At 59.4% G+C, this 57,671-nt stretch carries 41 protein-coding genes and 2 pseudogenes (2 of these 43 only partly in view); 27 read left to right on the forward strand and 16 right to left on the reverse strand.

All coding sequences use genetic code 11. The features are described from left to right. Positions 1 to 509 carry the 3' portion of a DUF1616 domain-containing protein gene (locus DV733_RS10920; RefSeq protein ID WP_049994663.1) on the forward strand. 487 nt of this gene lie to the left of the window's left edge, so only the last 509 of its 996 coding nucleotides appear in the window; its start codon lies beyond the left edge, outside the window; it ends in the stop codon at positions 507 to 509. Here the strand turns inward: DV733_RS10920 and DV733_RS10925 are convergent. Next, positions 506 to 3,466 (reverse strand): LamG-like jellyroll fold domain-containing protein, encoded by a 2,961-nt coding sequence (locus DV733_RS10925; RefSeq protein ID WP_049994662.1) that lies wholly within the window; start codon positions 3,464 to 3,466, stop codon positions 506 to 508. The genes DV733_RS10920 and DV733_RS10925 overlap by 4 nt on opposite strands. A gap of 189 nt (positions 3,467 to 3,655) precedes the next feature. Here DV733_RS10925 and DV733_RS10930 point away from each other — a divergent pair, with 189 nt between their 5' ends. Further along, a complete protein-coding gene (locus DV733_RS10930) occupies positions 3,656 to 4,678 on the forward strand; it encodes a glycosyltransferase family 2 protein (RefSeq protein WP_049994661.1) in 1,023 nt (340 codons plus the stop codon). Between the two features lie 107 nt (positions 4,679 to 4,785). Beyond that, entirely contained in the window at positions 4,786 to 5,625 is an 840-nt protein-coding gene (locus tag DV733_RS10935) for a glycosyltransferase family 2 protein (protein WP_237560514.1), read from the forward strand. Here DV733_RS10935 and DV733_RS10940 read toward each other — a convergent pair. From DV733_RS10940 to DV733_RS10965, 6 genes are all read right to left on the reverse strand, one after another. Then, positions 5,616 to 6,680, reverse strand: coding sequence for a glycosyltransferase family 4 protein (locus tag DV733_RS10940; RefSeq protein ID WP_161569351.1), 1,065 nt, complete (start codon positions 6,678 to 6,680; stop codon positions 5,616 to 5,618). The genes DV733_RS10935 and DV733_RS10940 overlap by 10 nt on opposite strands. A gap of 62 nt (positions 6,681 to 6,742) precedes the next feature. Continuing rightward, entirely contained in the window at positions 6,743 to 7,690 is a 948-nt protein-coding gene (locus DV733_RS10945; RefSeq protein WP_049994658.1) for a glycosyltransferase family 2 protein, read from the reverse strand. Between the two features lie 65 nt (positions 7,691 to 7,755). Beyond that, positions 7,756 to 9,507 (reverse strand): hypothetical protein, encoded by a 1,752-nt coding sequence (locus DV733_RS10950; RefSeq protein WP_161569352.1) that lies wholly within the window; start codon positions 9,505 to 9,507, stop codon positions 7,756 to 7,758. An 87-nt stretch (positions 9,508 to 9,594) separates the two neighbouring features. Further along, the gene (locus DV733_RS10955; RefSeq protein ID WP_136342334.1) at positions 9,595 to 10,479 is read right to left on the reverse strand and encodes an alkaline phosphatase family protein; all 885 of its coding nucleotides are present in this window, start codon (positions 10,477 to 10,479) and stop codon (positions 9,595 to 9,597) included. Between the two features lie 165 nt (positions 10,480 to 10,644). After that, complete coding sequence (locus tag DV733_RS10960; RefSeq protein ID WP_049994656.1) at positions 10,645 to 11,427, reverse strand: glycosyltransferase family 2 protein; 783 nt, start codon at positions 11,425 to 11,427, stop codon at positions 10,645 to 10,647. A 76-nt stretch (positions 11,428 to 11,503) separates the two neighbouring features. Further along, positions 11,504 to 12,883, reverse strand: coding sequence for a sulfatase-like hydrolase/transferase (locus tag DV733_RS10965; protein ID WP_049994655.1), 1,380 nt, complete (start codon positions 12,881 to 12,883; stop codon positions 11,504 to 11,506). Between the two features lie 284 nt (positions 12,884 to 13,167). Here DV733_RS10965 and DV733_RS10970 point away from each other — a divergent pair, with 284 nt between their 5' ends. Continuing rightward, positions 13,168 to 14,925: a metallophosphoesterase family protein gene (locus DV733_RS10970; protein ID WP_136342335.1), complete on the forward strand. Its 1,758-nt coding sequence runs from the start codon at positions 13,168 to 13,170 to the stop codon at positions 14,923 to 14,925. Between the two features lie 322 nt (positions 14,926 to 15,247). Here DV733_RS10970 and DV733_RS10975 read toward each other — a convergent pair whose 3' ends face one another. Both DV733_RS10975 and DV733_RS10980 read right to left on the reverse strand, forming a co-directional pair. Continuing rightward, complete coding sequence (locus tag DV733_RS10975; protein WP_049994654.1) at positions 15,248 to 16,681, reverse strand: flippase; 1,434 nt, start codon at positions 16,679 to 16,681, stop codon at positions 15,248 to 15,250. Positions 16,682 to 16,685: 4 nt separating this feature from the next. Continuing rightward, a complete protein-coding gene (locus tag DV733_RS10980; RefSeq protein ID WP_079979507.1) occupies positions 16,686 to 17,480 on the reverse strand; it encodes an FkbM family methyltransferase in 795 nt (264 codons plus the stop codon). Positions 17,481 to 17,689: 209 nt separating this feature from the next. On the opposite strand from DV733_RS10980, the gene DV733_RS10985 reads away from it, so the two are divergent. The 5 genes from DV733_RS10985 to DV733_RS11005 all read left to right on the forward strand — a co-directional run bounded on the left by DV733_RS10985 (position 17,690) and on the right by DV733_RS11005 (position 22,056). After that, complete coding sequence (locus DV733_RS10985; protein WP_079979506.1) at positions 17,690 to 19,069, forward strand: sulfatase; 1,380 nt, start codon at positions 17,690 to 17,692, stop codon at positions 19,067 to 19,069. Between the two features lie 781 nt (positions 19,070 to 19,850). Then, entirely contained in the window at positions 19,851 to 20,252 is a 402-nt protein-coding gene (locus tag DV733_RS10990; protein WP_049994651.1) for a hypothetical protein, read from the forward strand. A 78-nt stretch (positions 20,253 to 20,330) separates the two neighbouring features. Continuing rightward, positions 20,331 to 20,798: a dTDP-4-dehydrorhamnose 3,5-epimerase family protein gene (locus DV733_RS10995; protein ID WP_049994650.1), complete on the forward strand. Its 468-nt coding sequence runs from the start codon at positions 20,331 to 20,333 to the stop codon at positions 20,796 to 20,798. 2 nt (positions 20,799 to 20,800) lie between these two features. Further along, complete coding sequence (locus tag DV733_RS11000) at positions 20,801 to 21,874, forward strand: glucose-1-phosphate thymidylyltransferase (RefSeq protein ID WP_049994649.1); 1,074 nt, start codon at positions 20,801 to 20,803, stop codon at positions 21,872 to 21,874. Between the two features lie 2 nt (positions 21,875 to 21,876). After that, positions 21,877 to 22,056 carry a hypothetical protein gene (locus DV733_RS11005; RefSeq protein ID WP_049994648.1) on the forward strand — a complete coding sequence of 60 codons (180 nt, stop codon included), beginning with the start codon at positions 21,877 to 21,879 and terminating at the stop codon, positions 22,054 to 22,056. Here DV733_RS11005 and rfbD read toward each other — a convergent pair. Then, positions 22,053 to 22,949 carry a dTDP-4-dehydrorhamnose reductase gene (gene rfbD / locus DV733_RS11010; protein ID WP_049994647.1) on the reverse strand — a complete coding sequence of 299 codons (897 nt, stop codon included), beginning with the start codon at positions 22,947 to 22,949 and terminating at the stop codon, positions 22,053 to 22,055. The two genes, DV733_RS11005 and rfbD, sit on opposite strands and share 4 nt — an antisense overlap. Before the next feature lie 55 nt (positions 22,950 to 23,004). On the opposite strand from rfbD, the gene rfbB reads away from it, so the two are divergent. Further along, entirely contained in the window at positions 23,005 to 23,928 is a 924-nt protein-coding gene (gene rfbB / locus DV733_RS11015; RefSeq protein WP_049994646.1) for a dTDP-glucose 4,6-dehydratase, read from the forward strand. A 46-nt stretch (positions 23,929 to 23,974) separates the two neighbouring features. Here the strand turns inward: rfbB and DV733_RS11020 are convergent, their stop codons facing one another. Then, positions 23,975 to 24,991, reverse strand: a complete 1,017-nt coding sequence (locus DV733_RS11020; protein WP_049994645.1) for an outer membrane protein assembly factor BamB family protein — start codon at positions 24,989 to 24,991, stop codon at positions 23,975 to 23,977. A 253-nt stretch (positions 24,992 to 25,244) separates the two neighbouring features. On the opposite strand from DV733_RS11020, the gene DV733_RS11025 reads away from it, so the two are divergent. The 4 genes and pseudogenes from DV733_RS11025 (at position 25,245) to DV733_RS11040 (ending at position 31,644) form a co-directional block, all read left to right on the forward strand. After that, entirely contained in the window at positions 25,245 to 27,683 is a 2,439-nt protein-coding gene (locus DV733_RS11025; RefSeq protein ID WP_049994644.1) for a hypothetical protein, read from the forward strand. A 127-nt stretch (positions 27,684 to 27,810) separates the two neighbouring features. After that, on the forward strand, positions 27,811 to 29,685 hold the full coding sequence (locus tag DV733_RS11030; RefSeq protein ID WP_049994643.1) for a tail fiber domain-containing protein: 1,875 nt from the start codon (positions 27,811 to 27,813) through the stop codon (positions 29,683 to 29,685). A gap of 197 nt (positions 29,686 to 29,882) precedes the next feature. Further along, positions 29,883 to 30,251, forward strand: a complete 369-nt coding sequence (locus DV733_RS11035) for a hypothetical protein (RefSeq protein ID WP_049994642.1) — start codon at positions 29,883 to 29,885, stop codon at positions 30,249 to 30,251. Positions 30,252 to 30,374: 123 nt separating this feature from the next. After that, positions 30,375 to 31,644, forward strand: a pseudogene (locus DV733_RS11040) (RNA-guided endonuclease InsQ/TnpB family protein). Positions 31,645 to 31,730: 86 nt separating this feature from the next. On the opposite strand, the gene DV733_RS11045 reads toward DV733_RS11040, so the two are convergent. Further along, positions 31,731 to 34,382, reverse strand: a complete 2,652-nt coding sequence (locus tag DV733_RS11045; protein ID WP_049994641.1) for an outer membrane protein assembly factor BamB family protein — start codon at positions 34,380 to 34,382, stop codon at positions 31,731 to 31,733. A gap of 208 nt (positions 34,383 to 34,590) precedes the next feature. Next, positions 34,591 to 35,046, reverse strand: coding sequence for a hypothetical protein (locus tag DV733_RS11050; RefSeq protein ID WP_049994640.1), 456 nt, complete (start codon positions 35,044 to 35,046; stop codon positions 34,591 to 34,593). Between the two features lie 191 nt (positions 35,047 to 35,237). Between DV733_RS11050 and DV733_RS11055 the strand changes: the two genes are divergently transcribed. After that, positions 35,238 to 36,188, forward strand: a complete 951-nt coding sequence (locus DV733_RS11055) for a lactonase family protein (RefSeq protein WP_049994639.1) — start codon at positions 35,238 to 35,240, stop codon at positions 36,186 to 36,188. 336 nt (positions 36,189 to 36,524) lie between these two features. After that, positions 36,525 to 38,405 carry a hypothetical protein gene (locus tag DV733_RS11060; RefSeq protein ID WP_049994638.1) on the forward strand — a complete coding sequence of 627 codons (1,881 nt, stop codon included), beginning with the start codon at positions 36,525 to 36,527 and terminating at the stop codon, positions 38,403 to 38,405. Positions 38,406 to 38,598: 193 nt separating this feature from the next. On the opposite strand, the gene DV733_RS11065 is transcribed toward DV733_RS11060, so the two are convergent. Continuing rightward, positions 38,599 to 39,666 (reverse strand): glycosyltransferase, encoded by a 1,068-nt coding sequence (locus tag DV733_RS11065; protein ID WP_049994637.1) that lies wholly within the window; start codon positions 39,664 to 39,666, stop codon positions 38,599 to 38,601. Beyond that, a complete protein-coding gene (locus DV733_RS11070; protein WP_049994636.1) occupies positions 39,656 to 40,342 on the reverse strand; it encodes a glycosyltransferase family protein in 687 nt (228 codons plus the stop codon). The genes DV733_RS11065 and DV733_RS11070 overlap by 11 nt, the downstream gene beginning before the upstream one ends. 502 nt (positions 40,343 to 40,844) lie before the next feature. Here DV733_RS11070 and DV733_RS11075 point away from each other — a divergent pair. The 10 genes and pseudogenes from DV733_RS11075 (at position 40,845) to DV733_RS11120 (ending at position 54,251) form a co-directional block, all read left to right on the forward strand. Then, a complete protein-coding gene (locus DV733_RS11075; RefSeq protein WP_079979504.1) occupies positions 40,845 to 42,557 on the forward strand; it encodes an alpha-amylase domain-containing protein in 1,713 nt (570 codons plus the stop codon). 124 nt (positions 42,558 to 42,681) lie between these two features. Further along, positions 42,682 to 43,362, forward strand: a complete 681-nt coding sequence (locus DV733_RS11080; protein ID WP_049994635.1) for a nucleotidyltransferase domain-containing protein — start codon at positions 42,682 to 42,684, stop codon at positions 43,360 to 43,362. Between the two features lie 2 nt (positions 43,363 to 43,364). After that, the gene (locus DV733_RS17710; protein ID WP_049994634.1) at positions 43,365 to 43,859 is read left to right on the forward strand and encodes a hypothetical protein; all 495 of its coding nucleotides are present in this window, start codon (positions 43,365 to 43,367) and stop codon (positions 43,857 to 43,859) included. 381 nt (positions 43,860 to 44,240) lie between these two features. After that, positions 44,241 to 48,998, forward strand: coding sequence for a glucodextranase DOMON-like domain-containing protein (locus tag DV733_RS11090; protein ID WP_049994633.1), 4,758 nt, complete (start codon positions 44,241 to 44,243; stop codon positions 48,996 to 48,998). After that, positions 48,998 to 50,659, forward strand: coding sequence for an outer membrane protein assembly factor BamB family protein (locus DV733_RS11095; protein WP_049994632.1), 1,662 nt, complete (start codon positions 48,998 to 49,000; stop codon positions 50,657 to 50,659). Before DV733_RS11090 ends, DV733_RS11095 begins: the two co-directional genes overlap by 1 nt. A gap of 155 nt (positions 50,660 to 50,814) precedes the next feature. Then, positions 50,815 to 51,226 (forward strand): annotated as a pseudogene (locus DV733_RS17875) (toxin-antitoxin system TumE family protein). Then, entirely contained in the window at positions 51,219 to 51,620 is a 402-nt protein-coding gene (locus DV733_RS11105; RefSeq protein ID WP_049994631.1) for an HVO_A0114 family putative DNA-binding protein, read from the forward strand. The pseudogene DV733_RS17875 and the gene DV733_RS11105 overlap by 8 nt, the downstream one beginning before the upstream one ends. A gap of 73 nt (positions 51,621 to 51,693) precedes the next feature. After that, complete coding sequence (locus tag DV733_RS11110; RefSeq protein ID WP_049994630.1) at positions 51,694 to 52,620, forward strand: ArsR family transcriptional regulator; 927 nt, start codon at positions 51,694 to 51,696, stop codon at positions 52,618 to 52,620. Then, on the forward strand, positions 52,617 to 53,432 hold the full coding sequence (locus tag DV733_RS11115; protein ID WP_049994629.1) for a DUF6036 family nucleotidyltransferase: 816 nt from the start codon (positions 52,617 to 52,619) through the stop codon (positions 53,430 to 53,432). The genes DV733_RS11110 and DV733_RS11115 overlap by 4 nt, the downstream gene beginning before the upstream one ends. Before the next feature lie 9 nt (positions 53,433 to 53,441). Continuing rightward, complete coding sequence (locus DV733_RS11120) at positions 53,442 to 54,251, forward strand: SWIM zinc finger family protein (RefSeq protein ID WP_049994628.1); 810 nt, start codon at positions 53,442 to 53,444, stop codon at positions 54,249 to 54,251. A 120-nt stretch (positions 54,252 to 54,371) separates the two neighbouring features. On the opposite strand, the gene DV733_RS11125 is transcribed toward DV733_RS11120, so the two are convergent. Continuing rightward, entirely contained in the window at positions 54,372 to 56,891 is a 2,520-nt protein-coding gene (locus DV733_RS11125; RefSeq protein ID WP_049994627.1) for an AAA family ATPase, read from the reverse strand. A 256-nt stretch (positions 56,892 to 57,147) separates the two neighbouring features. Between DV733_RS11125 and DV733_RS17550 the strand changes: the two genes are divergently transcribed. Next, a protein-coding gene (locus tag DV733_RS17550) for an eCIS core domain-containing protein (RefSeq protein WP_237560510.1) crosses the window boundary here: on the forward strand, positions 57,148 to 57,671 show its 5' end (the start). 670 nt of this gene lie beyond the right edge of the window; only the first 524 of its 1,194 coding nucleotides appear in the window; its start codon is at positions 57,148 to 57,150; the stop codon falls past the right edge of the window.

The raw sequence follows: 57,671 nt of genomic DNA on the forward strand, positions 1-57,671 counted from the left end.
TCGAGCCCGATTCGAGCAAAGACGCCGCGTTGAACGTCCTGCTCGTCCTGAGCATTCTGCTGGCCGTCACCACTGTCGGCTACGCGCTGTTCGTCCCCAAAGAGGGCGAGGCGTTCACTGAACTGTATCTGCTCTCGGAGACCGACGACGGCGAGTTGGTCGCCGACGACTACCCGACGAACTTCACGGTTGGTGAGCCCCAGCCATTGGTCGTCGGGGTCGGCAATCACGAACATCGGTCGATGGACTACACCGTCATCGTCGAACTACAACGTGTGGAAATCGTCGACAACGAGACGCAGGTGCTCGAATCTCGGGAACTCGACCGCGCGCAGGCCAGCGTGGACGATGGCGAGACCTGGCAAGAGCCCGTCGAGGTGACGCCGACGATGTCAGGCGAGCGGCTGCGATTGGCGTTCTTGTTGTACGAGTCGCCGCCTCCTGGCGATCCGGCTTTCGAGACGGCGTATCGGAGGGCGCACCTGTGGGTCAACGTGACTGGCCGCTAGCTTCTCTCTTCGGTCGAGTTCGTACGTGATGCGAGACTCTGGACAGCGTCAGTCCCGAGCGCTCGATCGTAGATCCGGAACTCGTCGATAGTCCCGTCGAAGATGTGCAGTGGATTCGGGCCACTACCGACGCGCAGACGGCCGTTCCAGGACGGGGAGCCTTGCTGGACGGTGCCGTTTGCAACCTGCGTGCCGTTCACGTACAGCGTGTACTCGCGGCCGTCGTAGGTTGCGGCGACGTGGTGCCATCGGTCGACTGTGACGTCTCCACCGATTGCCGCCGGTGTGTCAGCCCACGGTATCTTGAGTGAGACTCGGCCGTTCTGTTCTAAGACGATGAATAACCCTTCGCCGCTTCGGACGATGTTTCGATAATCGTTTTCCTCGGTCGTATTGAGCGCGGTCGGTTTGATCCACGTACTGATAGTGAATTCCTCTGGAGCCCGTACGTCGGCCTGTAGGCGACTCCGTTCGGCCCTGTCGAATTCGATCGCGCTGCCTTGTATGCCCTCGTCTGTCACCGTCAGATTCGAGCCCTCGCCCTGGATCCCGCCGACGCGATCGTGGATGACTCTGCCGTCGGTCGCGTCGAACGGCCAGTGCAGGAGACCGTCTCTGTCGTGATGGAGCGCTCGAGCGCCGGATCGGACGTTCGAGTCGGAGACGGAGACCTCCAGATCGTCGACGGCGTACTCCCCGGCGTACGGCACCGTCACGGCGTAGAGTCCGTAGGGATTCGTCGAGACCTGCTGGCGGTAGGTGTAGGTCTGTCCCGAGACGCTGACGCTCGTCTCTGCTGTGACTGTCTCGGCTGTCTCTTCGACGCCGACGATCGTCGATCCGTCCACCAGTTCGAAGACACGGTGTGGGCCGTTCTCTGTGGTGTGGACGAGTCGGTAGTGCTGGAAGCCGGAGAGGGTCGACTCGTCGGTGGCCATGAGACGCCGCTCCATCGTGGCCCCATCTGTCCCGTTTCGTGCGCCCGTGAACACGACGAAGCCGTGCTGATTCTGCAAGCGTTCGTACCACTCCTCGGCGTCAGTCGAACCGAGGAATGGCACGTAGTTGCGCTGTTCGAATCCGTAGTTGAGCGACTCCCCGCTGACGAAGTAGTTGTAGATGCGGGTGTCACTCCACTCCGCGAAGACGCCGTTTTCGGGATACGCCATTCCGTTGGCTTCGCTATACTCGTCGATCCACTGGGCAGTCTCGTAGGTGCTGTCCTCGACGGCCAACTGGCCCTGTTTGATCGGCGTCTGGACCATTCCCAGGCCAGCGACGAGGAGAAACAGCAACACGAGCGAGACGAGCTGACGGCCGTCCGGGCGCTCGAACCAGTCTATTGCGTGGTCACTATCGAAGACGTCGACGGGGCGAGCGAGGTCGACCCAGTTTGCGGCCCGGACGAGACCCCAGCCGGCGAAGACGGCCGTGAACAGCGAGAGCGGCCCCGCAAACCGGATCTTGACGATCGCCCACCCGAGGAAGTAGATCGCGTAGACGGTCGGGATCGCCCACAGCGCGTCTCGATGTTTGGCTACCCGCCATGCCCCCATCGCGACGAACGGGAGCGCGAGGAACAGCATGAACCCGAACAACAGTATCGGGAGGACGAAGATACCACCCTCTGTGCTGAACAGTCCTCCGGATTCGGCGATCTGGCGCGACTCGAACAGGCCGAAGGCGCGATCGATCGCCGGGTCCAGGACCGGCGTGGCCAGGACTGCCACGAGAACGGCGACGGTCGAGGAGACAATCCCTCCTACCAGTGTCGTTCTGGGTGAAATCGAGAGGACCCGGCCGGCTTCGAGGAACGCGACGACGGCCACGGCGAAGGCGAAGACGACGAGCGGGATCGCTGCACGGAAGAGTGGGAACCAATCGAGACCTGCGTGGATTCCCAATACGAGCAGTGCTGCCGCCCCGAGACTCCCGAGGTACGGCGCCGTCTCTCTCAGTGGCGAGCGGTCGTCGTACAGTGCGAGCGCCCCCCGGACGGCGACGAACAGGCCGAACGGCAAGAGGACGATCGCGGACCCGACCCAGCTCAACGTCTGGGCTGTCAGCAACACCGTGAGAGCGACGGCGACTGCCCAGCACCGTCTCGATCCGAGCGATAGTGTCACGCTCTCGGCCGTCTCGTACTCTTTCTCCCACCAGATGACGACCAGTACCGTCAGTGCGAGCCAGATGTAGTCGAACGCGTGGTGATCGCCGAATCCGAGCGCCGTCCGGTAGGCGTGAACCGGCGTCACGGCGAGCAACAGCGTACTCGCCACGGCGACCCGGACGTCGTCGGTCAGCTTCTGTGCGATGGCGTAGACTGCTGCGGCGGTGATCAGCGCGGCCACCACCGGATACCAGGCCAGCGTCAGCCGTGCCGCGTCGGGCGTCCCGCCCAGCAACTCCGAGAGCCACCAGGTGGTGACGAGCATCAGCGTGTCTCCCCGCATCCTGATTCCTTCCGGGATCGAACTGAGTGCGCCCACGTCGAAGGCTGGGTATCCCTGTAGTTGCTCGACCCAGAACAGTCGCTTGTACGGGTCGTTGCCCATGAGCGTGATCGTCTCGCGGTACACCACGTCGTAGACGAACGCGACGCGGACGAGCGCGACGAACGCGAGTACCCCACCCAGTAGGAGCGCTGTCTGGCGCGAGATCGGTATCTCAACGTTCTCTAACAGTGAGGTCCGTTGTGCGGACGAATCCCCCGAGTCGCCCTCGGTTTCGTGTCCGAGCGCCGCTCGGACCGCTTCGCGGTCGGCGAGTCGATATCCGTCGTCTTGCTCGACCGCGATTCCGCGGGAGACCAGCTCGCCAAAGGTTCCCGAATCGAGCGGGATGTCGTCGAACTCCCACGGGCCATCGGCGTCGATCGCCAGTATCTCTTCGAGGTCGTCCGCCAGGCCGGGGGTGTCGTCTAGCAACGACTCGACGTCTTCGCGGCCCGTGTCCATGTGAGGGCCCAGTAGTCCTGATTTAATTAACCTGCCTCTTGGTGGTCGAACTCGTCACCTCGCGGCTGGTGTGCGGTCGATACGTCATCATCGACCGTCTAGTGTTGTGGAAACCAAAGGTATTATCTTCTAATCAAACCCAGATACGGATAGATTGAAACGTACCGGTTCGTACGGAGGCCCCCTCACATGATAAGTGCTGTCGACGCCCTCTTCCTCGGCTCTGCCCTCGTGGTGCTCGGCTGGGGACTCGAACGCTATCGACGACGGTTCATCAAGACCGATCTGCTGATCTCGCTGGTCATCGCCGGCGGGCTCGCCGCGTTCGTCACGGTCCCGAACCTGTTCTACTTCGCCGGAGATATTCTGAACATCGAACAGCGGTTCGTCGTCGCGTCGCTGATCGGGAATCTCGTGCTGGTGACGCTGCTCTTGTATTTCATCGGCTACGTTCGCTCGCTCAAGAGTGACGTGACCGAGCTGAACCGCTCGCTATCTGTCGATCAGGGACCGAGGGCCGACGGCGGAGCCGAGGAGATCTTCGTCGTCATCCCGGCGTACAACGAGGGCAAGACGATCAAGTCGGTGATCGAATCGCTTCCCGAAACGGTGTGTGGCTACGAGATCCACCCGCTCGTGGTCTCGGACGGCTCGGCCGACGACACGGCCGATCAGGCGCGGTACAACGGCGCGACGGTCGTCGAACACCACGTCAATCAGGGCCAGGGCGGCGCGCTCAAGACCGGCTTCGAGATCGCGCTGGACAACGACGCCGCGATCGTCGTGACCATGGACGCCGACGGCCAGCACCCCGCCGACGAACTTCATCGACTGGTCAGCCCGATCGTCGAGGACGAAGCCGACTACGTGATGGGCTCGCGCTATCTCGGCGTCGACCGCTCGGGTAACGGCACCGTCCGCGAGACTGGGATCCAGTTCTTCACGCGGATGATCAACCTCCTGACGAAGTCCGAGATCACTGACTGCACGAACGGTTATCGGGCCATCCGCGGTTCCCGACTTGAAGAACTGACGCTGACCGAGGAACGATTCAGCGCCCCCGAGTTGATTATCGAAGCCCGCAAGAACGGCCTCCGGATCAGGGAGATCCCCGTCACGATCGAGGAACGCGACGGCGGCGAGACCAAGAAGCCGCAGCTCGGATACGCGCTGGGTTTGTCGCGGACGATCTTCGCGACGTGGATTCGGTGAGAAAATCTGAAACCTTGTGCTGAAGTCTGGATCACGATCGGTACAGACAGATTTGAATATCGGCCTGCCCTCGACACGCATATCCCATGAATTCGCCGACGTTTTCGGTGATCTTTCTCACCTGGAATCCCGGTGAGAAGATTCTCCATTCTATCGAATCCGTTCGATCGCAGTCCTACGATGATCTGGAAATCGTCGTCGTCGACAACGACAGCACAGATGGCACACCTGACCGTCTCCGATCTGAATTCCCAGATGAAGATCGGCTTCGTATCTTCGAGAACGAGACCAACCTTGGGTTCGCGAACGGGATCGAAGTTGGAATGAGAGAGAGTGACGGAGAGTATCTCTGCTGTTACAACCACGACACGACGTTTGCGGAGGGGTATTTCGAAACGGTAGCCGACTACGTGTCTGAAGACGCTGTCTGGACGACAGCGCGTGAGAATCACCGCGTGTCGAAATCGACGAAATGTGCTCGGCTCAACTCACCGTATGGATTTTCGGTGCCGTACGACGTCGACTCCCTGTCAGGAGTTGCGAAGGTAAACTACGTTCCTGGCGACGGTGTGATCATCCCGAGAACAATATACGAGAAGACGCTGAATGGGATCGTCTTCGAGGAGAAATTCGCCCCTCGGTGTGAGGATGTCAACTTGGCCCTTCGATTGCAGGACGCTGGCGTCGATATCTATGCAATACTCGATACGTATTCGATCCACCCGGACAAGGCTGACTTCTATGCGCCGAATATCGAGAACTTCCTGACGCTCCTCGGCACGACACGTGCGAGAGTCCGGACGTTCAGAGCAAACGGGCGTCCCGGCCGTGCAATCTTGGCAGCCTTCAGCCTACTCACCAATCCAGTACTCGTCTATCTACGGCCCGTACCGCGGTCAACGGCCGCGTTCCGTAATCGAGCCGAACTCGTGTCACGTCACGACTGAGCAACGTCCTCTAGGATCTCCTGATACTGGTCGATCGTTCTGTCCCAGCGGAATCGCTCAGCGCGCTCTTTGCCCTCTCTGACCCTGGTGGCGCGAAGTTCAGGATCGTCGAGTAGTGTCGTGATTCCGTTGGCGATATCCGACGGCGAGTCTGGGTCGACGTATTCGGCAGCCTCTCCCAGAACCTCCGGGAGTGCAGCGCGATTGGATGCGACGACAGGTGTCTCGCAGGCCATCGCTTCGAGCGGGGGCAGTCCGAACCCCTCATAATACGAGGGGAAGACGAACGTCTCGGCGTTTTCGTAGATGTACTTCAGCTCACGCTGGTCCACGTAGCCGACGGTGACGATATCCGGGTCGTTCTGGATACTCTCCCAGTCGATGCCTGTGCCCTGATACGTCGACCGTGGCCCGGGGCCGACGAGGAGGAGTTTATGCGGAATCTTGTCCTTCCGCTTCAGTGTCCTGAACGCCTCGATGACACCGTCGATGTTCTTGCGCTTGTGTGTCCCACCGACATACAGCAGATATTCGTCTGGAACTGCTGTCTGCTTGCTGCCCTCTGGGTCGAAGAAGATGTCGTCGATCGCGTTGTGGACCACGCGTATTTTCGTTCCGTCGACACCGATCTTGTCCATCAGCTCCTGCTTAGTAAACTCCGAAACGGTGACCACGGATTCGGCAGTCTTGAGCGACAGCGGAACGCGCAGACGCTGCAAGGCAGTGTAGTACCACGGCGCGTGACCGAGGTAGTTCAGAATATCGTGGACACAGATCACTCTGGGTGTGCCAGGGAGTACGATCGGGTTGTTCGCGTTCGGACAGAACAAGACGTCAATATCGGTGCGAGCGGCCGACACTGGTAGGACAGACTGCTCCCAGAGAAGCCCGAACAGCTGCGATTCCGATAGAAACCCTGTCGATCGGAGGGTTACGTTCTGATACTTCTCCGCTATCTTTCGGTGGCCGAAGAGCGTGACGTCGCCGTATCTCTGGGAGAGGCGTGTGGTAATCTCGTGGGCCACCTGAATCGCGCCGCCTGGCTCGTCGTGCATCAGTGTTCTCGCGTTGATGCCAACCCGGAGGTCTGATTGCGTATCCGTCATTTTGAGCAGTCCTATGGATATCTACCTTGACCGCTTTGCCCACGGAGGCCGTCGTATGCTCCCAAACTAAGGGCCTTGAGTGAGGCCCAGCGGCGCGTAATCACATAGTATGCGAATTTGACCCAGACCCACCACGCGTAGATCAGATATGCCGGAAGGCCGTAGGTCGACCCCCGTCGGACGAGCAGTAGACGATTTCGCACCGTGTAGTACTCTGCGAGGGGGGATTGGTCGCCGCCTGAACTTCCCGAAACGCGGTGATAGACCTCTGATTCGGTATCTGTGGCGATTCGATAGCCGTGATTTCGCATCTTCGTGGCGAATTCGATGTCCTCGTAGTACATAAAATAGTCCTCGGGAAGGAGTCCAATCTCGTCGAAAACCTCTGCGCGGATAACAGCGAAGCACAACGGGACGTAATCGTTCGGCAATAAGCCATCCTCAGCAAACGGACTCGTGTCCCCGATCTCCGGGTCGAAGCGAAGATTCGGAAGCGAATGGTGTGACTGCATGTGGCTGGCGTTTCCACTTCGCTCGTCGACGTATCCTTGCTCGAACCAGACTGTTTCTGTGTCTGGCCACTCCATCACCGTCGGCGTCAGCATCCCGATCTCTTCGGAGCGCTCCATGACGCCGGCCAACCGGGAGAATAGTTCTCGGTTTTCGACGACGATATCGTTGTTCGTGATCACGACGTAGTCCGCACCGCGATCGAGCGCTCGTTCGATCCCGATGTTCATTCCAGCTCCGAATCCGAGGTTTGTCTCGTTCAGGATGGTCGTGACCTCTGGGAACGACTCAGCGAGTCGTTCACCGGATCCGTCTGTCGATCCGTTGTCCACCAAGATGAGATCAAGGTTGTCGTAGGATACGTCGAGGAGCGAGTCGAGACAGTTCGCTGTGTCGTCGTAGGAGTTCCAGTTGAGAACGACACAGGCGACGCGGGGAGTTGAATCCATACTGCTCTCGTATCAGTGCCAAGGGGCGTGGTGTATCAAAGTCCTCCGAAGTACAACAGCTACTCTCATTCTGAAGGCGGCGTGTCTGTATAGATGGTCGCCTTCCCATTCGAGTAGATCATCGAATTCTTGGATTGGACTGTCTCGAATGTCGCTGTGGGGACGATCGCATAATTTCCGACCGACCGGTGTGCACCGAAAAACAGCCGATCGTTGTAGTCGAGTAACATCAGGACTCCCCCGTTCGGGACGGTTCCATTCAATACTGCAGAGGGTGGATTCGACGCCTGTCTCCCGGTTGTGGCAATCAATATGTGTTCGGTGTTTTCGTCGCCAGCGATCGGTGTCTCTTCGGACGTGTACTGGCCGATAAACTCCCCTCCTGCGTAGTACTGCGCGGGAAAGCGTTGATCCGTCTCAGCTTGTGTATATCGAGGCTCTACGTCGCTCACCACGTAGGGTGGAATCAACAATAGGCCGACCACTACAGTTCCCAGAACGAAAACCCGGGTTAGTGTCAGTCGATGTTCGTTGACTCTGTCGAATGCCAGATAGACGCCTATTGGAGATATCCACGCACCCACGAGTACAAAGAACGTGGTAATTCTCGCAATATCACCGATACCAGTAACCCACGACAGGACAGCGAGGATCCCAGTGGTGACTCCGAAGACTGTTACGACGTTCACCCATCCCCCAAGATCCCTGCCCCGGAACCACCAGTATGCGGATGCCACCACACACCCAATACCGATGAGTAACTGATAGAGCCAGTATCCGAAAAATGACTGGAAGCGCATGAACGGCCCTCGTTCTGCGACTGGAAGACCGACCTGTTCAGTCGTTCCCGACCCGAGGATGAAAGACAGGATCGTTCCGAGTTTCTCTCCAGAGAATCCGACACTGGCGATCAACACTGTGAAATTGATGCCGCCTGTCGTCACCACGTACTGCCAGATGAGGAAAAACACCAGAATAAACAGATAGAGGGCCGCCATCTGGGTTAGTACTGGTTTTGGAGGCGTTACCAACGAACTCGGATCCAGTGTCCGTTCACTGAAGACGTATAGAAGGACGACTGCAAAGAAAATCCCTAGCATCACCGAAGTCAAGTGGTGGGAAACGACGGTCGATCCGGCACCAAATAGTGCAATCACACCCCACCGATTCGACGGTGAGTGATACCACCGGTACAATACGAAGACCGTGAGCGCGAAGAGTGCGACAGCGATACTCTGTCGCGAGAAGCCGGTCTTTGCTCTGTAGAGCGGAATCCAGAGGACGACGGGAATCATCATGATGCCGACCGGCGGGAGGCGACGCCGAACCTGCTGGGATTCCCTGAAATGCCTCGCAGTGACGAGTACGAAGAGGAGAGCGACACTGACGTACCAGAGAGGGAGAAGCCATGATACAAGGATCTGGGGTTGAGAAGTTGGTAATATCTCAAGCTCGGTTATCGCATTCACGATTAAAGTGTGGATGTGTAGTAGCGGGGTTTCAGGGAATCCTCGTATGATTGCTGAAGAGGGGAGAGGCCACCCCTGTGTGGCTATCTCCGTGGCGACGCGTCCGCCAACGTGTGACCCTCTAATGTACAATGCTCCAGCCTGTGGGCCTGCATAGAGGAATATTAGTGCAAGTCCTGCTGTTCCGATCGGGAGTAGACGCCCAGTGAAAACAGTGATTGCGATCAGGGCTAATAGACTCGGAATCGACAAATACGGGGCCTGCAACCTGAGGCCCAAGACAGCACCTGCTAACAGGCAAGCAACAAGACTCACTCCCAGCTTCTCTTTCTTTTTCATCTTGCTCAACGATGATCCTGAATTCCCATTCTCAGATTGTACAACGGATTACGGGCAGAACCTGAAAGAAGAGAACAATGAGGGGCCATCTTTGATTTACACATCCATGTAGCCTAGTTTCCGTAACCGTTCTTCTACAGCACCTTCATCCATTTGATGTCTATCATTTTCCGGTGGTTCAGCCCTAATCTCTCTTCGAGTATTATCGTCGTGGATCAGTAGAGGGACCTCGGTTAGCTCTTTTACGTATAGTTGGGAATAGTGGCCGTAATCTTTGATTGGTATCGGCCGTAGTCTATCACCGAGGAGTTCCCCGTGATCGGCTGTGACGATCGTCTTCCCATCGAGTATAGATAATAACTCTCTGACGTGGCTCAAGACTCGGTCGATGTTTTCTCTATATGCCTGGTGAAGAACATCGTCAGAGATGTCGTTTGATCGGAAGTCAGTCAGTATCCTGTGTTGCTCGTCGTAACCTGGAAAGTGCCGATCAGCAGTAGGGCCAACGTATGGAGTGTGTGGTGGTAGCAGGTGGACGATAAATCGTTTGTGGGGGTAGTCTGGAACGATTTCTCGAACTCGGTTGACTAGTGGCCCCGACGATTCATGGTTCTCGTCGAAGAACGCATAGAAGTCGAGATCAAGTTCTTGTCTAAGCTTTTGATACCAGGCGTTCCCGGTCACGCATACACTATCGTTCAATGATCGGTCAGCAAAGTTCGCTCGCAAAAACTCCGTCGTCGTGCTTGCACACGATGTTCGCGAACTAGTCTCGCCAGGTAGTTCAGTTTCTGCCTCCACGAAGAAGTCGTATCGACACGCGTCCAGAATGACGAGGTTGTCCCAGTCGAGATCAAACACTGGAGTACCGCTGTCGTTGAATCGGTTGTTGTTAAGTCTGTAGTACTGTCGGTTCAGCTCTCTCGGTACTAAGTGTGGTTCTGAAAGAGATCTGCGTAGATGGGAGAGGAGGTTAGGCATTATATTCGCGTCAGTACACGGTGAATATGCACCTGTCCATTTGTATCTGTCTACATCTCCACTGTGAACTTCTCTTCGGTGGAATGATGTCCACGGCGGTCTGCGGCTGCGACTCTGGGAACCACCTTCGGGCAGGACGGGCCTATTGCAGCTGTCAACTCGGTGCTACCCATTCCTGCTGGAAGTATCGTACCACCCTCTGTGCCTCGCGAAGCACTTCATTCCGAGGATGAGGTTGTAGTACAGTCTCAGTAAACATAGAATGAGTCCGAAGTATCCCAATCGCCACCCGCCCTGATAGACGAACCGAACGGTGAACTCGAATATTGGGTCCCACAGAACCATCTTGGTAGAGAAATCCCTCTCTTTCGCCTCGATTGTTGAGTATCGGTTCATCGAATCAATCATATCTTCGATGGTCCGGTAATTGATGTGAACCAGACAGTATTGCTCCTCGTCAGGTATTTTGCCCCGTCGAGCATCGGGGACTACATCAATGAAGTTATGCAATTCATTTGTTATTTCTACACACTCTTTGTTATACAGCTTCGGGTTATAGGCTGGCCACCAGCCGGCCCCTTTCGCCCACTTGCCGAAAAAACAATTCTTTCTGGGTATATCGACGACATCGTACCGTTCTGACTCAACTATTTCGCGTAGGCGGTCAGCCAACGGGGACGGGACGCGCTCATCGGCGTCGATGTCGAGGATATACTTGTTGTTTGCCGCATCGATACCATATTGTCTGAGGATGTCAAACCCCTCACCTCGCTCCGTGGTTTCGTGGAGAATCGTATCGGCATACTCGCTCGCAATTTCAACTGTATCATCCTCACTCCCGCTGTCGACAATGATTATCTCGTCGACGAGATCGACGATGCTTTCCAGGCAGTCACGCAGGAAATCACCCTCGTTGAGCGTCAATATCACTGCGGATACGTCGGTCATCCACCACCACTTGTGCTAAACAAATAATAAAACCGTGTATTACTCGCCGCTCTTTGAGTGGCCGGTACGGGTGTTCTCAATCGATATATCCGAGTTCGCGCAAGCGATCTTGTGCCTCCGTGGTTACGTCTGCCCCCTCGTTGCCCGTCTGGTAGTTCTGGTCTACCAGCTCCTCTCCAGTTTCCCTGAGATCATGGAGATCTGCGCTTTTCCCGCTCCGTTCGACGAACTCGCCATCGATGTGGTCGACCCTGGCGTCGCCACGGATAAGAGCGAAGTCGTACCTGGCGTCCATACTACCAGTCGGCGTCACGGGACTCCCGTCAGCCTTCGAGTTGTGGATAAATTCTGTTATCGAGAGTTGATCCTCCTTGATAGACAGAAGATCAGCGCCACTGAAACCGCCATCATCTCCCCTGAGCGCCATCATCGTGGTCTTTGGCAACGACCGGAGGTTGACCGTATGGTCAACGACCCGACCGCCCTCGTGGTTCGGTGAGAAGATGATGAGCGGAACGTGTATCCGCTTTCGTTCTAGGTCACGGCTTCTCCGGAACCAGTTTCCGTGGTCGGCAGTTATGACGACAAAAGTATCGTCTTCAACTAATTCTTTCACCAGTGGGTAGATCTTTCGGTCGGTATCTGTAATCGTGGCCTTATACAGATCGTACATATCCTCGCCTAGTTCGGTGTTGCCCTCGGTTACCTCCCGGTGGACGTCCTGACCGCGAACGCCGACAGGAAGTTCATCCCTAGGCTTGTCGCTGAATTTCTTGACGGACTCAGACGAGGCATCCAACGGGGCGTGTATGTCCATATAGTTCGCGATGACGAAGGAGTCACCAGACGACTGGCTGAGAAACTCTTTGATTCTGTTGTTAGTTGTATCGGCGTATTGGTATTTTTCGTCGTCGTCTGGGGAGTCTTCGGGGAGGAGCGACTGTCCTTTCGAGTTCTTGTAGTATAGGCTCAGGCCATTGACGAAACTGCGGAGGGGTTTTCCTCCCTCGAATACCACTTTTCGAAGCAGGTCGATCTTTGAGTCGGTACTCGACTTGGGGACATCACGAGGATCGGTCGCACTCTCGAACACCAAATACTGCTTCTGGAGGAAATCGTCGTACATATCTACCCCCTTATCAAGACCGTTGAAAATAAACGGATTAGACGATATCATAAACGTCCGATGCGTATCGGACAGCCGTTGTACTATTGTCGGGTACTCTTCGTCGTAGTACGGCGTCGCCTCATGCATCCCGGTTCGAGAGGGCAGTTCGCCAGTAAAAAACGAACTATGCGACGACGGACTTGTGGGCCCCGGTGAGTACGCCTCGGTGTAGATCGTCCCGTGCTTGGTTGCTAACGATTTGATGTTCGGCATCGTCTCGGGCCCGTCATCGTCGAACGGAGTAGCATCGAAGGAAAGGGAATCTAAGATGATCCAAACTGCGTCCATACGACGTACTGTATTTTCTGAGAATTTAAGTTTGCGGTGTTTGACTCAAACGATGCAAAGTATTATTATTGGACCTATTAGCCAGTGATGAGGAATCTGAATTCTTCTACCGCGGGAACAACGTTCGGGCCGACTGCCCTCCCCCTTTGCCTGATACAATCACAGTTTCGTTTTTGCACTCACCACCAGCCAGTACTAGCATTATCTACATCTGGGGTTGAATTCCGTGAGAACTTGGCAGAATCGCTAACGTTATCAACCCCAGAACAGTGACTACTACGAATATGACCGACTTTCCCTATAAAATAATTGGAAAGATCCAAGACGCCACTGGTGTGGGGGTTCTCGGACATAACACGGCAACAAGCGGGGAGACAATAGGCGTTGAGGGGAAGGTCGAGTCAACTAACGGTTACGGGCTATACACCGACAACGACGCACATATTGGCGGGAAATTAATCACAGGACAACTGGATGTCGAACCGCTTAAAATTGGTTACTGGACTGACTCTCACTACGGGACTGGAGAGCAAAAGCAGTTCGTTAGTACGAGTGCGCTAAACTCGAAAATCAGTGATTTCGCTGCTGATATGAATTCGTGGGGTGCTGATTTTGTCATTTTTGGCGGGGATAATGCGTTTGACGACCAATCAAGTCTCTCTGGGTCCCAAGAGAATCATCAAGAATTCTACGACCGGATGAGAACCTCTCTTGACAGTACTATTGGTATTCGGACTGTCGCTGGAAACCATGAGCACAACGAGTCAGTGACATGGGGTGATATGTGGTGGGCTGATCCGTACCCACAGATGGAAACACTCTCGGACACCTTTTATTCGATTGATCGCCACCAAGCTAAGATCATCGTACTGAACACTAGTTACGATGGTACCGATGATATTCAGGGTGGCACTCCGGCAGGCCAATATGAATGGTTCAAGTCGGAGCTTAAAACGACTGAGAAACCAATACTCGTCTTTACTCATAATCCAATTCCGCCGGCAAACCACTCTGGTTACGATTCTATTGGCATCAACAATGAACAGAAGTATAGTCATCTTATGGATTCCTACGATAATATCGTCCTATGTACATTCGGGCATGCTCACCACTCCAACACATACGGACGAGAGCCAACGTGGGTCAAGTCGATGCTCCAGCAGTGGGGGTCAACCCGGTATCTCTACCAACACTATCCTCACTCTGTTGGTGGCATCAATAGTACTGAATTAGATGAGACTATCACCCCCTACGCCAAAATCTCAGTATATAAAAATGGGAATGTCAGTATTGAGCAGTCATATCGTGGCGCAGGTACCGGATATGCAACAAACTGGCGCTTTAATGGCTTCTCGCAGGCGAACACTGAATCACACTACAATTCGATGGAGTGGGAGTATACCGACGGTATTCAGTCGCTTGATGGATATGCAGTTGAAACAACTGGAAGTGATTCGTCGGTTACGATTGAGACAGGAGGACAGCAGCCACATTATTATTTAAAAGCTGATGCAGAGAGTGGCAGTAATTCTGCACTCCGTTACCAGCGACGACCCACACCACTTGTCGCGAATGAGGGATTGGATTGGACTGATTGGATAACAAACGTTGTTATCCAGATAACAGACACATCTGGGATTGCAGGGTGGGTGACTCGTGGTGGGATTATGGGCGCCTCGAGATCGGCATACGCAGGATTGTATTTCAATGATGGTACTCTCTGGGGCCAAGTCTCTGATGGGTCCGGCGACCGACAACGGACCGCTACGCTTCCGTGGCCTAATGAGCCCACTCATTATCAAATGCGCTACGACCACGAAGTCGGTCGTTTCGACGTAAGTGTAAACCACAACACAGTTAATGGGCTTTGGAGAGTGGATGAACATATACCTTCAGTTGACCATTCGGAGAATGGTGGCGATCCGGATGATCCGTGGAAGTTGCTTAACGCAACGGTACGCAACAAGGGGAGTTCTCAAAAGGGACTCCGGATTTTCGATTGGTCCATTCGGATGAGCCCGTATATGAACTTCACGCTATGATGTTTCAGGCTTTTTTCGCGGATGACTTACCGACTTTATTACAGATATTGTGTGAAATATTTAGATATTTTATATATTGGCAAGATGGCTAAGTAGAAGAGAAATATATTGTCTGGATAAACTGGACTAGGATGTGTGTTTTTATCTGGCGGACATTTGTCTGATTTGGATTTAGCATTCATCTCTGAAGAGTATATTAACATATCTGAAATTAAGCGCACAACGAGGGAGCGCGGCGTCCCACTTTGCACATATTATATATGGCTGTCATATCCATTGATAAATAATAATGGTGCCAGAATTGCGCTTACAGAGTATCGGTTCAGGCCCGCGATCTGGTGACCGGAAGAACGGTTCTGGCAAACCGGATGAGAGGTTTACGCGAGGTCTGGAATAGGGCACACTGTACGCCGTACACGACGGCTCCAGACACGATAATGAAGGCTAGATCGTAAACCGAATTTATGCCGATTACACTGGAGAGAGCGAACACGGCAACGCCCATTACCGTCGCAGAGACACCAATCGTTAGTACCTGTGCGGAAGGGAAAACCAGTTCCATCTCAACATTCAAATAATAAACGATAATTATGGTTGAGATAGTGAACGCAACAGAGGTAGCCACGGCAGCACCAACTGCGCCGTAGAGAGGAATGAGCGCTATGTTTAACACAACGTTGCCCACTCCACTGGTTAGCGCTGCAATCGCACGGTACCGTGGCTTGTCAATACCTGACAACACGTTCTTGTATATTCTGTCTATGACCTCTATCTGTTTCCCGAGCAACAGGATTAGCAGTGGTATCGCTGCTATAACATATTCTTGGCCAAAAATGATCGTCAGTATATCCTCTCCGACTGAAAAGGCCCCGGCAGTAATTGGGAAAACTAAAAAGAACGACAGAAATATCCCGTCCGATATATGTCCACGTATTTTGTCTGTCTCTTTTTGCATATTGAGATTGCTGATCTCGGGGAGAAGTGCCGTCTCGATAGACTCCGTAAATATCATAGCGAGACTTCCGATCCGCCAAGCGATCTCGTATGCAGCAACTACCGCAGGCCCAACAAAATACCCTAAAATTGTTATATCTGCCCAGTTATATAAATATCCGTCAACGAAACTCACTGAACTCCACTTCCAGTATTGGATCAACGACCGGGCGTGATACAGTGTTGGCCGACCGATTCTAGTTGACATCCGATAGAATGCTAAGCCTGCAGCTACGAGATTACCCAAAATAAAACTGATCACGAGTGCTCTGACTGCGAAGCCCCGGTAGATTAGCAGTGCCCCACCTACTACCCAGACAAGCTTCTGGAAGAAAAGAATGTCCGCGGTGCTCCCCACTCTTAGTTCGCCTTTCAGTACGCCGATACCGAGTCGATTGAGACGAACGACTACAATACCGAGTATCAACCATAGCACTAGGTCCGTTTTGAAATACCAATTTACAACCGGGCTCGCGATGAATACCAGTATCCCGGTGAGGGTGGTTGCAATGATCATAAGGGCGATTGACGTGCCAAAAAATTGTTCGCGGTTTATGTCCTCACTCAGTCGTTTTACTAGTGCCCCACCCTGTCCAAAACTTGCAGGGATGCTGAGTAGTTGCAGAATACTCTGGTACAAAAAAAATGTCCCAAGCGCGCTCTGTGGAATTCGCTGTGCGAAATACGCCAAACCGACGAACGTCAGCACTGCATTGCTGAAACGTGCAACAAATAGCTTGGTTGATGACTTGATCAGTTCCATACTGTCAGCGGTTCTCAGCTATCAGATGGTATGTATCGCCGTCCTCGTTGACCCGTTCGACATTGAACCCCATGTCACGTAGATACGCTTCTATGTCGTTTGGATTGTTTCCAAAACGGCGTATCTCTTCTCTGTGGACCTCACAGTAGATGGCACGGGTTTGCTCAAGATGGTCGCCTAGACCGGTTAGCACGCCGAGCTCCGCCCCTTCGACGTCGATCTTTATTACATCAGGAATTGGTAGTTCATAGGTTGTAATTAACTCTTCACCCCTGTAAGTGGGCACGTAGTGTTCCTCCTCTCCTCCGATACTCAGGTCAGCTACGCCTGGAGCACCGGAGCTCAACGGAAATGGGGACATACACGTTTGATCGGATACAAGAAGCTCATAGCTTCGTACGTTTCCGTTGTTCTTATTCATACTCTTGTGCATTCTATCCACGTTATCAGAGTGTGGCTCAAAGGCGAGCACAGTCGCATTGGGGTAGTTATTTGCAGCAAACACCGAATAGAGGCCGATATTCGCTCCGATATCGAACACTACGTCATCTGGTTCCATCTCTGAGAGGAACCGTTGAAGCACCTCCTGTTCACCTTTGAAATTACCTAATGAAAAATATTCTTCACTTGATGTAACTGTAAACGTTGCACTGTACTGCCCAGTACGTTTGATCAACTCACCACTGGTTTGGTAGAGTAGTAGTCGCTCATACGCAAAGGAGAGTATCGGCTTCAACCTCGTTCCGTCTACTATAGACTTCAATCTCCCCCTATATAATCTTCTTAACCGTTGTGCCATTGATATCAGTGGTATGCAGGTCAGCGGTTTAATTTATCTGGTGTCCGTTTCGGGAGCCAACACTGCTGGGGAATATTACTACACTTGACAAATAATGGTGCGGCGTCCTGCTAGTCGCTGGTGTAACAGGTATTGTTTATTCATCCAGAAGGATGCATCCGTATCAAAAAGGTTTTCGTGTCAAAGAGCCCTAATTCTGGTGTTACTGTATGGCTACACCGAACGTAATTGTACTTGTTCTTGACTCTGTCCGGCGTGATCACACCTCGACCTACGGGTACGAGAGAGCGACAACGCCAAATCTGAGCCGTCTTGCGAAAGAGGGGTTGTCCTTCACTCACGCGTACGCGACCGGGTCATGGACTGTCCCCTCTCACGCTTCGCTATTTACTGGACAACTGCCAACGAAACACGGCACGCACGCGAATAATTTTCATTTCGAGTCCGCGCCCTCAGATACGCTTGCGGGACGTCTTGCGAGTGAAGGGTACGAAACGGCTCTCGTTACCCCGAATCCGTGGTTGACCCGTGATTTCGGTTTCGATACGGGTTTTGACGACGTTTTCGACCTTACTGTCACGCTACCTCACCCGTCTGCGGGCGATCCGCGACGCCTTGAGGTAGACGCGAAGTCAGTACAAGGCGTGCTGGAATCACTACGCTGGATGGTATCTGAACAACCACTTCGCCGTCTCCGGAATGGGCTCTTTCTTAAACGGAAAGACCTCTCGTTTGTTGACGCTTCAACAATCAACGAGGAGATAACTGATTGGCTGGGCGAAAACAGGGGCGACCGGCCGTTTTTTTTATTTGCAAACTATCTCGACGCTCACGATCCGTACCGTATCGGCTCGCAGCACAACGAGTTTATCGAGGATGGGCCACACGGGGAACTTGGTGTCAAGTGGAATCTTGCGTCGATCGGTTCTCCTCCGGATGTCGATGCGGATCTGCTTCGCAATGCATACGACTCATCGCTCCATTATTTGGACGAACAAGTCGGAGAGCTTGTTGACAGTCTGAGTGACAAAGGATTGTTACATAATACTATGATCGTGGTACTAGGTGACCATGGTCAATGCCTGGGTGAACACGGGTACTGGGGTCATGGGACGTTCCTCTATCAGGAGTTGTTGGAAGTGCCGCTGATCGTGCGGCCACCCGGTGGGTGTTCGAGGAATGAAATCGAGAGCACCTTCTCGGTGTGTGACGTATTCGATTTGATTCTAGATACTGTCGAAACTGGAGAACTCGAACTGCCGGGGAGATCTGACGATGATAGAGTTGTTGCGGAGTCAACAGGGAAGCATCAGAACGTCGAAGTTCCGTCAGGCAGTGTTTCGTCGGATGGATACAGGGCGTCGGTAGTTGATGGCCGCCTGTTCATACGGAATCTGGAAAATGGTGACGTACGGACTGGGAGAAATGGAGAGCTGATAACCAGTGAAGACTTGCTCGACGACCTTGCCGCTACTGAGCAACAAGCACTTGACAGTGGTGAGATTCAAGAGCTGAACGGCGACAGCCATTCTGGTGTAGAGATCAGCGATACGCGACGCGAGCAACTGGAAGGATTAGGATATTTATAACCCTTACAATCCACACTCCAGAATATAAAGGCTCAGCGCCGGAACTGTTTCAGCACACTTGGCAGGGAATTTGCTTGCGGTTACAGCGATTCCCCCCCTTTCCTATGTCTATAAAAATCTGGTCTTGGTTGACACCCCCATTTAAACACAAAGACATAAGTCGTTCCACAGAAACTCAGACATATATCCACAAGTGGGGAAGCGGCAGATTGCCATTCCACTGGAGGAAATTATGACAAACGATAAAAATACAGAAGAGGAAGATACGAAATCGTCTTTCAGAAGTACCCGGCGGGGAGCTCTTGTTTCGCTGGCTGGCCTCGGGCTTCTTTCCGCAAGTACTGGAACAGCAACTGCAGATGCTGCGGACGACCACGACCACGTCGGCCAAAGCTGGACTGGTGACCCAGGCAACCGAGGCCTTTTAGTCAATGTTGGAACCAACACCCCGAAAGCTATCGAGGGGGCATCAAGTGATCCGAATGCAAAGGCCTTTGTCGGATTTGCCCAGTCTTCAAGTGGTTTTACAGAGGGATTCAGGGGTACGGTCCAGTCTCCTGATGGTAAAGGCGTATACGGTCGAGGAACAGCCGGTTCAGGGGCTTCTATCGGTGTTGAAGGCCGATCGCAGTCATATGAGGGGTATGGTGTCATCGGGCGAGCTCGGAACGGGAGCGGAACGTCATACGGTGTTGCCGGATTTACCAGTAGCCCCGACGGATATGGGCTGTACACACCACACGACGCGAAAGTCGACGGCGATCTCGAAGTCGGTGGCTCGGTGCAAAACACCCTGAACGTCAATTCGGACCTGCAGGTCACGGGCACGAAGAACTTCGTGCAGGCGGTCGACACGACCGCAGGAACGAAGAACGTCCACTACACGTCCATCGAGGCAGGCGAGGTCCGGACCGAACACACCGGCGTCGCAGAGATGGAAGACGGTCACGCGCTGATCGAGCTGCCAGAGCACTTCGACATGGTTACCAGCGACGAGGAGCCGATCGCCGTGCAGGTGACGGCTCACGCCGAGGAGAGGGTCCATCCGCAGGTCGTCGAGAAATCGACGCGCTTCGTCTCTGTCGAGGACTTCGGTGATGGCCCCGCCGACTACAGCTTCTCGTATACGGTCAAGGGTGTCCGCGCAGGCTACGAGGACGAAGAAGTCGTTCGCGATCAGTAACAATTCCGGCTTTCTATTTTGTCGCCAGCCGACACTACAAAACGGCTTTACAACAGGGAGTGCTATCGCCCACAAGCGATGATACACGACGTCGAACTCAAAGACCTCCAGGTCAACCTCGACGAACGCGGAACACTCACGGAAATCTGGCGCTCTGACTGGGATTTCTTCGAGGGTGAGGACGAACCCGCGATGTCCTACCTCTCAGTTTCATACCCAGGCGTAATCCGCGCCTGGCACCGCCACACCCGCGGACAGATCGACCACTTCGTGGTCCCACACGGCAACGTGAAAGTCGGGATCTACGACGACCGTGAAGACTCACCGACACAGGGCGAACTCGATACGTTCGTCATCGGCGAGGACAACATGCAGGCGGTCCGCATCCCCGGCGACTGCTGGCACGGCTTCAAGGTCGTCGGCAACGAGCAGGCGACCCTGATCAACTTCCCAACGAACCGCTACGACTACGAGGATCCAGACGAGGAGCGCTTGCCGCCGGATACCGACGAAATACCTTTAGACTGGGACGAACAGATCTACTAACGATGAAAGGCGTCCTCCTCGCTGGCGGGACCGGGTCTCGTCTCCGTCCGATTACCCACACCGGCCCGAAACAGCTGCTTCCCGTGGCGAACAAACCGGTCCTCGAATACGCGATCGAAGACCTTCGCGACGCCGGGATCACCGAGATCGGTGTCGTCCTCGGCAACAAGGGTAGAGAGGCGATTCAGGATCACCTCGGAGATGGGTCACACCTGGGTGTCGACATCACGTACATCGTGCAGGGCAATCCGCTGGGACTCGCCCACGCCGCAGCGTGTGCTCGCGAGTTCGTCGGCGACGACGACTTCGTGATGTACCTCGGCGACAACATCCTCAAACAGGGGATCGAAGAGCTGGTCGAGAGCTTCGAAGCCGGTGACTTCGGGGCCGGGATCGCGCTGCAGGAGGTCGAAAATCCCCGGGAGTTCGGGATCGCCGACACGAATGCCGACGGCGAAGTCACCGCACTCGTCGAGAAACCGGACGACCCGCCGAGCAATCTCGCGCTCATCGGGATCTACGCGTTTTCGAACGCGGTGTTCGACGTGATCGAGGAGCTCGAACCGTCCTGGCGGGGCGAGCTGGAGATCACCGACGCGATCCAGGAACTCCTCGAATCCGGGCACGCGATCGACTCGCACGTCGTCGAAGGGTGGTGGAAAGACACCGGCCGACCGGAGGACATTCTTCACGCGAATCGACTCGTCCTGAAGGATATCGAATCCGAACACGCTGGAACTATCGAAGCGGGTGCCGAAGTCGTCGGTCGGGTCGAACTCGCACCCGAAGCCACGATCGAATCCGGCGCAGTCGTCCGGGGCCCAGTATCGATCGCGGAGGGGTCGACAATCGGGTCTGAGACGTATGTCGGCCCGTATACGTCGATCGGGCCCGACTGCGTCGTCGACGGCGCCCACATCGAGAACACTGTCCTCGTCGGAGAATCCACAGTCACGAGTGACGGAAAGATCGTCGACAGCCTGGTCGGCCGAAACACGACGATCGGAAGCGCGGCAGACGAACTCCCTGACGGCCGACGACTGATCGTCGGCGAGAACTCCAATCTCAAACTATAACGATGCGCGTCATCACCCACAGCTGTCCGGAGTGTGGCACAGTGGTCGCGGCGAACGAACTGGAAGCGAACCGGGTCATGAAGTGTCCGGGCTTAGAGTGCGAGGCCGTCCTCAGGTTCGACGATCTCGATCTCGAAGCGCGCGAGCACTTCGTCGACCACCGAGAACAGTATCAGATCTAGTCGAGAGACAGCCACGGAGCGATCGCTTCGAGATCCGATTCGATCGTGGGCTGCTCTCTGTCCAGCAGGTCTTCGACTCGCGTCACGTCGAGACAGGAATACGCTGGCCGGGTCGCAGCACGATCGACGTCCGCTCGCGAGCCCGCTTCGAGCAGCTCTTCGCCGCGTCCCGTCTGGCGGCTGATCTCCCGGCCGAACTCGTACGGGGTCACACACGAACTACTCGCGACGTGGACGACGTCGCGGAAGTCGGTTTCTAGCAGGTCCAGAATCGTTGCTGCGGCCTGACCGGCTCGGCTGGGTGTGACCCACTGATCGGTGAACAGTGGCGTCGGTTCGTCACGCCCGATTCGGGACTGTACCCAGGCCGGGAAGCCCCGCAATTCGTCGTCGGCCCGATGAACGCCGTAGACGAACGAGAGTCTCGGGACGAGCGTCGTCGCCGTAGACTCCAGTACACATTGCTCGCCCGCGAGTTTGGAACTGCCATACGCTTGCACTGGATTCGGATCGTCCGCCTCCGAGTACGGCGTCTCCCCGGTCCCGTCGAAGACGTAGTCCGTCGAGACGTGGACGAACTCGGAATCGATCGTCGCACAGTGGTCGGCAATCGTAGCCGGAGCCTCGGCGTTGATCGCCCGGGCCGTCCCAGGCGAGGATTCACAGGCGTCGACGTCGGTCATCGCCGCACAGTTGCAGACGACATCGGGCACGTAGTCGTCCAGCACGGCTTTGACAGCATTCTCGTCTCGGAGGTCAAGCTGTTCGAGTGGAACGTCGAAGGAGGGTCGCGAGGAGTGAAACGTCCCGGCGACCTCCCAGCCACGGCCGAGCGCGGTATCGACGACGTTGCTCCCGAGCAACCCGTTCGCACCGAGGACGAGAATCTGCATAGCGGCCCAAAGGGTGATGAAAACCATAAAATGAGCGGGTCGCCGTAGGGGAGATATGCACGTTCTCGTCACCGGCGGTGCGGGGTTCATCGGCTCGGCGTTCGTCCGGTTGCTACTCGAAGAGACGTCTCACACCGTGACGACACTCGACGCGCTCACGTACGCGGGCTCGAAGACGAACCTCGAAGAGGTACTAGAATACGACGATCACGAATTCGTCGAGGGCCGGATCGAAGACGAGGCGGCCGTCGACCCGCTTGTCGCCGAGGCCGACGCAGTCGTCAACTTCGCGGCCGAATCACACGTCGATCGCTCGATCGACGGGGCCGCCCCTTTCGTCCAGACCAACGTCGCCGGGACGCAGGTCCTTCTCGACGCTTCGCGTCGTCACGACGTCGACCGGTTCGTCCAGATATCGACCGACGAGGTGTACGGTCAGACCGTCAAGGGTGAGTTCTCAGAGACGGACCGTCTCCGTCCGCGAAACCCCTACGCAGCGACGAAAGCCAGTGCGGACCTCCTCGCGCTGAGCTATCGGACGACCTATGACCTTCCGGTGATCGTGACTCGGTCGTCGAACAACTTCGGCCCGAGACAACACCCCGAGAAGTTGATCCCGAAGTTCATCACGAGGGCGGCACGAGGGGAGGAACTCCCGCTGTACGGCGATGGAACCAACGTCAGAGAGTGGACGTACGTGACCGACAACTGCCGTGGTATCACGACAGTACTCGAACAGGGCGAAGCCGGCGATATCTACAACATCGGCAGTGGGGTCGAACTCCAGAACATCGAAGTCGCCCAGCACATCGTCGACGCAGTCGGTGCCTCCCGTGATCTGATCACGTTCGTCGAAGATAGGCCGGGCCACGACCAGCGGTACGCGCTCGATACCACCAGCATTCGTGAACTCGGCTGGGAACCCGAGTGGTCCTTCGAAGCGGGACTCGAACGGACCATCGAATACTATCTCTCATAACCTGCTGAACGTCATCTCCTCTCGTTCTTCTCGACCTAACGCACGCTCAGAACTCGAACGCGTACACCCCACCACCGTCGCCGGCGACGAACAGCCTGTCGTCGTCGACGATAGGCGCGGACCGAAGCTCACAGGGCAACTCGACGTGGCCCTCGGCCGTGCCTGCCTCGGCATCGAGGACGTAGAGGTCGCCCTTGAGCGAGCCGGCGACGAGTCGATCCCCACCGAGGGCGGGCGTCGCGGTGATGGCGATGTCCCACGTTCGGAACGCCCAGTCTGGGGCGTTGACGAGCACGCTTTCGTCGTGTTGAATCGCGTACATCGTCCCGCTGCCGCCGCCGACGTACACCCCGCGTTCGTCGAACACCGGTGCCGATCCGGCGCTCGTCCCGAAGAACGACGTGCCCCAGGAGAGCGAGCCGTCGTCACTGCGGAGCGCTCGCAGTTCGTTCGCGGCGAAGTAGACCATACCTTGCGAATCGTCGACGGCCGGCGAGCCCGCACCGACGTCCGCACTGAACGGCATCGCCCACACCCGACGACCGCCGTCGGCCGCGTCGTGGGCTCGCAACTCCGTCTTCGAGGTGAAGTAGAGCGTCTCTTCGACGCTCGAATAGGCGATGTCCGAGACAATTCGCGAGCCGGTGTCGAACTCGAAGAGCACCGATCCAGTCACGGCGTCCAGCGCGAGCAAGACGCCGTCGTTTCGGCCCACGTAGACAACGCCATCGCGAACGATCGGCGAGGTCGTGATCGCGCTCGGGCCCGCATAGCGCCACACGATCGATCCATCCTCGGCGTCCAGTGCGTAGACCGACCCGCCGCCGCTGCCGACGTAGACAATTCCGTCGTGATAGGCGGGCGAGGAGTCGGACATCGAGCCGTCGCGCTCGACGGTCCAGACGATTCGTCCGTCCTCGCGGGACAGTGCGTACAATGACGTGCCCAGTCCGCCCACGAATACGCGGTCGTCGTCGAGGGCTGGCGAACAGGTCTGGAAGGACGTCTCTATAGCAGTCTCCTGTCGCCAGACTGTTTTGATCTCGCTCGACGACCCTTCCACGCTACTATTCAGTCGCTTGACAATGATTAATTCTTCCCTTCCACACCACCTGTGATCGCGTGCCGGTTCGGAGCGAGTAGGGCGAGTCCGAGGGCCAACCAGTAGGGGCTCAGTACTGCCATCCACGACGGATTCCCTGCGGACAGCAGACGGCCCCGACGATACTGCTGGCAGGAGTCTTTATCGTGGTTGGCTCTTTCTTACTCTGAGAGTAGTCTGGTCGCGACGACGGGTGGGACACCAAGGGAATCATATGACAGAGCCGAAAGAGACAGCGACGGACACTGAATCGAAAACGACTGACAGCCAGCCGACAGCGTTCGACCCGGCGACCTACAAGGTGTTGGGTGAGCTTACCGACAGCACGGGAACCGGCGTGCTCGGTCGAAATCTGGCGACGACGGGCGACGCCGCGGGCGTGACTGGAACAACAGATTCTCCGGATGGGTATGGACTGGCGACCCCGGACGACGCGCTGGTAGAGGGGACGCTCTCGACGGTCGGCGAGTGGCTGGTGACTTCGAACGACACGCGCCTCTTTCTCCATACCGCCGAGGATCCGAGCGGCGACGCCGGCAACGTCCTGGCGGGCCACTCCGCGAACACCATCGGCGCGGGCGTCGCGGGTGCGACGATCGCTGGCGGTGGCTTCGACGACGGATCGTCCCCGGTCCCGAACCTCGTCTACGACGATTACGCGACGATATCGGGGGGACGGCAAAACGAAGCCGGGACCGACGACGGCGACCCGACGAGCGCGCGGTTCGCGACGGTCGGTGGCGGCGAGGACAACACCGCGTCGGCGAATCACGCGACAGTCGCGGGCGGGAACGCGAACACGGCAAGCGATCGGGAGACGACCGTCGGCGGCGGCGAGCGAAACGTCGCCAGTGGTCCGAACGCGGTGGTCGGCGGCGGGTACATCAACGAGTCGACGGCGACACAGACGACGGTCGCCGGCGGCCGCCAGAACGTCGCTGGCGGCGCGTACGACACGATCGCGGGTGGCTCGCGAAACACGAGCCAGGGATACGCCGCGGCGATTCCGGGCGGATACGAGAACAGCGTGACCAGCAACTACGGGGCCGTCGGTGGCGGCCAGCATAACAGCGCAACCAGATCCTACGCTACTGTGGGCGGCGGTCAGAACAACGACGCCAACGGTACCTACGCGACCATCGGCGGTGGCGGCCCCTCGGACCCTTCGACAGAGACGACACGAGAGAATACGAAAAACGAGGCCAAAGACGACTACTGTACCGTCGCGGGCGGCGGTGGAAACGTCGCCGGGGCTGGCTCGAACACGGCGCCGAACGCGACGGTCGGCGGCGGCACCGACAACATGGCCACTGACGAGCATGCGACCGTCGCTGGTGGCGACGCCAATACGGCCAGCGGTACCTACGCCACTGTCGGGGGCGGCACTGGGAACACTGCCAGTGGCGATCGGACGACCGTCTGTGGTGGGTGGAATAACCTCGCTGCCGGGGCTGGGTCGTTCATCGGCGGCGGCGGTGGGAGTTCCGCGATAAACGAGGCCTACGCCAGAAGCGCGGTCATCGTCGGTGGGTACGCGAACACGGTCGGCGATCCGGTCGACGAGTTCGTCGGCTGGGTGGGGACGATCGCTGGGGGATACGGCAACCAGAACACCGGCCAGTACTCGGCGATCGGCGGCGGCTTCGAGAACGTCGTCGATGGGAATCGATCGGTAGTCGCCGGCGGGAACCGAAACTCGGCCGGTGGTCCGAGGGCGATGATCCCCGGCGGCAGCAGCAACCAGGCAAACGGGGACTCGAGTTTCGCGGCCGGGACGAAGGCCGTCGCGACCCACGACGGCGCGTTCGTCTGGAGCGACTCGGCGTTCTCGACGTTCGAATCCACAGGCGATGATCAGTTCCTCGTCGACGCCGCCGGTGGGACCGGGATCGGGACGAACGCGCCCGAGAGCCAACTGCACGTCACTGACGCGATCGCCTCGAATTCCGGCGCGCCGTCGGGGCACGTCGCGACCATCGAGAACACCTCGACGAGCACCTCCGCGGACGTGCTCGCACTGAAGACCAACGCCTCGACGCCCGACGGTGCGAACAACTACGTCGTCTTCCTCGCGGCGAACAACGACGCCGTCGGAGCGATCGACGGGACCGGCGGGGGTGGCGTGAACTACAAGAGCGGATCGGCCGACCTGGCGGAGTACTTTCCGAAAGCCGATCCCGGGGCCGACTTCGAGGCCGGCGACGTCGTCGGACTCCGCGAGGGACAGCTGGTCGCCGACCCCGGAGCCTGCGAGACGGCACTGGTCGTCTCGGAGTCACCGATGGTGACCGGCAACGTTCCCGACGAAGAAGATGGCTACGCCTGTGTCGCGCTGCTCGGGCAGGTCCCGGTGACGGTCGAGGGAGAGGTCGCCGCTGGCGACCGACTGGTCGCAACTATGTCTGGGCGTGCCGTGCGGACCCAGGACGGTCCGGAGAGCGCCCCCACCATCGGAACCGCGCTTACCGACGCCGAGGACGGATCAGTCACGGCGCTGATCGGGCAGTCGGTGACCGCTCCGACCGGAGCCGAGGCGGAACTACGAGACGAGAACGAACGTCTCCGCGTGGACAACGCGGAACTACGATCGCGCATGGACGCTATCGAGACACACCTCGGACTCGACGCAGACCCCGCACCCGCGGACGACTGAATAGTCTCGGTGTATTTCTCAGAATCGATAGCTATCCCCCGAAAGCTAAGGTATCCCATATCCATCTGTTCGCATCCACTGCCCAGCATCGGCAGTGATCGGCGCGCTCAGCGACCACTGGTGACACATGACGGACTCCGAAGACCAGACCGACATCGACGACGAACAGCTCGACTCGACCCCACCATCTCAGGCGATGGCCGCCTCGTCGTACAAGATTCTGGGCGAGTTCTCCGATAGCTCGGGCGCGGGCGTCCTGGGGAAAAACACCGCGAGCAACGGGACACCGATCGGCGTGCAGGGTGCGGTGCCGAACGCCAGCGGCGGCTTTGGATTAGATACGCCCGACGACGCGCGAGTGGGGGGTGCGATCGAAACGCCGACCGGCCACAACCTCACCGTCGACGGATCGACGGTCTTTCGAACGGAAGCGCTGGGGACCGACGGGAACGGCAACACTACGGGTGGCTCCATCGTCGGTGGCATGCCGCTCAACAGTGCCAACGGTGCCGTCGGTGCGGTGATCGGCGGCGGTGGCGCGAGTGGCGACGAGGACCTGGGTGGTAGTATCGGCGTGCGAACGAACAATAACCAAGTCCTCTACGATTTCGGGACGATCAGCGGCGGCTTCAACAATCGGGCCTATTCTGAGGCAGTGGTGGCTGGTGGGAGCCGAAATACAGCCAGCAACACGCGGGCGACAGTGTCTGGCGGCTGGCGGAACGTCGCAAGCGCGTCCGGATCGACGATCGGTGGCGGCGGCTCGAACACCGCTGCCGGAACGGACGCGACCGTCGCTGGCGGGACCCTGAACGAAGCCTACACCGGGTTCGACTCGATCGGTGGCGGGAGTTACAACCAGGTCGGCTGGCCCAGCACGACGCCGAACCTCTACGGGACGGTCGGTGGCGGCTGGCTCAACCACGTCGAGGGGAAGTACGGGACGATCGCCGGTGGCGCGCCGAGCGACACGACCGACTGGACGAGCCAGAACGATACGAACAACACCGTCTACGACGACTACGGATCGATCGGCGGCGGTGGCGGCAACCAGGCTGGAACATCCACCTCGGGTACGGAAGACGGAATCTTCGCCACGGTTCCAGGCGGACGGGACAACACGGCCTCGGGCGCGTATAGCTTCGCCGCGGGCCGCCAGGCCCAAGCCGAACACGACGGCGCGTTCGTCTGGGCCGACTCGACCTCTGGCAGTGTCACCTCGACTGCGAGCAATCAGTTCCTGATCGAAGCAGGCGGCGGCGTCGGCGTGAACACGACCTCCCCGGACGCGCCACTCGACGTCGGCGGCGGGAACAACTTCGATCTCCAGGCGACGGAAGGCGATTTCAAGATCGGTGACGACACCCATCGGTTCAAGATCGGCGTCGCGACCGGTGGCGGCGGGGCCGGAATCGCCACCATGCGCGCACAGAGTTCGAACATCAACAAACTCAATCTCGGGGCCGGGACGAGCGACGTCGTCTCGATCGAGACCGATTCGGTCAGCAGCGTCTATCCCGCTAGCGACAACACCTACTCGCTGGGTAAGAGTGGGAATCGCTGGAGTGCGATCTACGCCGCCGACGGGACGATCCAGACCTCCGACGCCCGACTGAAGACCAACGTCTCCGATCTCGACAGCGGAATCGAGACTGTCCAGGCGCTCCGGCCAGTCTCCTACGAGTGGGACGAGGAGACCGATGAAGCCCAGGCGGAAGCCGACACTCGGCTGGGACTGATCGCCCAGGAAGTCGCCGACGTGGTTCCGGAAGCTGTCGTCGAACCCGAGGACGCCGACGGGCCCCTGGGACTGGCCTACGACATGCTGATTCCCGTCCTGCTGGATGCGGTCGACGAGCAGCAGGAGACGATCGACGATCTCCAGACAGAGAGCGAACATCTCCGGGAGCGAAACGCCAACTTGGAGGGGCGTCTGGACGCAGTCGAGGCCCATCTCGGACTGAGCGGCACTGATGGTACTGCGACGCCGGCTGACGACTGACTGTGTCGGCCGGCAGTCCAGCCGGTCGAGGATTGGCTGTGTCGGCCGGTAGTCCAGCCGGCCAACGACTGACCGATCCCGACACAGCGCCATCTCGGAACTCTTCTTCCCTGAGAACTATGGTGTCTGGCCTCCATCTTGTGTCATCTACTGCCCTGTCGACGACGGTTGGCGGACGCAGTGCCCGAAGGGAACTCATGACCGACGCAGAAGACCTCACAGAAGACGAACAACTCGACTCGAACGCACTCTCCCAGGCGATGGCCGTGGCTTCGACATACAAAATTCTGGGCCAGCTGACCGACAGTTCGGGAGTCGGAGTGCTGGGACAGAACGACGCCGAGAGCGGAACGCCGATCGGCGTCCAGGGCTCCGTCCCGAACGCCAGCGGGGGCTACGGGCTGTACACGGACGACGACGTGGGAGTCTTCGGGGACATACGGACGGTCGGTTCGCTCAACGTCGTCGTGAACAGCGACACCGTCGCGCAGATCCGAAGGAACCAGAGTTCGGGGGCAGCAGGCCAGGTCAGGTTCGGCCACTCCGAGAACCAGGCGTTCAGCTGAGGCGGTAGCGCGGAGTCCCCTTCCTCAAGGAACGAGCGAGGCGAGTGAGTAGGGAGGGGAGGAGCGCGTTCGTATGGACGATAGACACCATTCTATAAGTAGCCACGGCAATACATTGAAACTGTGGCAGACGACTACGTGCGTCGGACGGCAATCACTCGTCTCGAGGTCTCGGACGAGCAACGCGCCCTCCTCGAAGATACTATCTCCGAGTGGAAGCGTGGTTGCCAAATCGCTACAGACATGGCGTGGGGCAAGTGCAACGCGAAAAGCGACGTACAGCCCCTCGCCTACGATGAGCTTCGCGAACAGACCGACCTCGGTAGTCAGCACGCGATTCTCGCCACTCACCAAGCCGCACAAGCCATCACCGGCTGTATCGAACGCCTCTCGGCAGGCAAGAAGGTCAGCAAGCCCACCTTCAGCGCACCCACTGTCAAATATGACACCCGGACGATGACGCTGTTTGACGACGGTACAGTGTCGCTTTCTACCACGGAACGTCGCGTCCGGTGTGACCTTGCTCTGCCCGACGCTGACGACGGCTACCAGCGGCAGTACCTTGACTCGGACGAATGGAGCGTCACAGAAAGCACACTCACCGCCCGCGACGGCGACTACTTTTTGCACATCGGCTTCCGCCGACACAAGACCGATGCCGAACGGAACACCGCCGAGGACGGAACGGTTCTCGGGGTTGACCTCGGTATCGAAAACCTCGCCGTCACCAGCACTGCTTACTTCTTCAGCGGGCGAGAGTTAACCCATGACCTCCATGAGTTCGAGAAGGTGCGTGCGGGACTCCAACAGACCGGAACGCGAAGCGCCCACCGAACGCTCGAACAGTCGAGTGGCCGCGAACTTCGGTACATCCGTGACGTACTCCACCGAGCGTCGAACGCCATCGTTGATGAAGCACTCCGATACGAGTGCGACGTGATAGCGTTCGAGGATTTGACGGACATCCGCGACCGGACAGGAGCGTCGTGGGGTCACACGTGGGCGTTCCGAACGCTGTACGAACAAGTCGAGTACAAAGCCCAAGCGGTCGGCGTTTCGGTGAAACAGGTGGGTTCGGCGTACACGTCAAAACGGTGTGCTGAGTGTGGATTCACGGCAGATGAGAATCGCGCGACTCGCAACGACTTCCGGTGTGTGAAGTGTGGGTCGGAAGCGAACGCAGACTACAACGCGGCGAAGAATATCGGGATGCGGTACGTCCGTCGAGGCCAACAGTCGTCTCGGCGGACGGGCAACAGTCAACTTGCCCTAAAGTCTGGGACGGTGAACGCGAGCGGCGATTATACCGCCCACCGAGATTCGGTCAGAGCCGGAGTCCACGGACAAGCCCCGTCCTCAAACGCGAGCGTCAGCGAGCGTTAGGGCGGGGTAGTTGACACGCGGCTCGAAACCGTCGAAGCCCATCTTGGATTGGACGGAAACGGTGACACTGCCACGCCGGCCGACGACTGAAACGGCTTACTCGAAGGCGTAGACGACCCCGTCGGGAGCCCCGAGGTAGATCGCGCCGTTAGAGATCGTGGGCGACGACCGTGTCCCTGTCGGGATCGACATCGTATCGAGTTCGCTCCCGGTGTCGTCGAGCAGATAGAGCGTTCCGTCCGTCGAAGCGACGGCGATTCGCGTGCCGGTGTCGTCGACGGCCGGCGTCGCCGCGACGGCGTCGCCCGTCGCGTAGCTCCACGATTCCGAGCCGTTCGTGGCGTCCAGGGCGTACACGCTTCCATCGGAACTGCCGACGTAGATCGTCCCACTGTCGAAGGTCGGGTTCGAACCGGCCGTCCCGCCGTAGCCCGTACTACTCCACAGCTGTGACTTGCTCGCGGCGGCGTCGAAGGCGTAGACCTCGTCGCTGGCGACGTAGACCCGCCCGCCGCCGAGCGTCGGCGAACTCGCACCAAAGGATGAAAACGACGCCCGCCACTGCTCGGAGCCGTCCGTGGCGTCGAGCACGACCAGATCACCGTCTCGGGTCGTCACGTAGACGAGGCCGTCGGCGGCGGCGAGATCGGAGTAGACCGGCCCGCCGACCGATTGTGACCACTGCTGGCTCGCCGTCGAGGCGTCGAAGGCGTAGACGGTTCCGTCGTTGGTCCCGACGAAAACGGTGCTGTTGGAGACGGCCGGCGAGGACGTGATCGCACTTCCGAGATCGGGCGTGTCCTGGCTCGACCAGTGCCGAGTAGAGTCGTCGGCGTCGAGGCCGTAGAGTTTGCCCTGGCCGCTGCCGAAGAAGATCTGGTCGTTCCAGCGATAGCCCGAGGAGTCAGAGAGGCCGGGCTTCGAGCCGCGATCGAACGTCCAGCCGACGCTCGTTCCGTCGTCGACCGAGAGCGCGTAGAACGTCTTCTGGAGGCCGCCGACGTACACCTGCTGGGAGTCGACTGCCGGGGTGTTGAACTGGGCGCGACCACCGAGGTCTGCAGAGGTCCACTTCGTGCTCAGGGGGGCGTCCAATTCGGGAGAGAGTGTTTCCTTCGCAGCTTGGACGTCGAGATATCCGCCGCCGACGATCGTCGTATCGCTCTTGTCGACGTTGCTGTCTGGAATCCCCGCTCCAGTGTTCTGAAGGGCTGCAGCGACGTCTGTGTGATCGACGCCGTCGAGTTCGAATAGCAGGGTCGCGGCTCCGGCGACGTGTGGTGCTGCCGCAGAAGTCCCGTTGAATCCGTATGCAGGATCTGCAGTCGAACTGGCGGTGCCATATCCCTGGCTCGTCTGAGTGACGCGAGAGGGCCCAGCGATCTCTATGCCGTCCCTCCCGTCCCGTGTCGGTCCACGTGACGAATAGACCTTTACGTCGCCGGCACTCGGTTCGACCCCAAAGTTAGTCGCCTGGATGGCGGCTGTCGTCAGTGTGTGGCTATCCCGCGTCGTCGCCGGGATCGAGATTGACCGATCCGGCTTCGATTTGGTGAATCGCATGTCGGAGTCACTACCCCACAACCAGATGTCGAACTCGTGGTCACGACTCGCGCTCTCCTGTGTCACCTCGAAGTAGAGTGTTTCTCCACCCCGTCCGCTCGGAATCGAAAGGTAACTCCAGTCGGTGTTCGGAGAATTGCTCGTCACCTCGGTGGTCTTTGCGCTGTCCTCGTAGAGTGCAATCGAGTAGGTTTGCGATCCTTCATCCCAGGAGTCCCAGTTCGCGATGACGAATGCTCCCGCGTCGACGTCCTGAATTTCGAGATACGTCTCGCCGTCTTCGAACACCATCGTGCCGTCGCCACTGTCTTCGTACTGGCCATGCCAGACGTTCCCGTCTGCCTCGTTACCCGCTGAGATGGCACAGACACGCCCGCGTTCGGCTGCCGGATCGACTGCTGTAGGGTCCGATATCGTTTCGCCTTCGTTCGTGAACGTCTCTATCGCCTCGCTCGTATCGTCTTTACCGTCGAGCCGATTAGTCGGTGCACTCCCGAGTGAGATACTGACGACCGCCGTGTCGGGATGTTGTTGCTCGATCTGTTTCAGCATCGAGACGATGTCCCCGTCGTTATCACTCCCGCGGTACGCCAGCAGCACGAGGTCCGCGTTGGGGGCCATATCGTGGATAATCTCCGTACACCCGGTCCCGTGCATCTGGTCGCTCTCGACGAAGTACGAGGTCTGCTGTGGATCGCCGCTCTGAATCTTGTCGACGACGTTGCCTCCATAGTCGGTGTGCGACTCGGGCCAGAATCCGCCACCAGCCCCCGGGTTGAGGTCGATTATCGCCGTCTTGACTCCGCTGCCGGTAATCCCATCCGACTGTACCGTATCGGCATTGGAGACACCCACACCTTCAGATGTCGCATGGATCTTCGTCGGGAGTTCCTCGAAGACCTTCTCTACGTGGTCTGTCTCCGCAACGTCGAACACCTGCTCGGCAGTTGCCTTCGTCTTGATCACCCGTCCGTAGTCCGATCCGACCGTGATCCCCTTGCGCTCTAATTGGTCAACGACGCCGGATCTTGACGCTTCGTCGTCGAGTTGGATTTCGAGTTTGAACTCGTCCGTTGACGTCGCTTCCGCTGACTTCCACCGACTCTCCGTCAGCTCCGTCGAAGAACGAACATCGGGTAGTTTGTCGCGAAGCGGACCGACGATGCGATCGTATGCATCACTCATTATTGGCTCCCATGTGCCAGCGTATTATTGATCATACGCTATAGCAATAGCCACGTATTACTAGACTTTGACTTCATCGGTATAACTGACTCCCCGGCGAGGCGAAAAAATCTCGCTAAAGAGATGTCTATTCCTTCTGAGACTACAGAACAGTGATAGCGACGTGGCCAACGAGTGACTGAAATTGCACAGGCGCTATCGAGATTGGCTACGTGGGCTGGGGCTCGAATCGCCGAGTGACACGCTTGACGTCGTCGTCGAGCGCGAGATCGACCAGATCGCCAACGGCAACGTACGCGATGACAGTATCGCCATATTCCGAACGTTCCTCGGGAAGATACTCGGTCGGCGGATCACCGTTTGCAGTCAACGCGATCTCGACCTGAACGGCTCCGTCGCGAAGCGTCAAATCACGCTGTTGGGCGACTGATTCCCTGTCGTCGGCGAGAAACAGTTCGGTCAGGTCGTCTGAGAGCGGACTCGGTTCGGGCAGCTGTTCGACCTGTTGTCGTCGGTCGGCTGACTGTGAATCGTCTGTATCTGTCATCTGTGGATCGTCTGTCGTCACGTCACTGGGAGCGTCGTCAGCGGCTCCCAGACAGCCTGTGAGGGGCGCGCTGGCGAGCGCGAGCAGGAGGGCACGACGAGTCGGAGGGGCGGTCATAGTTCAGGTTCTACAGTTAGTTACGGGTAGTGACCTATGAAGATTGTGTCGTCACCGCTGGGACGGTCGAACACAGCGTGGAATCGCCCGGCCGGGAAAACACTAACACAGCGGCTGGACAACGCAGTGCCAGATGCACAAGCAAATGGGTCGGAACCACAGCGCCAGCCCGTGCAGTGGAGCGTCGATAGATGGCTAGTATCCTGGCCCCTGTCGCGGAGTACGCCTACAAGGACGGCGCGTTGGACTTCTACGGCGCCGTCGAACTCGACGCCAGTACCGGCGAGGTCGTCTGGTCGTTCGACTCCGTCGCGGCGGGGTTCCCGGTCGCTCGGCTCGAAGAGACACAGCGCGGCGTCAAACACCGCGGATTTCGGCCCTGCTCGGTGGAGCGTCTCGACGACGGGCAGACGCTCGTCTCGGGGTTCCGGGCGGTCGTCTGGGTCGACGAGACGGGCGCCGTCACCCGTGTCGAGGATCACGAACAGTTCAACGGCGTCCACGAGGCACAGGTGACTGCCCGCGGAACCTATCTCGTCACCGTGACGGGGATGGACATGCTCGTCGAGTTCGACACAGACTGGAACGTGGTCTGGACCTGGCGGATGTGGGAGCACGTCCCGGAGGAGACACGACCACCCGAGTACTACCCGCCGATGTTTCTCGACGCCGACGTCAGGGAGATGGCCTTTCACCCCGACGCTCGCTACCACCTCAACTACGCGACCTACGTCGACGAGGAGACGATCCTGGCCTCGGCACTGAACTACGGCGTGTTCTACCTCGACCGGACGACTGGGACGGTCCAGTCAGCGATGACCGACCTCGACGAGACGCACAACCCCGTCGAACTCCCCGATGGGGGAGTCGTCGTCTGTGAGTCCGGCCGTGACCGGATCGTCGAGACGGATATGAGCGAGGTCACTGGCGTTCTCCTCGACGACGATCTGTCGTTCGTCAAAGACGCCGATCCGGTCCCCGAGCCCGATGGAGCGGACACGTGGCTCATCGCGGACACCAACAACGACCGGGTGTTCCTCTGGGACCGGGCACGCCGGGAGACGGTCCGGGAGTTCGATCTCGGCGACGGTGCCAAGCCCTACGAGGCCGACTATCTCACCGGTGACGACTCCTTGGCGTAGGCGTCAGTGCTGGTAACCGGTCACTGGATCTCGACGTGTTCAGCGTCGATGCGGTCACCAGCAACGTCCCGAACGGCCAAGAGAGCGACGAGTTTGTCTGTATCGCGCTGGCTGGACGGGCTCCTATCCAGGTGTCTGGACCAGTCGAGCATGGAGACGTACTGGTGACAGACTCCGATCCCACGAGGCCAGCACACCTGCGAGCCCAGCCGACGACGAAAGCGCCTCGCAACCCGGACGACAGTTTTCGGAGTTATTTGCGACTTTCTGTCATTTTATGACGTAGTAGATCGATGAATGTGTCATTCGGAAGACAGTCACTGGGAGAGATGAAATATGAGTGATTCGAGCGAGACCGAACATATCGAATCGACCGAGGCGGCCGCTACACTGTTGGCAGTCGCCTCGAGCTACAAGGTGCGCGGGAAATTTACCGATGACCAGGGCGCGGGGGTGGTAGGCCAGAACGACGCTGGCAGTGGGACGCCACTCGGCGTGCAGGGCGCGGTGCCAAACAGCGCCGACGGATTCGGACTGGCGACGCCAGACGACGCCCGGATCGAGGGTGACATCGAGTCTTCGAGCGGGCACGCGTTGACCGTCGGCGGCGTGCCGACTCTCCAGCTTGGTCCGGAGGGGACCGACGGCGGTGGCGATCCGGCGGGCGGAAACGTGGTCGCGGGGCTCGAGAGCAACAGCGCGAACAACGCCGCCGGGGCGACGATCAGCGGAGGTGGCAATGCCAGCCTCAACGGCGATCCGAACAGCGTGACGGACAACTTCGGGACCGTCGGCGGCGGTCATTCGAACACCGCCGGCGACGCCCAGTCTGGCACGACAAGTGCCGTCCACGCGACAGTCGGGGGTGGCCAGTTCAACGAGGCCAGCGGCGAGAATAGCACGGTCGGCGGCGGTACCGGAAACAAGGCCACAGCGTTGGCTGCAACTGTCGCTGGCGGGGACTCGAACGGTGCCACCGACCGATGGGCGACGATCGCTGGTGGCAGTCGGAACTTGACGAGCTCCGAGAACGCGTTCATCGGGTCTGGATCGTTCAACCAGGCCGACGGGAGTGACTCAGTCATCGCAGGTGGGGAAAACAACACCACAATTGGTCCATTCAGTGCCATCGGTGGCGGTGAGGACAACCGGACTGGAACGTCGGGCACGGCCTTCGGTTTTTACGCGACCATACCAGGTGGGCGGAGCAACCTTGCCACCGAGGACTACACTTTCGCAGCAGGCCGGCAGGCGAAGGCCGAGCACGCGGGCGCGTTCGTCTGGGCAGACAGCACCGACGCCAGCGTCTCCTCGTCGGGTGAGGACCAGTTCATCGTCGAGGCGGGCGGCGGCGTCGGGATTGGCGAAACTGATCCCCGGACACAGTTGCACGTGAGCTACAGCAACAACGGCAGCAACATCGAAAACCACACCGCGTTGATCGAAGACACCAACGACTCCAGCTCCAGGGCGCTCGCGGTCAAAATCGGCGATTCTTCGCCGACGGACGTCGACCACTATATCACGTTCTACGACGCCGACGACAACTACCAGGGTGCGATCGAAGGTACCGGTAGTGGGACGGTCCAGCTCGACGGGACGACCGCCGACTACGGCGAGTACATGCCGAAACGCGATTCCACTGCGGACATCGAGACAGCCGACGTGGTCGGCGTCGTCGACGGCGAGATCACGAAACGGACTACCGAGGCGGGGCAGGCGCTGGTCGTCTCCGATCGGTCGATCGTCACGGGCAACTCCCCCGGACCGGACCCCGTCGACCGGGCCGACCACGAGGTGTGTGCGTTCGTCGGCCAGGTGCCCGTGAAGGTCCGTGGGCCCGTAGCTGCGGGCGACCTGCTGGTCCCCTCCGGCGAGCACGACGGGACGGCCCAGGCCGTCGACCCCACTGCGTACCGACCGAATGACGGGCCGCTGATCGGTCGCGCCTGGGAGGGCTCTGACACGGCGGGCGTCCACCGGGTGACCGTGGCCGTCGGCATCGAAGCCGGTGACGTGCTCGGCCCGGCGTTGCGAACTCAGCGGGAAGAACTGCAGGCCGAGAACGAGCGACTCCGCGAGCAACTTGAGGCAAAGGACGACCGGATCGAGGTCCTCGAATCCGAAACCGAACAGTTGCGCGAGCGGCTGGCTGCCCTCGAAGAGCGCGTCACGACTCTCGATACCGGCGGGACAGCGACGCCCGCCGACGACTGACAATCGATCAGTTCGTCCCCGTTCCCAGATATCGGACCGTCGCTCTCGTTCCGGTCTGACCGTAGAGCATGTCTTTACCTGCTGATAATCCTGCCCTAGAAGATTCAGCCCTCGTCCCACCGATTCGAACTGTTTCGATGATGCCGCGATCCGAGCAACCGAATATGGTCAGTCGTCGCGTAACCGAGACGCCCTACCACCCGGTCTCTATCGCCTGCTCGATCCGCTCTAGATAGCGGTCGGTCATCGCCGCTTTCGAGAAGTGCTCGATCACGCCCTCGCGCAGCGTCTCTGGGTCGGGGAAGCGCCGCCCGTCGGTCGCCACTCGTTCCAGATCGGCGATCAGCACGTCCAGGTTGTCGTAGGCGCCTTTGCCCTGCACGGTCGAGACCACTTCCCCCAGGCCGCAGTTGTTCGTCGCGACGACCGGGGTTCCACAGGCCATCGCTTCGACTGCAGCGAGGCCGAACACCTCCTTGTAGGGCGACTGGGGCATGAGCAGCAGGCCGCGTGCGTGCTGGAGGAGGTCGATCTTCTCCTCGGTGTCGACTCGACCGACGTACTCCGCGTAGGGCGACTGTCCGCAGCGAGCCATCACCTGCGTGACGTAGCCGACATCGTCGACGAACAGGTCCTCGCCGACGATCTTGATCGGCACTTCCAGGTGTTCGGCGATGTCGATACACTCTATGATCCCCTTCTCGGGCATGATCCGGTTCAGGGTCATGAGGTAGTCGCCTTTGTCTGTCTGGAGGGGATAGCGATCGACGTCGATCCCGTTGGAGACGTGTCTGACCTCGAAGCCGAGGGTGCGCTGCCAGGCCTCGGCCGCGGCCTGGCTCACCGAGACGTAGTTCGGCTGCTCGACGGGCTTGAGATCGAAACGCGGCATCCCGTGCCAGACGCCCAGGATCGTGGTGTTGGCCATCTCTTCGGGGTGTTCGCGCTTGCGCTGGTAGCTGTGTTTCTGCCAGGAGTGATCGACCACGACGTCGAAGTTCGAGAGTTGGTCGGCGTACATCTCGTAGGCCGTCGGCTCCTTCTGGAAGCACTGCTTGGAGTCGCTGGGCTGTGTCGTCTCGATCGTCTCGACACCTTCGATATCCGTTCCCTGCGGGGCGATCACTGTCACGTCGTAGTCGCGCTGGCCGAGTTCGTGCGCGAGGTTGTACACCATCAGTTCGAGGCCGCCGTAGCCCTCGGGCGGGACCTGCAGGCAGGTGGTCGAGACCACCGCGATGGAGGTGTCTTTATCGATCATCGTCCATGTGGTCGGGGTTCAGCTGTGATTGCATGAACGTTCCGTCGTCGCTCAGGTAGCAGGTCTTCTCGTGGATGCATTTGACGGTGGTGTCGACGTAGATGTCGTAGCCGGCCTGCTGAGCCTTGTGACAGAAGAAGAAGTCCTCGCTGACGCCCGGCTTCTCGCCGAGATGCGTCAGGTCCCAGGGGTGGTCTTCGTAGCCTTTGGTCCAGCGGAACCACGGCCGGTCGACGGCGTCCAGAACCTCGCGGTGGACGAGCAGGCAGCCGAAGCCGACGGCGTCGACGTTGATGAGGCCCTCGCGCTCTTTTTCCATGATCGAGGGGGCGTCGTATTCGTCGAGTCGCCACATCGCCGGATGGGTCCCCTGGGGGTTGTCCATGTAGTACAGCCCCGAGACGATCGGCTGGCCGTGGCGGGTCAGTTGTTGAAAGACGTTCGCCGGCGGCACGACGTCCGAATCCATGAACAGGACCCACTCGGGATCGCTCGCCAGGGCGTCTTCGACGGTTTGCTCCCTGGCGAGGTCGATCGCCGCAGTCCGTTTGGCCACGATCGTATGGGGCGGCATCTGCAGTTCCGAGAGCCTGATCGCCCACCGCATCGATACAGAGCCAGTATGTGGCACCGCGATGGCCACCTCGGTGCCCGACTCACCCGCTGTATTCGACATACCCGAACGTGTTTCAGGACCGATATAGTTCTGTTGCAAACAGCAATCCCTCGGTGGGGTGTGAGTATGAGTAGACGAACACGCATCGTGCAGCGAGAGCGAACGAATCGACGGGAGTCACAAATCTATCGGCTGGTCGATCGCTGGATCAGCATCCGAATAAAGGGAAATAATGTATGTCCTTATCCTTCTTTATTGGCTTTTAGAGTACTTCTCCCGACTACTCTGGGAATGGAATCCACAAGCTATTAGTTGGAATACTCACGCTGTATCAGCAAGAACACAACTGGCGGGAAGTCGTGGTGAGATCACTGGGAAACCACCACACGGTGTTCTGCGGAGAGCTATGAACCAGCGAACGTATCTCAGTACACTTACTGGGCGTGGGCCAGTGGGGACGGCATCCAGGCCCGGCATAGCGGACAGGGGCACGCAGCAACTGACGGCAGGGGGAGACATGCCCCAGCGACGGACAGTGACCGACGACAAGGGTGAGAGATAGATGGGGGAGGGTCCACAGCAGGACGGGGTTACACGTCGAGAGGTGCTGAAGCAGGTCAGCGGTGGGGCTGGAGCGGCCATCTCTGATGTGGCCACGACACAAGCGAGTACATCGTCAGCTGGCGAACCGGTCGCATTGCAGTACTTCCACGAGGATTGGCAGACGATCACTGACAACTTGGATGAGGTCGGCTCGCTGGGATTCGACGCAATCTGGATCCAACAGCCAGCCGAGTCCCTCCTGGACTGGTCAGATCAGGGCGGCCGCAATGACCCACCACTGGGATACCAGCCAATCGACTACACGAACTTCGACAGTTCGTTCGGGACCGAGTCCGAGCTGCAGACGCTCATCGACACGGCCCACGACAACGGCGTCGACGTCATCGTCGACACCGTGCTGAACCACACGGCGAACACGAACGATTACAGTATCCTCGAGCAGTTCGACCAGTCGCACTACCACAACGTACGCGACGGGATTCCGCAGTGGGCGTACAGCTTCAAAGAAGACGATAAACGCTGTTACGAGAACGGCGATACGAACGGGGCACCGAAGGATCCGTACGAATACGAGTGTGATCCGTATCTGGTCGAGAACGCCGCGTTGCTGGGACTGAACGACCTGGATCAGGACCAGCAGTACGTCCGCGACGTGCTGAAGAACTACGTCGACAAGATCGCCAGTCTCGGGGCCGACGGCTATCGCTTCGACGCCGCGAAACACATGGCCGAGTCCTTCTTTGCGAACGACGCCAACCAGTGGGCCGCGGACAACGGGATGTTCCGGGTTGGCGAAGTGTACGACGGCAACCGAAGGTACCTGCGAGGCTACGCGAACGCGGGCCCGGGAATGCACGTCTTCGACTTCCAGCTGTATTACGCAATGAAGAGCGTCTTCAGCGGCGGCGATATGCGCAACCTTCAGGGTGCAGGACTGATCGCGACGGACCCGGGCAAGGCGATGCCGTTCGTCGAGAACCACGACGTGGAAGCCCCCAGTCAGTACGACCTCGCCCACGCGTTCATGCTCAGCAGCGAAGGGTATCCGATGCTGTACAACCTCTATCCCGGCACCCTTCTGGAAAACGACAACATCACGAACGCGGTCTGGGTGAAAAAGAACCTCGCCGGCGGCCGGACTATCTGGCGGCACACCGACAGCAATCTGGCGATCTACGAACGCGAGTCGAACCTCCTGGTCGGGCTCAACAACTCTGGTACCTCTCGCAGCAAGTGGGTCGAGACCTCTTGGGCCGACACGGAGCTCAACGACTACGCGGGCAACGCTGGCAACGTCACGACTGAATCCGACGGCTGGGTCGAGATCACCGTCCCCGCGGAAGGGTGGGTGTTCTACGCGCCAGTGAGCCAGGACATCGACGTCTCTGCGAGCGGCGAAACGGGCGTCCAGAGCGGCGGCGAGGCGACGATAACCATCTCCGCACAGCAGGTCGACCAGCTCGTGATCGAGGATCTGTGGACCGACTGGACACTTAGTTCCGAGAGCTCCGACGGTGGGGCGGTCACGTCCTCGATCGACTCCGCGGGAACGGTGACGATCGACTACGGCTCGCTCCAGACCGACGTCTCCCCGTCGATCACCGTCTCGCTGCCCGAGCGATATGTCGGTGGGACCTACGAGCTCTCAGTCACTGCGAGCAATGTGGACGGCGACTCGGCCGAGTCGACGGCGACGATCTCGATGGGGTGAGTCGACGGTTCATAGGGAATGCTGTAAGGCGGAAGCCGCGCCTTCAGTCGTGGGTCGATGACCAACCCTGGCGTGTCCTCTCTCCTCCCGAAGTATTTTCACGATATACAAATAATTGCAGAATATGCAATCTTCGAAAGTCCTGATCGATTTCCCGTTTCCGGAGGAGCGGATATTCCGGTACCAGGCGATGCAAGATATCTTGCATCACCTCGCGAACAATCCGTTCGAAGAATTCACACAGCAGGAACTCGCGTCGATTACGGGCGCAGATGTCTCGTCTATTTCGCGTTCAGTCGACCTCCTGGAAAAGCTGGGCGTACTCACAGTGAGTGATCAGCGTCCCGCTCGCATTACGATCGACATGGATCACCTCCAACGACCAGATTCCGTCTTTATGATCCCCCAATATGAATTCCGCAAGCCAGTCCAGGTCTATCTCGACGAACTCGAGACGCGTATTCAGAAGAGCGAAGACCTCGACGAACTCGTTGGAGTCGTTCTTTTCGGCAGCGTCGCTCGCGGCACAGCCGATCGCCGGAGTGACATCGACCTTCTCGTCATCCTTGACGGAGACCTCACCTATGGGCGGCGTATTTGTACGTCTCTTGCGCGTGACATCGAGGAAGAGTCGTTCGACGGCCACCGATACGAGTTCGAGGTGCTCGTCGAAACGATCGACACCGCTGTCTCCCACGGAAGCGAGCTGCGTGAGATCTTCGACGACGGACTGGTGCTCGCCCGTTCAGACCAACTACAGGAGCTACGCCAGACTATCTACGCCTCGTCTGGCGGAGGTGAGTAGCGATGCCGATTGATCACGACGATATCGAGCCGGAGCTATCGAACGCGCAGAAGGCGTTCCGTCGCGGTGAGCAAACGCCCGAGGAGGGGCTGGACGTTTCGAGTGCCGACCTTGTCCAACTTCGGAAGGCGTGTCGGCTCCGATCCGGGGCAGAACGATTGCTCAAAGACGGTTACTACACGCTCACGATCGAAGCCGCCTTCACGTCGATCGAACGAACGCTCCTGTTCTGGTTGATCACAGAGGGACATCATGATCCATCTCGGCCGCCCCAATCACACACGACCGCGATCAACCGAAGCGCCGAAGTCGGATTCATCACTGACGAGGTCGCGACAGAACTCGAAGATCTCTGGAACGAAAACCGTGCACATACCTACTACCAGGATGGGATGGCCACAGATGATCGTGCAGATACGATGGTTACGCTCGCTGGCGCGATCCATTCCCAGATCGTCAATCTCGGTCGGCAATCACACGAATGCATTTGCGAGTGATTCGGCGAACAATTTAGCTGAATTGAGGCGCTAAGCCCCCTTCCTCAACGAGCGAACGGCGTTAGCCGTGAGCGAGTAGGGTTGGGTAGTTCACCAGCGGTAGACATCTGGAAACCCTCTCGGCGGGTCTGCTGATTGATCGCTTGCATTGGGATCGTCGCACGTGGTTGTTCATCCGGGTGGTAAACAGGGCCCAAAAACGGTAAAATTTAGGAGCTATGCGCTCTATACTGCCACTTCTACCAATCTATACCAAAAGATACTATACGACATGTTCCTGTGATATGTGGAAAGGCAGGAGTCGGGGCTGAACGGGCGAGAGGGGAACTGATCCCTCTCTTGGGCGAGGAAATCAGCCTGGCTGCTGGCTACCATACACACATGAAACGCAGAGAGTACGTGAGTACACTCGCGAGTCTCGGACTTTTGGGAACGGGTTCCGGGGCGACGGCGAGCAATCAGGGTGTGGCGTCGGGTCAACAACTACGATTTGCGACGAGTGACGACACGCATCATCCGGGACCGCCGCGGTTCACGTCTGTCTACGAGGGGTTCCAGGACAAGATGTTCATCGACTTCGACAACGACCACGCCGGGGGGAAAGACCGGGACAACCTGGCCCCGAGTATCGTGGGCACGCCGGACAAAGACCCCTCGAACTACGCGGCGAGTGACTTCTCGTGGTCGATCACATCCGCTCCCTCGGGCAGTAACGCGACACTGGAGTACGCGCCCCCGGACGGCGCGGCAAGCAATCCAGTGCAGCAGTACGACTCCGGCGATCACAACGTCGTCGAGTTCGTCCCGGATGTCGCCGGCGAATACGTGCTGGAACTGGACGCCCCGGACGGGACCCACGAGCAGTGGATCTACGCGTTCCCGTCGCCGCCGAGCGGCTCCGGTGGCCCGCCGCGAATCAGTATCGACGGCCACTACGACAGCGACACCGACGAGTTCGTCCTGGAGTCGAACCCGCGGCTCGCGCCGGGGAGCAATCGCGCCGTCGCCGATCTCGAAGTCTACTGGCGGGCCGACGATCGCGACGCGCTCACGTTCGAGCAGCTGGGCGGGACCGACAGCTGGACGGTCCGGATCCCGAAGGGCGACCTCGGGGGCGAAACGGCACGCCTGCACGCCGCGCCGTTCGACGGCGACGTCCACGGCATGACCGACACCGTCGTGCTCGACCCTGCCAGCGAGACCGTCGAGTACCCCAACCGACCGCCCGAGTGGATGCACGACGGCGTCATGTACCAGATCTTCCCCCGGTCGTTCGAGGGGCCGCCACCGGACGGGGAGTGGCCCTTCGAGAACTCCAACGCCCACTTCGCGGCGTTCAAAGACCGACTGGACTATCTTGATGACCTCGGGGTCGACGTCATCTGGTTCACACCGGTCGTTCCCGGAGAGAGCTCCAACTGGAAGCCCCAGAAGTACAAGCGCATGCAGGACAACCCCGACCCCGATGTGGACCCGATTCTCGACTTCAAGTACTCCGGGGGCGGACCCCACGGCTACGACGCCCTCTCGTATTTCCAGGTCGCCGAGGACCTGGGCTCGCAGTATTCGATCGAGGACTACTACGACGACCCCCAGACCCGGCAGGCCGCCCGCGAGAACGCCATGGCCGAGTACAAGGAGTTCATCCAGGCCGCAAACGACCGCGGGATCAAGGTCTGTTTCGACCTCGTGATCAACCACTGCGGTCGCCATCACGAGTTCTTCCAGGACACGATCGAGACCAAGGGGCCCCGGACCTGGGCTTATCGGGACGTCGACGCCTGGGCCGACGGCCAAAGTGGTCGGCGCTACTCGAAGTACTTCGACTGGTTCGACCGGATGGACGCCCCGATCACGCGCGATTCCGACGGCTACGTCATCGAGGTCGCACCCGCCGAGACGGGCTTTGCCGGCCTGCGAGTCATGCCGAACATCAACTACAGCAACGTCGCGATGCGCGAACACATCCTCGCTGCGGCGGACTTCCTCTCGGGAGAGGTCGGCGTCGACGCCTTCCGGTGTGACATCGCCTACGGCGTCCCACACTCGATCTGGAAGGAGATCCGTAACGTCGTCCGGGCAAACGACAGCGAGTTCATGCTGCTCGACGAGACGATCCCGAACGACCCCAGCATGGCCGAAAACGAGTTCGACATGCACTTCGACACGTCGGACTTCATGGGGGCCGGTGCCCACGAGATCGTCAAGGGCAACAAGGGGATGCAGAGCCTCTACGGGCTCGTCGACAAGCGTCGCAGCGAAGGCTGGCCCGACCACACGCTCATCGTCAACTCAACAGGTAATCACGACGAGTTCCGGACGCTGGATCTGGCACTGGATTCGGGTGCCAGAGCCAACCCCGAGAAAGCCCAGCGCGCCGTCTGGGCCGCGGGGGTCGCACTCCCGGGCGTGCCGTTCGTCTACTACGGCCAGGAGCGCCAACTGAGCAAGTACGGCATCGAGCGGTACAACTACGACGGCTCCGGGGAGGACCCACGTTCGAACGACGGCGACGTCGGCCCCGGGAATCCCTCGCGGGCGTTCATGAACTGGGGCGACCAGTTCCCACAGAGCCACCTCGACTTCTACAAAGACGTACTGGCGTACTACCACGAGGATCCGGTACTCAAACCGGACGCCAAGCTGGAGGGCGCAGACACACGCAACCCCGTCGGCGACATTCTCTCGTTCCGGCGTCGCAAGGGCGAGCAGGCTCGCCTCGTCCTAGTCAACGCGAGTGACGGAACGGGGTACGTCGACGTCCATTCGAGCGTCTCGACGCGGGACCTGCTGACCGGCACAGACGTCGAGGTCGGTGACAGTCAGGACACGCCGGCGAACTTCGATCGGGTCGGCTTCGACACCATTGCGGTGCTGGACGCGCCGCCGAACTACGCGGTCGACCTCGAACTCCCGAGCGGTGACGACGACGGCCCCGGGAGCTACAACTACCCGGCCAGCCCCGACTTCGCCGACGACGCCTTCGACCTGACTGGCTTCCGCGTCGAGGATTCGGGCCAGACCTATCGCTTCGAGTTCGATATCGGCGGACAGCTCACCAACCCCTGGAACTACAGCGAGGGCTTCTCAGTCCAGCACTTCCAGGTCTATCTCCGCGACCCCCAGGGATCGGGCGGCTCGACCGACGGTCGCACCGGGACGAACGTCACGTTCGATTCGGCGTATCACTACCGGCTCGTGGTCGACGGCAAAAACGGAGCTCGGGTCGAGGACGCCGCCGGCAGTCAGCTGGCGACCGGAACGGTATCTGTCTCGGGCAGCACCGTTCACGTCGAGATCGACGAGAGTGCGATCAGCCCCTCGCTGACCAGCCTGGAGATCGCACCGCTTGTGCTCGGGTTCGATCCGGATCGGGCCGGCAACGTCGTTCCAGTCCAGCAAGAACCGGGCTGGAAGGCTTTCGGCGGCGGCGACGGCTCGGGCAACGCACCCCACGTGATCGACGTGGCGACGCCGCCCAGCGTCACCGCGTCGAACGCCCTGTCGTACACGAACGATTCGAAAGCGTCGATCCCGTTCATGTCGGTCGAGGAGGGGTACGCGACGCTGCAGTCGTGGTCCGATACGACCGGCGACGACACCAGCGTCTACACCTACCCCACCAGCCCAGACTTCCAGGAGGGGGCTCTCGACGTCACGGACTTCGTCGTGAAAGCAAACCACTCGCGGTACCGCTTCGAGACGACCTTCGACGTTCCGTACGTGCGAAACCCGTTCGACCTCCCGCTGGGATTCTCCCACCAGTTCTTCCAGATCTACATCCGCGACCCCGACTCGTCGGGGCCGTCGACGACCAGTGGCTGGGGCGGGCTGGGCGCGTCGACCGAACAGCCCTATCATTACCGGCTGGTCGTCAACGGCCAGTACGACCGTCGACTCGAAGTCCCCGATGGCAGTGGCGGGTTCACGACCGTCAGTCACGACGTCGACGCGAGTGTCGACGGCGACACGATCGCCATTTCGGTCCCGCGGTCGGTCTTCGACGGCGACCTCACCGACATGGAGATCGCACCGGTGATCGCGCCGTACGATGGAAACACTACCGACAATCTCCGAGACATCACCGCGAGCGCTGGGGGATTCAGCTTCGGCGGCGGGACGAGCAACGACGACACTCGGATCATCGACGCGATCACTCCCGAGGGTGCGTCGGTCAGTAGTGTCGTCTCCGCGGGGACGATCCCGTTCGTCTCGTTCGGCTCGGGGCGGACGATCGCGACGTTCAGCGACTCGGCCGGAGACGACGACGGCCCGGGAAGCTACACCTATCCGACGGCCTCGATCTACGAGGACGGGGTCTTCGACATCACATCCGTTACCTTCCGCGAGACCGACAGCCGCTACTACGTCGACGTCAAGCTGGAGAATCTCAACGCCAGCGGCTACGAGGACGGATCGATAGCGGCCAACGGCTTCGAACTGCAGACCGTCGGGATCTACCTCCGTGATCCCCAGGCCTCGGGCGGCTCGACGACCGGCCGGAACGGGACGAATCTGACGTTCACGCAGAACTACCACTACCGAATCCACGCGGAAGGATTCGCCGGCTACAGCGCCATGGAGGACGCGAGCGGGAGTTCCCTCTCGGGAGTGCTTGCGGTGGGTGCCGACGCGTCGACCGACACGATCAGCGTGGGCGTTCCCAAGCACGCCCTCGGTGTACCGCTGGAGCGGATGGAGGCGACCGTGTTCGTCTTCGGACAAGCGGGCGGCCAGACCGGTCGCATCCGTCAGGTCGAAGCCTCGAACGGCAGTTTCACGCCCGGTGGCGGCCGCGACGACGAGATGGATCCCAACGCGATCGACATGGTCGATCCCGTCGGCATCGACCAGGCGAGCGCGTTGTCGTACACGGACTCGACGAAAGCGAGCGTCCCGTTCTTCGCGATCGGCGGAGCGCCGTCCGTCAGTGGCTCGCCCGCACTGGACCCCGATAGCGACGGCAAATACGAAGACGTCGACGGCGACGGCGACACGGACGCCGACGACGCCATGACCCTGTTCAACAACCGAGCAAGCGACGTGGTCACAGACAACGTCGCCGGGTTCGACTTCAACGACAACGGGCGGATCGACATCGGTGACGTGATCTCGCTGTTCCAGGAGGTGACCAACTGATGGCGAGTACGACGCTCTCGCTGGCGGCGGACTCGACGACGGTGGAACTCGACGGCACGACGACCGTCGACCTCGTGGTCGACGCGGCGACGAACGACGTCTCGGCCTACGATCTGACGGTCGCGCTCGACACCGAGCGCGTCGCCGACATCACGGACGTCTCGCTGGCGACCGATTCCAGTGGCGGCGCGCCGGACCAGCAGTCGGTCTCGATCGCGGCCGATCACAACAGTGCGACCGTCTCGGCGGCGTACCTCGGCGACGCCGTCACGGGGAGCGCGCCGACGATCGTCACCGTCACCGTCGAGGCCGTCGCGCCCGGCTCGACGGACATCGTCCTGACGAGCGGGACCGACTCTGAGGTGTCCGATTCGGCCGGCGACGCCTACACGATCACCGACACGGACTCGGAGACCATCACGACCGAAGACACGACTGGGCCCATGGCTGAAGCCGGGCCGGACACCACTGTCGCCTCTGGCACAGTGGTCACCTTCGACGCCTCGGCCTCGACGGACAACGGCTACATCCTCGACTACGAGTGGGACTTCGGCGACGGCACGACCGACACCGGAGAGACGGTCACCCACAACTACGGTTCGACCGGTAGCTACACCGCCACGCTCACCGTGACCGACAGCGCGGGCAACACTGGGACGGACACGCGAACGGTCGACGTCGCGGATCTCCTCACCGAGAAGTGGTCGACCGACCTCAGTGGTCGAGTACAGTTTTCCACTCTCGCAGTCGGCTCCCAGCGCGTCTTCGTCGGCGGGCTGGACGCGACCTTCCACGCTCTGGATAAGGCCGACGGAACCGTCGACGGGGCGGCCTGGACAGTCGAACGCGCCGGCGCACTCGCCGATTCCTCGCCCACCATCGACGGCGGGCGCGTCTACGTCGGCAGCGGCGGCGGGACCCTGTACGCCTGGGCGACCGACGGTACGCAGGCCTGGCAGTACGACACCGACAGCGCGATTGTTTCCTCGCCCGTCGTGGCGAGCGACGTCGTCTACGTCGGCACGAACGACGGCCGAGTGCTCGCACTCGACGACACGTCGAACGGCGCCGAACTGTGGAGTTATGACGCCGGTGCACCGATCTACTCGGCGATTGCCGTCGACTCGGGACGGGTGTTCGTGACGACCGACGACGGCCGCCTCGTCGCGCTCGACACCAACGGATCGTTCCTGTGGGAACACGACACTGGGGCGGAACTGGGCCACTCCTCGCCCGTCGTGAGCGGCGGGACGGTCTACCTCGCCGCCGACGCCGTCTATGCCTTCGATCCGGCCGGCGGCTCGGTCCTGTGGCAGCAATCGTACGGCGGGACGGTAGGTTCGAGCCCCACTGTCGACAGTGGCACGCTGTACGTCGGCGACGCCTCGGGGACGGTCTGGGCGCTCGACACCGGCAATAGCGGCGCGGAACGCTGGCACTACGAGACCGGCAGCACGGTCGGCTCGGACCCGGCAGTCACGGGCAGTCGGGTCGCGGTCGGGGCCGACGACGGCTCGCTCTATCTGCTGGACGCGAGCACGGGCGATCTCGTCCAGGAAACGGCGGTCGGTGGGCGCGTCCGCTCCTCACCGACGGTCGTCGACGGCGTCCTCTACGTCGGCGACGACAGCGGCACGGCGTTCGCCCTCGACAACGTCTGATCAGGCTCGAAACGACGCTCACACAGAATCGAGGAGGACGCCCACGACTTCAGTCGTGGGTCGATGACTTGTCCTCTCCCGACCGGAGTCATAGTTTCGTTGTTTGAGAAACCAACACATCTTTCCCGTTGGCCACGGAACCAACGAAGTGACGGATGGAACCGACGGCCGACGACCTCGATGGGTACGACGACGCGACGGTGTACGAGGACGGAACAGTCGTTCGTGTGTCCGTTCGGCGGACGGATAACGACGCGTACCCGTCGGGATGGAAGTACACGTTCCACTACGGAGCGCTGACCGCGGGTCCCGAGACGCTCGATGACGGCACGATTCGGGGCTATCTCGAAAATCGAAGATTTTCGACGACTCTTCGAAACGGCCCTGCCGTTTCGAGACGATAACGCCCACGAGGACACGAAAGGTCACGAACTACACGTCGCTCCCGACCCAGAACCGGAGTACATCGAGTTCCCTGGCATCGAGGAACTATACGAACGGTTCTGGGACGAGATTCCGAAGCCACGGTTCGGTCCATCCAATGACAACGGTGATACCCATGACTGAACCAAACGTGCTCGTCGTCACGGTTGATGACGAGCCCAGCCCGTACGAATACGGCCTCGAAGCGATTCAGGCGCTCAAAGACGGCGAGAGCCTGGACCAACCCGCGACTGTCAGGTTCCCGAACGAGAGCCAACTGACCGACGTCTTCAACGAACGCACGTACACGCTCCTGCGTGTGATCAGAGACGAAGCACCCGAGAGCATCCGCGAGACGGCGCGGCTGGTCGGCCGAGACAAGAAGAACGTCCACGAGGAACTGACGACGCTCGAAGCGCTCGGGGTCATCCGCTTCGAATCCGTCGGGCGGGCGAAAAAGCCCGTCTTCCCCTACGACGATCTCGTCGTCACACCGCTTGCTCACGACTCCGGAGACGGGGCTGCTGCGGCGCCCTGACAGTGAGTCCCATCCCAATATTGTAACTCTACCCGAAATCAATATATAAATAAGTTTCGTATAGTGTTACAACATGCTCAGTCGAATCGAGCTTGAGGTGCTCGCCACTACCAAACGTGGTAACACGATTTCCGATATCGCAGGCGAACTCGGCTACAGCGAAAGCTACGTCTCTCGTGCGGTCTCGAACCTCACCGAGAAGGGGCTCTGCTACACGAAACGGGATGGCCGTCGAAAGCGAGTGAGTCCGTCCGACGCTCGTACAGTCGAAGTATATCAGAATCTCGTTCAGGAGTACTCGCACATCGACTTTCCGGATCTGCTGACCGGCAAGAGTCTCGAAGTCCTCTACTATCTGGACCAGCCACGCACAGTCACCGAGATCGCTGACGCGAGCGACAACTACCGCAACACCGTCAATCGTGTCCTGAAACGGTTCCGTGACCGCGGACTCGTCGGTGCGGACGACGGACGATATCAGTTCAATAAGGACTTCCACCGCCTGCACGAGTTCGCGCGTGAACTCGCACACCACCTCCATCGCCAGCGACTGGACGGAGTCACATCACGCGGGACGATTCTCTGGGAAGGCTACGACGAATTTCTCGCACAGACCGAGACAGAAATCGACGCTGAAGCATTTCACGAGACTGGACTTGCCCGGTTCGCTACGTTCGGCCTCCAGTTTCTGTTGACCGGAAAACGCTACTACTTCTATTCCGAGCAGATTGACGCCATTGAGCCTCCTGATCTCTGCTGTCACACGCTGTTGATCGACGACGGTACCCGCCATCAGTCGTACTGTCTGTTACTGCTCAGTCACATTGAGGTCGATGCAGATGCGCTCAGAGAGACGGCGTCGAAGTACGGACTTGAGACTGAAATCGACGCACTGCTACGGTATCTTCAGAACAGCGGCGACGTTGGGGATAACCGACTACCCGAGTGGTCAGCATTCGAAGAACTGGCGGCCGACTACGGGGTGACAGTGCCACAATGAGACCAACCTTTGGACGCGAGTACGTCGAGGATGAGTTCCAGCAGATCGCTGCTGCGCTCGCGGAGCCCCTTACTGTCTATCTGATCGGTGGCGGTGCAATGGCACTCCGGGATCTGAAAGGTGCAACCAAAGATATTGATCTTGTCGTCGCCGACGGCGACGCCTATGCCCGGCTGTGGGCTGTGCTGACGGATCTGGGGTATACAGAGATCCAATCGCTGGACGCAGATTACCGAGCCCTCGGTGCCACGAGTTGTGTGGAAAACGACGATGGATGTCGCATCGACATCTTCAATCAGCAGGTTGCGAACAAACTGGTGTTGACCGAGGGGATGGTCGATCGCAGTGAGCCGTTTCTCACGACCGGGCCCCTGACCGTTCGCTTGGTCAGGAACGTGGATATTTTCCTCTTCAAGCTAGTTGCAGGCCGTGACGACGATATCGAGGATATGAGTGTCCTCGTTGAGGCCGGCCTCGACTATAATTTCGTCGAGACCGAACTGGAGCGGCAGATCGAACGGCTCGGTGACGACCAGTTCACGACGTTTGCGAACGAGGCGTTGCTCGAACTGCAAGAGCGATACGGTGTGACTACGCCCATCGAGGACAGAGTTCGAGAGCTCACGCGGCGGTACTATCACGGATTGGAGGTTCTCCAGATACTCGACGAGCCCAAATCAATCGAGGAAGTGGCGGCCGAACTCGACCTCGAGGTTTCGACGGTCAACGAACGCATCGCGTACCTCGAAGAGTTCGACCGCGTCACTCGAGACGGCGATATGATAATCCTGCCTGAGCAACAGAGGAACTGAGCAGCAGAAATGCCAGTAAACCGAAGCGACATTCGAGAGCTCTGCACCGAGGCGGTCTTCGAACGCGGGCAGAACTACTACGCCGAGGGTCGCATCCGCGAGCGACGGCGCGTTGACGACGTCGTCACTGCTACAGTCGAAGGATCGAAACTGTACGACGTGACGCTCTCACTTTCCGAGCCGGACTTCGATCCATGGTGTACCTGTCCCTACGATGGCCCGGGCGAGTGCAAGCACGTCGTCGCCGTGCTGCTGTCGCTGATCGACGGGCTGCCAGAAGATGAAGGCGACCGCATCGACGAGATTTTCGCGGCTATCGAGCCGAGTGCGCTTCAGGCGTTCGTTCGCGAGGAACTCGCTCGCGACGACGCGATGCTGGATCGGTTTCTCGCGGAATTCGGTGCCACGTCTGGGAAGTCCTACGAAGCGTACCGTGAGGACGTCGTCAAATTGTTCGAGAAACACGCTGAGGAGTACCCTGTGGTCTTCGAGGCGATCGATTTCAGTCGGCTCACCGACCTCGGCGAGCGGTATCGGGCGCAAGGAAACTATCGACAGGCTGCAGCGGTCTACCGTGGGCTGGTCGCTGGCATCGACGACAATATCGACCTCGTCGATGGGGCCTATGACCATTACGCGACGGCCTTCCGGAACAGCCTGGACGCTTTTATTGAGTGCGTCGCCGCGGCGGACGTCTCTCCGTCCGAGTACGGCGAGTACGAAGCGTTTCTGGTCGAGCGAATCGAGTCGGGGGCGCCAGTCCATCGCGAAGAGTTCGAGCGAGCACTGGCCAAGCTGAAAGACACCGTCGAAGACTGATAGGGATTGCTGTCACGATCTACTGCCACGACCGCACGTATTCGTAGGTCGGCCTAACGGACTTCCAGCAATCACTATGAATCGCAGATACGGCACCAGTCGCCATGCCCTCGCAACTGTTCACCCGATGTGTAGGTTCCGTTCGCGCTTCAGACCGAAGTCGAAGATGCGCCACTGTCCCTCGTCCTTACGAAGTTCGTAGACGACGGTTTCGTGATCCTCCCAGAGAATCCGGTCGAACTGGACGACCCGCCGGCCGTTCAATTCCCGAACGCGCTCGATATCGCTAGCGATCTCGAACTGCTTGTGTTCGCGGATCTGCTGCTGTTTGATTGGGATCTCATCGGCGAGCGCTCTCGGATGATAGAGGTCGTGGGCGGCCTCGCCATTGCCCTCGCTGAGTAACGTGACGAACTCGCGGACGACATCTTCGGGCGTCGCCGGTTCCTCACCTGTCTGCGTCTCTGTGTCGTCAGTTTCGGCTGCTGTCTTCCCAGTCCCGTTTGTCAGTTCGTCCGCTGGGCTGTTCTGCCCACCTTCCGGCTGTTTGCTCTCTGAGTCGTCCCCATCGAGCAGGGCTTGGTACTCCTCGAAGTCGGTCGGGTCGAGTAGCTTCCCGAGTTTGTCGTACTCCCGCTTGATCGCGCTGAGGACGTGGTCCATCTGAACCGCACCGCCGTCCTCGGCCGCCAGGATAGCGGCAGTTTGGGCCGCGTTGCGGATGTTCCCGCCTGTCAATTCGAGACTCGCGAGGAACTGGTAGTCCAGATTCTCCGTGGGTGTTTGCTCGGGGAAGGTGACTTTCCAGATAGCTGCTCTCGCTTCCTCGTCGGGGCGCTTGAACGACACCGTCTGGTGAATCCGGCGTTTGAATGCCGTATCGATGTTTGACTCGTAGTTGGTCGTCATCAATACGACACCGTCGTACGATTCGAGTCGCTGGAGGAGATAGTTCACCTCCGCGTTGGCGTATCTGTCAGTGGCGTCTGAGACCTCCGCGCGCTCGCCGAAGACCGCGTCCGCTTCGTCGAAGAGGAGAATCGCGTTCGAGTCCCGTGCCGCGGCGAAGATCTCTTCGAGCTTCTCCTCGGTCTCGCCGATGTACTTCGAGACGACCGACGAGAGGTTGATCTGGTAGATGTCCATCCCGGCGTCGGTGGCGATGATCTCTGCGGCGAGGGTCTTCCCCGTCCCTGACGGGCCGGCGAACATCGACACGACGCCCGTCCCGCGTGAAAAGCGCTCTTCGAAGCCCCACGACTCGTAGACTGTCCCGCGGTGTTTGACGTGGGCGGCGACCTCGCGGAGTTGCCGTTCGGTCTTGTCTGGGAGGACAATCTCTTCCCAGGCGGCGCTGGGTTCGATCCGCTCGGCGAGGTCTTCGAGCCCGCTGGCAGACTGGGCTTTGCAGCCTTCGACCAGCGCGTGGCGGTCGAGCAGTCCGTCGTCGCTGATAGCCCGCGCAGTCTGAATAGCGTCGTCGATCCCGCCCTGCGTGAGTTCGAACGTACTCGCCAGGACATCGATATCGACGTCGGTGGCGAAGGTGTCGGCGTGTTCTTTCCAGAGTTCGCGCCGGAGGTCGAAATCAGGCTTCGAGAATTCGAGCAGTTCGTATTCGCGCTTCTGGACGTCGCTCGTGGGCGTCCACTGCCCGGTTCCGAGGAGATAGAGATCGTGATCGAGATCGGCGAGTTTGGCGACGATCGAGCCGAGTGACTCGCTGTCGGCGTCGAGAGCGGCGTCGGCGTTGGTCAGGACGAGTGGGCAGTCCTGCAAGACGGCTTCGCGGTGGAGGCGGTCGAGCAGATCGCGGTCGAGGACTGCGCCCAGGTCCGCCCGGAGTAGTTGATTCTCGGCCAATGCCTTGACAGCGCGGAGACGCTCGCTACCCACTGGGCCGTAGAAGTAGTGGATGGCTGGTTCTTCCCTGTCTGCGATGGTGTCGAGATGCTGGCGTAGTTCGGGCTCGATTCGGAGGTCGTCCATCACTGTCTCGGGCGTCTCGAGCCCGGCGATGTCGGATAGCTCGGGATCGAGGCCGGCGTCCCCTTCGAGGTAGGAAAGGACCCGTTTTTCGACGCCGATCCGAGCAGTGCGATCGTCCGGGTAGCGTTCGGGGCCGGGCTCGGTCGTGAGCAGTTCGTGTTGGTGGAGCGGTGAGTGATCGCCGACGAGCGTGGCTGCGGCGGTCGTCTCGTCGCTGGTGATACCGAACAGCGCTCGGACGTGCCCGACAGTGAGCCGTCGCGCCCCACCCGCACTGTCGAGTCGTTCGTAGCGATAGCCCGTGTCAGCGTCCAGTTGTGGCGCGAGCGCCAGCAGGAAGACGTCGAGTTCTCGCCGCGAGAGGCCGAATCCCTCGGCGAGTCGGCCCAACCGGAGCGTCGCCTCGTCGGTGTCGCGACACTCCTCGTCGATATCGGTGGCCAGCGCCCGGATCTCCTCGCGGTCGTCCTCGGGCAGCGCGAGCGGAATCCGATCGGGATCGGTGCTGAAACTCGTCGTCGACATCGGTGGTCGGTCGTCCGTGTCGAGTTCCGCCGTCCCGGGATCTTCGCGGCGCTCGTAGGCGTCGAGGATCGCGTCGATACGGTCGAGTTCTGCGTCGAGATGCGCTTGCGTATTTTCGTACGTCATGGTTTCCCCCACCCCAGTGAGGATCCGTCGGATGGCCTTGTTTCCCCACTGTTCGAATTTAAATCTACTCCTTGGAGAACATTTATATCGGGTGCTGGAGAAAGCGGAAGTGAGACACATGGGGTCTGGGTCACGTCGGCGATCTACGGCCGACACAGAATCCAAACGAGGACGGGGGTCCTCGCGGGGGGATCGAACGACGAACGAGCGACGACAACGATCGTCGAGGCGGAAGCCCGACCGCTCGCGCGAAGCGATGGGCGAACGCCTGGGTGTGAAAGTACCAGATGGCGAGACGCGAGCACGCTTGCAGCGCCTCGAACAGCGCGACGGCACCCACCAGGTCAAACAGTGGATCGACGAGGGCATGAAAGTCGAGACGATGGGCATCCCGCCGGATATGGAGGCGTTTCGCCAGCGCCAGGCCGAGCGGTCTGACGAGATCCCCTACGACATCGAACGGCGGAACAGACACTCAGAGATTCGTAGCGACGAGACTGTCCAGCGGATGGGTCCCGCAGGCGAGACTGGCGTTCCTGACTCAGTGCGGGACGTGATCAGTTCCTCGGGGCAGTCGTTGGATGCGTCGATTCAGCGTGCAATGGAAGATCGAATGGGGGACTCGCTCGGTGACGTGCGCGTTCACACTGGGCCGCGAGCGGCAAGCGCGTGTGAGGACATCAACGCGCGGGCGTTCACTGTCGGGAATCACGTCGCGTTCAATTCCGGAGAGTACGATCCAGAGAGTGCAGAGGGTCAGCACGTCCTGGCTCATGAATT

This window comes from Halapricum salinum (assembly GCF_004799665.1).
Classification (GTDB): domain Archaea; phylum Halobacteriota; class Halobacteria; order Halobacteriales; family Haloarculaceae; genus Halapricum; species Halapricum salinum.

Bases quoted from the DNA above. Each gene is read 5' to 3' on its own strand.
- DV733_RS10925 (WP_049994662.1), bottom strand. From the start codon at position 3,466: ATGGACACGGGCCGCGAAGACGTCGAGTCGTTGCTAGACGACACCCCC.
- DV733_RS10930 (WP_049994661.1), top strand. From the start codon at position 3,656: ATGATAAGTGCTGTCGACGCCCTCTTCCTCGGCTCTGCCCTCGTGGTG.
- DV733_RS10940 (WP_161569351.1), bottom strand. From the start codon at position 6,680: ATGCACGACGAGCCAGGCGGCGCGATTCAGGTGGCCCACGAGATTACC.
- DV733_RS10945 (WP_049994658.1), bottom strand. From the start codon at position 7,690: ATGGATTCAACTCCCCGCGTCGCCTGTGTCGTTCTCAACTGGAACTCC.
- DV733_RS10955 (WP_136342334.1), bottom strand. From the start codon at position 10,479: ATGCCTAACCTCCTCTCCCATCTACGCAGATCTCTTTCAGAACCACAC.
- DV733_RS10960 (WP_049994656.1), bottom strand. From the start codon at position 11,427: ATGACCGACGTATCCGCAGTGATATTGACGCTCAACGAGGGTGATTTC.
- DV733_RS10965 (WP_049994655.1), bottom strand. From the start codon at position 12,883: ATGGACGCAGTTTGGATCATCTTAGATTCCCTTTCCTTCGATGCTACT.
- DV733_RS10970 (WP_136342335.1), top strand. From the start codon at position 13,168: ATGACCGACTTTCCCTATAAAATAATTGGAAAGATCCAAGACGCCACT.
- DV733_RS10975 (WP_049994654.1), bottom strand. From the start codon at position 16,681: ATGGAACTGATCAAGTCATCAACCAAGCTATTTGTTGCACGTTTCAGC.
- DV733_RS10980 (WP_079979507.1), bottom strand. From the start codon at position 17,480: ATGGCACAACGGTTAAGAAGATTATATAGGGGGAGATTGAAGTCTATA.
- DV733_RS10985 (WP_079979506.1), top strand. From the start codon at position 17,690: ATGGCTACACCGAACGTAATTGTACTTGTTCTTGACTCTGTCCGGCGT.
- DV733_RS10995 (WP_049994650.1), top strand. From the start codon at position 20,331: ATGATACACGACGTCGAACTCAAAGACCTCCAGGTCAACCTCGACGAA.
- DV733_RS11000 (WP_049994649.1), top strand. From the start codon at position 20,801: ATGAAAGGCGTCCTCCTCGCTGGCGGGACCGGGTCTCGTCTCCGTCCG.
- DV733_RS11005 (WP_049994648.1), top strand. From the start codon at position 21,877: ATGCGCGTCATCACCCACAGCTGTCCGGAGTGTGGCACAGTGGTCGCG.
- rfbD (WP_049994647.1), bottom strand. From the start codon at position 22,949: ATGCAGATTCTCGTCCTCGGTGCGAACGGGTTGCTCGGGAGCAACGTC.
- rfbB (WP_049994646.1), top strand. From the start codon at position 23,005: ATGCACGTTCTCGTCACCGGCGGTGCGGGGTTCATCGGCTCGGCGTTC.
- DV733_RS11025 (WP_049994644.1), top strand. From the start codon at position 25,245: ATGACAGAGCCGAAAGAGACAGCGACGGACACTGAATCGAAAACGACT.
- DV733_RS11030 (WP_049994643.1), top strand. From the start codon at position 27,811: ATGACGGACTCCGAAGACCAGACCGACATCGACGACGAACAGCTCGAC.
- DV733_RS11035 (WP_049994642.1), top strand. From the start codon at position 29,883: ATGACCGACGCAGAAGACCTCACAGAAGACGAACAACTCGACTCGAAC.
- DV733_RS11045 (WP_049994641.1), bottom strand. From the start codon at position 34,382: ATGAGTGATGCATACGATCGCATCGTCGGTCCGCTTCGCGACAAACTA.
- DV733_RS11050 (WP_049994640.1), bottom strand. From the start codon at position 35,046: ATGACCGCCCCTCCGACTCGTCGTGCCCTCCTGCTCGCGCTCGCCAGC.
- DV733_RS11055 (WP_049994639.1), top strand. From the start codon at position 35,238: ATGGCTAGTATCCTGGCCCCTGTCGCGGAGTACGCCTACAAGGACGGC.
- DV733_RS11060 (WP_049994638.1), top strand. From the start codon at position 36,525: ATGAGTGATTCGAGCGAGACCGAACATATCGAATCGACCGAGGCGGCC.
- DV733_RS11065 (WP_049994637.1), bottom strand. From the start codon at position 39,666: ATGATCGATAAAGACACCTCCATCGCGGTGGTCTCGACCACCTGCCTG.
- DV733_RS11070 (WP_049994636.1), bottom strand. From the start codon at position 40,342: ATGTCGAATACAGCGGGTGAGTCGGGCACCGAGGTGGCCATCGCGGTG.
- DV733_RS11075 (WP_079979504.1), top strand. From the start codon at position 40,845: ATGGGGGAGGGTCCACAGCAGGACGGGGTTACACGTCGAGAGGTGCTG.
- DV733_RS11080 (WP_049994635.1), top strand. From the start codon at position 42,682: ATGCAATCTTCGAAAGTCCTGATCGATTTCCCGTTTCCGGAGGAGCGG.
- DV733_RS17710 (WP_049994634.1), top strand. From the start codon at position 43,365: ATGCCGATTGATCACGACGATATCGAGCCGGAGCTATCGAACGCGCAG.
- DV733_RS11090 (WP_049994633.1), top strand. From the start codon at position 44,241: ATGAAACGCAGAGAGTACGTGAGTACACTCGCGAGTCTCGGACTTTTG.
- DV733_RS11095 (WP_049994632.1), top strand. From the start codon at position 48,998: ATGGCGAGTACGACGCTCTCGCTGGCGGCGGACTCGACGACGGTGGAA.
- DV733_RS11105 (WP_049994631.1), top strand. From the start codon at position 51,219: ATGACTGAACCAAACGTGCTCGTCGTCACGGTTGATGACGAGCCCAGC.
- DV733_RS11110 (WP_049994630.1), top strand. From the start codon at position 51,694: ATGCTCAGTCGAATCGAGCTTGAGGTGCTCGCCACTACCAAACGTGGT.
- DV733_RS11115 (WP_049994629.1), top strand. From the start codon at position 52,617: ATGAGACCAACCTTTGGACGCGAGTACGTCGAGGATGAGTTCCAGCAG.
- DV733_RS11120 (WP_049994628.1), top strand. From the start codon at position 53,442: ATGCCAGTAAACCGAAGCGACATTCGAGAGCTCTGCACCGAGGCGGTC.
- DV733_RS11125 (WP_049994627.1), bottom strand. From the start codon at position 56,891: ATGACGTACGAAAATACGCAAGCGCATCTCGACGCAGAACTCGACCGT.